The organism is Halorientalis regularis, assembly GCF_023698535.1.
GTDB lineage: Archaea > Halobacteriota > Halobacteria > Halobacteriales > Haloarculaceae > Halorientalis > Halorientalis regularis.
This window is the reverse complement of sequence record NZ_JALJCL010000005.1, coordinates 221422-273477: the sequence shown is the minus strand read 5'-3', so window position 1 is coordinate 273477 and position 52056 is coordinate 221422. Positions and strand designations below refer to the sequence as shown.

Genomic DNA, 52056 nt, shown 5'->3' with positions numbered 1-52056 from the left:
CTCAACGCCGAATTCCTCAGAAAGATAGTGACGCGCCAATGGAACAGACCACGCGGGCGCGTCGTATCCGACTTCTTCGGGTGACTCGTGAAGAGCCTCGACGAACTGCTCGTGTTCTTTCTCAGAAAGTTCGGACGGCCTGCCGTCTCGTGGTTTGTCATAGACAACCTCCTCGAACGGCTCGTCGGCGAGCCGTTCGAGTCGGGTGAACCACTTTGAGGCCCAACTACTGGAAAATCCGTAGAGGTCGGCAGCATCTGTTTGCGTCAGATCGTCAATCTCCTTGTAGGTGATCGCAACCATGATCCGCTTTGTTGCGTCGGCTTCATCGACCTCCGCCAAGATCTGGCGGAGGTCTTCGACAGAGACGTTCTCCAGCCTCGCCATACCTCTTCTCGTGGCTGGAGTTCCATGAAGTTTTAGCCCTCAGTATAAGATTAGTGTCCTTAAGATAGTGTATCAAACAGCGAGAGTCAGTGTGTTCACTTCGGGCCGTACTTGTGGCCGTGTTCAGTCCCTGCTCGTTCGTCATGGGCAACGTACCGATTTTGAGTAGTCTCAATCGATTTATGACCCATCAACTTGCTGATTTCCCAGAGGCCAGCATCAGTCTCATTAGCCATGTAGGTTCCATAGCCGTGGCGCAGATTATGAGCAGTTATTAACCATCTCTCCTTACCGTTTGCGTCAGTATATCCCAACTTGCGATTGATTCCAGCATCAATGGCAGCGTCCCTAACTATCTCATTAATTCGTTGGCCACTCAATCTCCCACCTCTCTCTCCGACGAACAGATAGTCGTGATCGGCGGTCATGGCCATGTCGTCTCTATGAAAGTCCAACCAGTCGTTCAGTAGCCCGTCAAGGGTCTCCTGATACGGGACTACACGTCCCATTCCGTTTTTTGTTATTTCTCCGGGTATTTCAATCTCTCTCTGGTCATAGTTGAACATTTTTGTAGTTAGATAACTCGCTTCTGTTCTTCGCACCCCGGTCTGCCACATTAACCGGATGATTAACTTGTCCCGGGGGCCATGTTGCTTAACATTTTTTTCCATCTTCCGTACCTCTTCCGCTGTGAGTGCATACCGCTCATCCGGTTCTATCTGGATTTCTTGTTCAGTGGTCTTGGTTAATCCCCGTTTCCGTGGATTTTCAGCAGCCAGTGGATTTTGGTCTACAATGTTTTTTCTTTCGAAATAGTCATACATCGAACTAATCTGGTCCCACCGCTGGCGCTTCGTTGACCCATTAAATTGGTGATCAAGCGCAAAGATTAGCAAATCAACATTCTCGTCATTCAAATCAGACACTTCTGTCAGATTATCTTGGGCATCTAGCCAGTGGTCAAACCATCGAAGGTCCTGTCGATACCGTTTCGTACTCTGACTTTGGCGACTTTTTGGATCTTTGTCGTTTGTATTGACCCGTAGAACCTTATCATACCGAACAATCTCAGGACGGCACTCATCAATTGACTTGTACGATCCGTTGTCGTTTCGGTAATCTAAAGAAGTCTCTTTCTCATTAGATGTCATCATACCCCCTCCACCTTGTAGTAACGTCGTTCAGGAACACTTGATGTCTCTTCATCAACTGCCTCGTAAGTGAACTCTACTTCCGGATAGTACTCCAACATCCGGCCACATGCTCGTCGGGCAGTTGGGACTTCAACCCCAAACCAGTCTGCCCAAGCTGTTGGTGTTGACAGCGTTTTTCCTTCCTCCACAACACGTTCATGTGAAGGACGGTCTCGGTCGAATCCTTCCTCAGAGCGGAATTCAGGTAGCTCCCTGTAGATCTCTCTCGCAAGTGTGTCTATTTCGTCGTCAGCGTCATGGACAGCCGATTCAACGTCGGCAATGCGGTCATTGAGACGCTCCAACTCTCCTTTGATTCCCGCAAGAGAGTCATCAATTGCATCGACAATCTCTTTTTTGTCAGCTATGTCACCATCATTAGTTTCCTGTATCTGCTTTTTCGCAGAAATTCGAAGAAAGTTGCTCAGAGTATTGAAATCTAGAGACTTCTCCACAAATTCCTCGAATTCTTCTTTTTTATCTGGCGTTACTCTAACTTGGATTAGTTCTGATCGATCCGACATAGATCATAGTTTGTGGGATTTGTTTGTATATCTTGTGTCCTTACGCGAAATATGCAGAACCGCGTCATCTGACGCGGCCCCTTTTCCGTTTCGAGCCGTTCGCAAACGCTTTGCCCTAGCCGTCGCTGGGCCTCGGTGTGGTATCGACTGGTTTCCTGACGGCGTCACTCCCGGATCTGCTCCGGCTGGTAGCCGTCCCGGCGCTGGGCTGGGCCGCCTGGCGGGACGTGAAGACCCGGCGGGTCCCGAACCGGACGTGGCTCCCCCTGCTCGGGGTGGCGCTGCTCGCGCTCGCCGTCGAGGTCTGGCAGGTCTGGACGGGGGCGACGGTGGGCTACGTCAACCAGCGGGCGTACTTCCTGCGGGTGCTGATCAGCATCGGGTTCGTGGTACCGCTGTCCTACGGCTTCTGGTGGATCGGGGGGTTCGGTGGGGCCGACGCCAAGGCGCTGATCACCCTCGCCGTGCTCTTTCCGACCTTCCCGACGTACCTGTTTCCCGACTTCGCGCTCCCGGTCGTCGTCCCGACGCTGGGCGTGTTTGCGATGTCGGTCCTCTCGAACACCGTCGTCGTCGGGCTGTTCTATCCGGTCGCGCTCACGCTGCGCAACGCGGCCGGAGGCCACGTCGCCAAGGCGATGGTGATCGGCCGCCCGGTCGCCACGGACCGGATCACCGAGGAGTACGGCCGCCTGCTCCAGACGCCCGAGGGGTTCACCCGGCGCGGGCTCGATCTGGACGCGCTCCGGATGTATCTGGCCTGGCGGGGCGCGAACTTCGCCGAGTTGCGGGCCGATCCAGACGCGTTCCGCGACCCCGAGAGTATCCCGGCGGAGACGAACCCGCCCGGTGACGGCGCGATTACTGTGACCGACGGTGGCCGACCGGCTCCCGACGACGAGACCGCCGACGCCGATAGTGAGGAGGCACCCGAGGAGACAGCGATCGCCGATCCGTGGGGCGCAGAGCGGTTCTTCGAGGAGATCGAGGGGAGCGCGTACGGGACGACGCCAGAGCAGTTGCGGGCGGGACTCACCGTCCTGACCAGCGAGGACGAGGTGTGGATCACGCCCGGCATCCCGTTTCTCGTGCCGATGTTCATCGGGCTCCTGGTGGGGCTGACCTACGGGGACGTGCTGTACGCGCTGATCGAGGGACTCGGCGTCTTCTAGAACCCGAATCGCTGTCGCGTGACGGTCAGGTCGAGGTAGATCGACCGGCGTTTCGATATCTCACTCGGCCAGGCACCGCCGGCGGCCGGGTAGTCGGAGTGATCGAGGACGAAGTAGTACGGCCCGGTCTCGTCGATAGACTGGCGGCCGCCGTTGTTTTGCGTACTGGCCTTGTAGTCCCCGTTCGCAGTTTCGGTGGCCGTCCGCCCGATGTCGCGGTCGCCGGTCGGATGTTTCTCCGGCTTTTCGCCGCTGGTGTAGGCGTCGTACCGGCGCATCTGTGTCTCGCTGGTGAAGAAGTACACGTCGAAGGGGACCTGCGCCCGAGAGATGTACGAGATCGAACCGCCGGGGTCGGACACGTCCGGAATCTCCCTGATCCAGCCGGTCCCGGGCTGGACTGACACCTCACGGCTGACTGTCACAACGACCTCACCACCGGTGCCGAGACAGCCGACGGTCCCGAGGGCGACTCCGACTGCCCCGCGCTGTAAAAACCTCCGGCGTTCCATCGACACAGCCTCTATCTCCCAACGGCTTCAATCCTCACACGCCATTACAGTTTCTGAGAACTTAGAGAGCAAGTAATACCGCGGTTTTTCGTTCAATAATCAGTTCTGAAATCGGCGCGGCGGCGAATTCACAGCTGATATTGGCGGACGGCGACGCTGACACAAAGCATATCGGTACCACGGTCACAGAGGGGAGTATGGACAACGCCGACGTCGAGTTAGCCTTCGGCGAGCAGGAGCGGCTCCCGGCGGTCGCCCAGGACGCGACATCGGGAGCGGTACTCATGCTCGCGTTCGTCACGCGCGAGGCCGTCGAGCGGACCCGCGAGACCGGGCGGGCCCACTACTACTCGCGCAGCCGCGACGAGCTCTGGGAGAAAGGGGCCTCCAGCGGCCACACCCAGACTGTAGAGGAGATCCGGGTCGACTGTGACGGCGACTCGCTGCTGTACCTGGTCGAACAGGAGGGTGGAGCCTGTCACACCGGGTATCGCTCGTGTTTCTACCGCACCATCGACGGCGAAGTCGTCGGGGAGCAGGTGTTCGATCCCGACGACGTGTACGATGAGTGACAGCGCGGGCCCCGACGACGTGGCGGACCTGATCGCGGACCTCGAATCGGCCCATCGCGCGGCCGAGAACGCTCAGGCTCGCGTCGACGAGCGCGTCGAGGGGGACCTCGAAGCCGTCGCACGGCAGTACGACCGGCTCCAGGCGCTGTTCGACGACTACGAGGCGGAGGCGACCGGGGACGGCGATTTCAGGGTCTTCATCGAGTTCCAAGAGGAGATGGAGAAGTTCGTCGACAGCCTCCCAGAGGACCTGCCCCACCGCGAGTGTTTCGAGGAGGTCGACGACATCATGCAACAGCGCCGGCTCACGGAATCGGACTTCGAGCGGGCCCGTGAGGCCCTCTCGCCGGCCGCCGACGACGCCGCCCTGCTCGAAGAGCGCGAGGCGACCCAGAACCGGTACGAGGAACTCCGCACCCGGGCCGAGCGCCGCGTGCGAGAACTGGACGAGCGAATCACCGACCTCGAAGACCTCGTCGCGATGGGCGAAGCCGATCTGGATGCCCCGGTCGAGCGACTGCGCGAACCCATCGACGCGTACAACGACGCCGTCGAGACGGCGTTCCGCGAGTTCAAGCGCGAGGAGAGCGCCCGTGACGTACTGGGATTCGTCGAGACGACGGCGTCGTTCCCGCTCGTGGAGTTTCGCCAGCCGCCATCGAAGCTGACGGAGTACGTCGAGCACAACCCGCCGGGGACGGAGCCGATCCCGACGCTGCTCGAGTACGCCGACTACTCGAACTCGAAGCTCGACCACTACGTCGACGACGGGGCGGCGCTGAAGACGACCATCGGTGCGAGCCAGACGTACCTCCGGCGACTCGACGGCGACCCGCTGACCGTCTCGTGGCCGCCGCCGGCCGCCGAGGAGCTGCGCTTTCTCGCCCGGGAGCTGATCCAGGTCACGGGTCGGTTCGCGCCGGAAGACGTAGTCGCGAAGGCTCGCACCGTGCGGGCGCTGACCGACCGCGACGACTACGACCGACTCCGCACGAGCGCGCAGGCTCGCGAGCAACTCGACGACGACGAACGCGAGCGCCTCCAGTCGGGCGCGGTCCAGGCGGACCTGGAAGCCACGCGGGAGGCACGCGGGAAGCTGGCGACGACACTCGAGGAACTGCCGGGTTAGTCCTCGTCGCGGGCGGCGACCATGGTCTCGTGCATCCGTTCGACCAGGTCGGCCGACCGCGCGGGGTCCCGTGACTCGGCGTAGACGCGGATCACCGGCTCGGTCCCGCTGGGCCGGGCCAACACCCAGCTGTCCCCGTAGTCGAGCCGGTAGCCGTCGGTCGTATCGAGGGTGGCGTCGGCGTCCCGGGCGACGGCTTCGACGGCGTCGAGCAGGCGGCGACGCTCGTCGTCGGTCTCGTATTTCACGTCGGTCCGGAGCAATTGGTAGTCGTCGTAGGGCGCGACCACCTCGCTCGCGGGCTGTTCGGCGAGCAGTTCGAGGAAGCGCGCTGCGGTGTAGGCCCCGTCCCGGGTGATCCGGTAGTCGGGGAAGAGGATGCCGCCGTTGCCCTCGCCGGCGACGGGGACCGACTCGCCGTCGGCCTGGAGGTTCCGGATGCGGGTGATGATGTTCGTGCTGCCGATGGCCGTCAGCGACAGGGCCGCGCCGGCCCGGTCGGCCACGTCCACCAGCCGCTGGGAGACGTTGACCGCCGAGACGGCCGTGTCGCCGGGGCCGAGTTCCGCGGCCGCCAGCGCCGCCAGCGCCCCGTCACCCTCGATGAACTCGCCGTGTTCGTCGAAGAAGATCGCCCGGTCCGCGTCCCCGTCGTGGGCGACCCCCACGTCGGCGTCGGCCGCCCGGACCAGCCGGCCGAGATTGGCGAGATTCTCCGCGACCGGTTCGGGGTCCCGACCGGGGAAGTGACCGTCGGGCTGGGCGTTGACGGTGACCACGTCACAGCCCAGTTCCCGGAAGATACGGGGGCTCGTGAGCGACCCCGCGCCGTGGCCGGGATCGAGCGCCACCGTCAGGTCGGCGTCGGCGATGCGCTCGCGGTCGACGGCGGCCAGCAGTTGCTCGACGTAGCGGTCCCGGGCGTCGTCGATCCGTTCCTCCCGACCCGTCCCGTTCCAGGCGACCGAATCGAAGTCCTCGGCGAGCAGGCGCTCCTCGACGCGTTCGAGCGTGCCCCGCGAGAGTTCGATCCCGTCGGCTCCGACGAGTTTGACGCCGTTGTACTGGGGCGGGTTGTGCGAGGCGGTGATCATCACGCCGGGGACGCCGACCCGCTCGCAGTAGGCCTGGAGTCCGGGCGTCGGGATCACGCCGAGTCGGTGCACGTCCGACCCGACGCTGGCGAGGCCGCTGGCGGCGGCGTTGCCGAGCATCTCGCCGGTGGTTCGCGTGTCCCGGGCCAGCGCGACGGTGTCGGCGTCCCAGACCGAGCCGGCGGCCTGCGCGATGTTGCAGACGAATTCGGGGTTGAGGTACTCGTTTGCTACCCCGCGGACGCCGCTGGACCCGAAGATTTCCATCACCGGACGCTCCGGACGGCGACCCACTAAACCTTTGCAACTTATCGGCGGTCGCGCGCCCGCTCCCAGGCCCGGAGCAGTCCCGCCAGCGTCCGGTTGACCGGCGCGTCGATCCGCTCGGCGACGGCCCCGTTGATCGCGTCGACCTCGGTCCGACGCTCGGCCAGCACGTCCTGGTACATCGAGGACGTGTTGTCCGCCGTCGCCGCGGCGACTTCGTGGACGGCATCGACGGCCGCCTCGTCGGAGAGATCCACCCCCGCATCGCGTGCCGCCCGAGCGGTCTCGCGGGCGGCCGCCGCCGCCACCTCGCTGGCCGGTTCGTCCAGTACCGCACCGTTCTCGATCCGGGCCAGCGCCGTAGTGGCGTTGATCCCGGCGTTGACTGCCAGTTTCTCCCAGGATCGATGGGGCATGTCCGCCGCGACGGTCGTCTCGATTCCCACCTCGTCGAAGGCCGCGCCGACCCGGTCGGCGGCGGGGGACTGGCCGCCCTCGCGCGGCCCCAGCACGACCTCGCCGACGCCGGTGCAGGTGACCCGACCCGGTTCTTCGAGCATCGCGCCGTAGGTGCAGGTACCCGCCAGCACCGGGCAGTCGAGGCGGTCGGCCAGTCGGGCCTCGTTGTCGAGGCCGTTCTGGAGGGAGAGGACAGTACTGGGATGGCAGTCGGCCAGCGCGGCGGCGGCCGCGTCGGTGTCGTAAGCCTTGACCGTCACGAGCGCCAGGTCCGGCGATGCGTCGGGCGGCACTTCGGTCACCCCGTCGGGGTCGACGTGGCACTCGACCGCGCCGTCGACGGTCAGGCCCTCGGCGGCGACGGTTCCGACGTGGGGGTCACGCCCGACGAGCGTCACGCGGTGCTGGCGGGCGAGCAGGCCGCCGACGAGCGAACCGAGGCTCCCGGCCCCGAACACGAGGACGTCCACGGTCGCCGGTCAGTCCTCGGTCCAGTAATAGATGTCCTCTTTGGGCGCGCCACAGGTGGGACAGGCCTCGGGGATGTCCTCGTCGATGTCACCCATCTCGCCACACTCCCAGCAGCGCCACATCAACTCGGCCTCGCCCCACTCGTGGCCGGAGGTGACGTGTTCCTCCGAGAAGCCCTCGATCCCTTCGTCCAGCGTCACGTAGAAGCCGTGTTCGTCGAACCCGCGGATACGCCCCAGTTCGTTGCCCTCGTCGTCGTAGACGGTCTGTCCGAACGACGGCGTGGTGCCCTCTTGACTGTCGCTCATACGCCGGTGATTCGTCGGGCCAGGGGTTAAAACTACGGCCGAATCTCAACCGACAGTGACACTCCCGGTTTTCGTCACGTCGCCGTTGACGTTCACCGTCGTCGTGTAGGTGCCGGCCGCCACCGGATTCTCGATCCCGGCGAACCGGACGACGATCTCGTCGCCCGCCTTTACGTTGTAATTACCGACGAAACCGAATTTGATCGTTCGTCCGCCGTTGCTGACCGTCACGCTCTGGAGATCGCTCAGCGCGGACACGTCGATGGCGGAATCACCGTCGCGGTCGAACCCGGCGGCAGTCACGTCGTCGGCCGAGACATCTGACGCGTCCACACCGGCCCCCGACTCGTAGGTGACCGTCACTTCGTTGAGCGAGTTCCCGGCTGTCCCGGTGCCGCCGCGGTCGATCACGTCGAAGCGGACACCGTGGGTCGTCTCGATCCCGGGCTCGGCACTGCCCGCGACCGACAGGCAGTCGATCCGGGTGCCGCGGAACTCGGCCAGCGTATAGATTTGGCCGGAGCGGTTCGCCACCAACGTCACCTCCTCACGGGGTGGGAGTCGGACGCCTTCACCGGCCTCCGTGCGGCCGTCGCCGTCGTCGTCGAGGACGACGCGCTCGCCGTGCTGGCGATAGAACGCGAGGCCGCCGGACCCGCCCTCGACCGCCGCGCGGGCCACGGTACACCCGTCGACGGTCGCCTGTGCCCGTTCGACGGCGATCTGTGGCGGTTCGCCCGGGTCCGAAGCCAGTTGCTGGAAGAAGACCACGCCCGTCGCCGCCAGCAGGACGACGATGGCGACCAGCAGGACGGTCCCGATCACCGGGCTGACCGCTCTGTCCGTCACTGTGGGCTTGTTCGACTGGAGCCTGTTGAATGCCGGCTCAGGTTCGAGAGTGTGAGGCGCGAGAGCGACGGATTCGGTGGTTGCGGTCGCGGTGGCGGTGTGGTGCGGTCGCGGAAACCGCCAGCACAGCACCGGAACTCGCGCACGGCGCGAGTTCCGCTTTTTCGCCCACGTTCGCAAGAGCGAAGCTCTTGCGCAGCCCACCAGAAATCTCCGATTTCTGGGGACGTTTTTGACGAGGGGGTCGCCCTGCGACCCCCTCGCGAAAAAGGTGGTCTTACATGAAATCGCCAATCCCGCTCTGTTTGTTGTTGTCGTTCTCGAAGATGCGCTTGATAGACTTTTGCAGAATCTCCAGGCGCTGGGTGGTATACTCGCGGGTGTCGTACTCCTCGGCGACCTCCAGCGCGGTGTCGATGTACTTGTTGACCGAGCCGTGGTGCACGGTGAGGGTCATGTCCCCGCCACACTTCCGGCAGTCGCCCGTGAGGGGGACGCGCCGGTACTTCTCGCCGCAGTCCAGACAGCGGGTCTCCTGCTGGGAGAACGCGCGCAAATTGCCGATGATGTCGGGCAGGAAGTGGTACTCGATGACCCGTTCGGCCACGTCGGTCTCGTCGACGGCCCGGAGTTTCCGGGAGAGTTCCAGCTGGGCGTTCATCTTTTTCATCATGTCGTCCAGCGTCTTGTACGCCGACAGATCCGGCCCCAGCGCGATGTTGCTGGTGTCGTGGCTGTGTCGGAAGTCCGTGTACTCCCGGTCGGTTCCCAGGTTCTCCTCGGCGATGGTCATGATGTCCTCGACCTCGCCGGGATCGGCCATCTCCCGTGTCGCCTCGTAGAACTCGCGGGGATACTGGTCCATCACGTCCATGTTGTGAGCCTCGTCGTCGATCTCGGTGGGGTCGATCCGGGAGGACATGACTAGGGGCGCGTCCATCCTCCCACCTCGTTGATCTGGCAGAAATTTTTTACTAAAGTTCAATAGCCCGTCGAGAAGGAGCATGACGCAGTCCTCGTCACCGTCACAATTACGGCGTTTTGAGGCGTGAAAGTACGGATGCGCATATCCGACAGCTGCGGACGTGAATCCTATAACTCTTCCGATAACTGCGGCACTCGTGTGTGGAGCCATCCCGAAGACCAGCTCCCCGACGAGTTCCTGGCGGTCGTCTACGTCGTAGAAGGGGTCGAGGCCGTAGTAGGATTCCAGCAGGTCGTCGACGAAGTCGGCGGTCTTGAGCATGTGTTCGGCCGCGCCGTCCGAGAGGACGATGTCCTGGACTTTGAGTTCCACGAGTTGATCGTCGTGGCGCAGGGGTTCGCCCTGCATGTCCTCCTCGTAGCCCAGTTCCCGGAACTGGTCGGCGGTCACGTCGAGTTCGGCGGGGCGGACGGCGGTCACCGGGAGGTCGGTCATGTCGTAGCGGACGGTGCCGTCCTTGAACGCCGAGACGCCGTGTTTCGCTCTGAGAATGCCTTTCTCGATGGGCTCGGGCGTCTTGGTCTTCGAGGAGAGCCCCTTGACGCCTTTGACGATGTCGAAGGCGTTCTCGCGCAGGCCCACCTCGTCGAGGGCGTCGCGGAACTCCTCGCGGACGCTGATCGTCTTGGTCTGGACGGGCGAGGCCAGCGACTCACAGCGGTGACACTGCGCGCGGCCCGACTCGTCGGGTTCGACCTCGATGTCGCAGTCCCGGCAGACGTAGACGGCGTCGGTGACGCCGTTGCAGTCGGGACAGCGGGCGTGGTAGGTCCGACTGGCACACTCGGTACACTCCCGGCGGCCGACCTGTACCTCGACCTCGCCCTGCGTGCCCTCGACGGCGTCGCCGGCGTCGGCGGCCTTGGACACGTCGCGCTGGCTCCCTCCGGCCTCGCCGATGGGGAAGAGCGTGTGGACCGCCGGCGAGAGTTCGCGGGACTCGGACTTCTCGGGGCGACCCATCCGGTTGCCGATGCGGGTCGGCGCGCGCTCGCGGATCTCGACGGGCGCGACGGCGTCGACCGCGCGGATGGCGTTCTCGCCGTCGGCGTACTCGCGGGCCGCGGCGGGGAGGTCGGCGGGCTCCCACTCCCGCTCCAGACGCTCGGTGAGGCCCAGTGACAGGACGAGCGGCTTCCAGTCGGGCACGACCAGTCGGTCCTCGTGCTGGTGGTGTTCGACGAGGAGGCTCTCGAGGACGCCCGAAACCTCTTTGTCGGGGTCGTCGGGCCGGGGGACGATCAGGTCACCGTCGGCGGGGTCGCCGGTGTCGTCGTCCGAGAGGACCGCGCCGTCGGTGTTGGCTATCTCGCCGTCGGCGACGGCCGCCGCCAATCGCTCGAACTCGGCGACCGAGATATCGTGCCAGCAGTAGGTGTATTTCGGATGGAGCGGCGCGTCGTACTCGCTGGCCCACTCGATGGCCTCGTCGGCGCTGGGGTCGGCCAGATCGACCCGCACCGAGTCGCGCATGGCCTGTACGTCGGCGGCCGACGCTTCGAGGTCCTGCTCCCACCACTCGACGGTGTAGCTGGCTGGAGCCAGTGGGTGGTTGTTCTCGACGAACTCGCCGTAGTTGACCAGGTACTCACCCAGATCGAGGATCTTCTCGACGCCGTTACGGACTTCCAGCGCCTCCGCGGGGTCGTCGATGCGGCGCACGTCGCCGTTGGCCAGCCGAACCGTCGGCCCCTCGATGGTGTCGACGGGGACGACGCCCGCCGCCTTGCCGGGGCGCTCGGTCTTGATCTGGGTCCCGGTCGCGAGGAAGTCGTCGACGAGATGCATCGTGGCGGGGTGGACGCCAGCGGTCGCGAACCCGTGGTTGCGCGCCCGGCCGTAGCGCAGACGGAAGCCACCGGGTTCGCTCGGGTGGGTGAACACCGGCCGGCCGGCGATCAGGTCGCGCAGAAACTTCTCGGAGGGGTCGACGCGGGGCGGTCCCGCCGGTTCGTCGGTCGCGTCCTCGGCCGCGTCGTCGGCCTCGCCGTCGCTCGCCTCGGCTTCCTCGCCGTCTTCGCCCTCGTCGCCACCGTCCTCACCGATAGTGCCGTCGATGAGGTCCTGGAGCCAGGGCCACTCGACCTCGTCGAGGTTGCGGGTGTAGCGCTGGATCTTCGGGGCCTTCAGGGCGATGCCTTCGGCGAAGACCAGACACATCCCGCCCCGGGCGGAGTTGGTGTCGATCCGTTCGAGGTCGCGGTAGCCCGAGACCTCGTCGTCGCCGGTGGCCTCCCCGTCCAGCATGATCGGCATGTGTTCGGCGATGAACTCGCTCTCTTTCTCCTTGGGGGAGTACTGCAGACCCGTCTCCTGATCGTAGAGGTCGACCTCCTCGGCGTACCGGCCGATCTCGTCGTTGCGGGCCTTGAATTCGTCCATGCCCAGCAGCGAGCGGGCGTAGTCGGCGACCAGCACGGAGAGTGCTTGCGCGGTCCCGCCTGCAGAGCGGATCGGCCCGGCGTAGTAGACGTTGACGAACTCCGTCCCATCGTCGTTTTCGAGGACTTCGACGCGGTCGATCCCCTCGATGGGCGCGGCGACGACCCCCTCGGTCAGCAGGGCGACCGCCGTCCTGACCGCACCCTCGATCTTGCCCGCGTCGGTGTCGTAGTCGCCCACCGACCCGTCCACGAAGTCCTCGACGAGTTCGAGCGCGGCTTCCTCGCGGCTCATCTCGCCTTCGAGGTCCCGCACGCGTTCGGCCACGCCGTCGATCCCGAGGATGTTCTCGACGCGGTCGGCCATGTCCCGCGCCGTGGGGATCTCCACGTCTTTCGTGGGGTCGCCGCCGCGCTCGCGGGCCGCGGTGGCGACCTCGAAAGCGTCGTCGAGGTCGGCTTCCAGTCGCTCGAAGTAGCGCCGATCAGCCTCTCGCATTAGAGCGGCCAGAGATCCAGGTCAGTGGTCTCGTCGTGTTCCCGGGCCAGTTCCGTGTCGAACTCACGGACGTAGAGTTCGCCCGCGAACGTCGTCGCCTCGTCGAGGTGCCCGGCCACGACCGACCCGTCCTCACGGGAGAGCGTCATGTGGGTGTGTGCGAAGCGCTCGCCCTCCAGCCAGGAGACGTTCCCGACGGCGGGGACGACCTCGAAGGGTTCGTCGAACTCGACGTCGTCGTACTCCTGGTCGTCCTGATCGTAGAACAAAAGCGTCGCGTCCTGCACCGCGCCGAGGCCGACGAAGAAGGCCGCATCGATCTTCTCCTCGTCGGCGAACGCCTCGATCTGACTGCGCCACCCGACGCCGTGGTCGAGCCGGGCAACGTACTCCCGGGCACCCTCGACTTCACGATAATCCATACCGACTCGGAGGACGCGAGGGGGCAAAAATCTTCACCGTTCGCGGCGGCGGCCCCGCCGCTGTCCGGAGCGAGAACGCGGTCGAAAACGAGTTCGAGTGGCCTCAACACCACTCGTCGAGCGAGGCAGCGTCTGTAAGCGGGATGGACGCCCAGGCGTCGTCCTGACACGGGTACGCAATAATGAATTGGTCGATCTCGCCGCTGTCGACCGAGCCCATCGCTTCACAGTCTGCGACCGATTTCTTGGCAGCGCCATCCTGTGCCATGCATGAGAGTCTTACACACGACAATAAAAATGTGCCGGATTATTACGGCTCTCTTTTTCAGTGATCGTCGGTTCGATCCTGTCAGGTGGGGTTGCGCGAGCCGGCGCCCGGGTGTGATTCGGTCGGGGATCGCGGGCACGGGCGGGGCCAATGTGAAGGCCTTAGTAGGAGCGGACAGGAGATGCACCCAATATGAAGGTCGCAGACGCCATGACGCCCCGTTCGGCGGTCGTCACGGTCGAGTTGCCAGGGACGCGTGACGACGTCCTCGAGTATCTCCAGGAGCGGGCGTTCTCGTCGGTCCCCGTGATCAAGGAGGGAGACGACGGCGAGGAATTCCGGGGGCTGGTCTCCCGGGACGCACTGATCGAACGGCCCGACGAAGACCAGCTCGCCCTGCTGGTCGAGGAAGTCCCGACGACCACCCAGGACGCCGATCTCACCGAGGTCGCGGAGCTGATGGTCACCGAAGGCGCGCGCCGGGTGCCCGTCGTCGACGGACAACTCGAAGGCATCGTCACCATCACCGACGTGATCCACGCCATCGCAGAGGGCGAGGTCGACGGCGACTCCGAGGTCGGCGACCTCGCAACCCGGGAGATCAACTGCGTCTACGTCGAGACCCCCCTGCCCGTCGCCGAGCAGGAACTCTCTCACGCGGGCGTCCCCTACGCGGTCGTCCTCGACGAGGAGGGCGACATGGACGGCATCATCACCGAGGTCGACATCCTCGACGTGGCCCGCGTCGTCGAGGGCGAGGCCGACACCGGCGAGTCCATCGCCGACGACGACGACGACTGGAAGTGGGAGTCGGTCAAGGCCGTCGGCAACAGCTACATGCCGACCCGCAACGTCGAGATTCCCGGCAACCCCGTCCGGGAGTTCATGAGCGACGGCGTCGTCACCGTCTCGAAGCGCAAGACGGCACGGGACGCCGCCCAGTTGATGATCGACAACGACATCGAGCAGATCCCGCTCGTCTCGGGCGACGCCCTCGCCGGCGTCGTCCAGGACGTTGACTTGCTTCGCGCACTCTACCGATGACCGACGACACCGCAACCGACCGACTCACGGAGCTGGCCAAGCGACGGGGCTTTTTCTTCCAGTCCAGCGAGGCCTACGGCGGCGTCTCGGGCTTCTACGTCTACGGTCCCGAGGGCGCGACCCTGAAGGAGAACCTCGAAGACGCCTGGCGCGACCGCTTCGTCCGCCGCGAGGGCCACATGGAGATCGAAGCCCCCAACGTGATGCCCGAACCCGTCTTCGAGGCCTCCGGCCATCTGGACGGCTTCGACGACATGATCGTCGAGTGCCCCGAGTGTGGGGCCTCCCACCGCGCGGACCACATCGTCGAGGACAACACCGACATCGAGGAAGCCGAGTCCATCGCCATCGACGACATCGAGGACATCATCGCCGAGAACGACCTCGTCTGTCCCTCGTGTGGCACGGACCTCGCGGGCGAACCCGTCGACGATTTCAACCTCATGTTCGAGACGAACATCGGACCGGGTTCGTCCTCGCCCGGGTACCTGCGCCCCGAGACCGCCCAGGGCATCTTCGTGGAGTTCCCGCGACTCAAGGAGTACGCCCGCGGGCAGTTGCCCTTCGGCGTCGCCCAGGTCGGCGCGGCCTACCGCAACGAGATCAGCCCCCGGAAAGGCCTCGTTCGCCTCCGGGAGTTCGCACAGGCCGAACTCGAACACTTCGTCGACCCTGAGGCCGACGAACCCGACCTGGAGTCGGTCGAAGACGTGGCGGTCACGCTGTACTCCGAGGCCCGCCAGGACGACGACGGCGGCGAACCGGTCGAGATGACCGTCGGCGAGGCCGTCGAAGAGGGCATCGTCGGGAGCGCCTGGGTGGGCTACTACCTCGGCGTCGCCCAGGGCTGGTACGAGCGCATCGGCATCGACATGGACCGGTTCCGCTTCCGCCAGCACCGCTCGGGCGAACTGGCCCACTACGCTGCGGACTGCTGGGACGCGGAAGCTGATACCAGTCCCCCCGGGGCCGACCCGGACTGGATCGAGATCACCGGCTTCGCATACCGCGGTGACTACGACCTCACCAAGCACGGCGAGTACGCCGACGACGACTTCACGATCTTCAAGCAGTACGACGACCCGATCACCGTCGAGCGCGCCACGGTCGATCCGGACATGAGCTATCTCGGCCCCGAGTTCGGCGGCGACGCCGGGGCGGTGGCCGACGCGCTCGAAGCCCTGGCCGAGCGGGACCGGAGTGCCTTCGAAGGCGACGACGTGACCGTCGACGTGGACGGCGAGGAGTACACCGTCCCGGTCGAGAAGACCGGCTTCGCCGTCGAGGAGGTCACCGAAGCGGGCGAACACGTCACGCCCCACGTCGTGGAGCCGTCCTTCGGTGTCGACCGGCTGGTCTACACGGTGCTGGCCCATAGCCTGACACAGGACGACGCCGGGGAGAGCGAGGCCGATGGGGACGACGAGGAACGCACCGTCCTGACCCTGCCGCCGGAACTCGCGCCGACCACGGTGGCGGTGTTCCCGCTGATGGACAAGGACGGCCTGGGCGAGCGGGCCGGCGAGATCGCCGAACGGCTCCGCCGGGCCGGCTTCGAGGTCGCCGAGGACGCCTCCGGCTCCATCGGCCGGCGCTACCGCCGGCAGGACGAGGTGGGGACGCCCTACTGCGTGACCGTCGACTACGACACGCTGGACGACGACACGGTGACGATCCGCGACCGGGACACGACGGCACAGGCCCGGGTTCCCGTGGACGACCTGCCGGGCGTCGTCGCGGACCTGCGGGCCGGTGAGACGACCGTCGGCGACCGCTGATGGCGAACGAGGTGGCACGCCGACTCGTTCACGCGAGCGGCGCGGGGGTGCCGGGACTCTACCTGTTGGACCTGCTCACCTGGCCACAACTGCGGTACCTGCTGGTAGGCGGGCTGATCTTCGCCCTTCTGCTGGAGACCGCCCGGCTGGGCCTCGGCTTCGAGTGGGTCGTCTTCGACGTGCTGACCAGGGAGTACGAACAAGACAACCCCGCCGGATACGCGCTGTACGTGTTCAGCGGCTCGACCACCGGTCTCGCCTTCGGCCCGACCATCGCCGTCCCCGCGATCCTGATGCTCACGCTCGGCGACCCGATCTCCGGCCTGCTCGGGTCCGACGAGCTCCGGACGGTCAAGCGACCGCGTGTCCTCGTCACGATGTTTCTGGTCTGTACCGGCCTCGCGCTCCCCTTTGTCCCACCGGTGGCGGCGGTACTCGGGGGCCTGGCGGCGATGCTGGCCGACGGCGTCAAGCCCGTGATCGGCGAGTACGTGATCGACGACAACCTGACCATCCCGCTGGTCGCCGCGGGGGCGATGACCGTCGGGCTGAGCCTCCCACCGATACTCTGAGTTACTCGATCTGGACGCCGCTGATCAGGATTCGCGTGCCGCTGGCGCGGGACTCACCGTTCTCACGGGTCCCGCCGGGGTCGGTGATCTCGACCTCCCAGCCGTGGGCCTTGGCGATCTGCTCGACGATAGCCAGCCCGAAGCCACTGCCTTCTTCGGCGGTGGAGTAACCCGACTCGAACACCTTCTCCCGTTCGTCGTCGGGAATCCCCGGACCGTCGTCCTCGACGTACAGGCTGGCGATGCTGGCGTCGTCGGTGTCGGCGGCCGCCGTGGTCCCAACCGTGACCGTCACGTCGGTGTCGGTGTGTTCCACGGCGTTGTGAAAGAGATTTTCGAGGAGTTGCTGGAGACGGCTCTCGTCGGCCTGGATGGTGGGCGTGTCGGCGATCTCGAACGTGGCGTCGTCGCCGCCGGCCATCTCCCAGGCGGCCCGGGCGGTGGCTTCGAAGTCGACGGGGTCGGTCTCGACCACGCGCTGGCCCTGCTGGGCCATCGTGAGCATGTCGCTGATGATGACGTCCATCCGGTCCAGGGCGCGCCCGAGGCGGTCGAGGTGTTCGGGTACGTCCTCGCGACGGTCGGGGTCCTCGAAGTCCTCCGTCGCCAGGTCGAGGGTCGTCTTGGCGACGTTCAGCGGGTTCTTCAGGTCGTGGGAGACGACGCTGCGGATCACCTCCAGTTGCTCGTTCTGCCGTTTCAACTCCTGCTCGTGTTCGCGGAGTTCCGTGATCTCACGGCTGTTGACGACGAAGCCCTGCACGTCGGGATCGTCCAGCAGATTGCGGCCCCGGGATTCCAGCACGGGCCAGGAGCCGTCGGGGTGTTTGAACCGGAACTCGACGGTCGGTTGCTTGTCGGGGTCTTCGACCGTCTCGAAGAACTTCTCCATGGCTTCGTCGCGGTCCTCGGGGTGGGCGTAGTCGAAGATGTACTCGCCGACCATCTCGGCCGGTTCGTAGCCGAGGATGTGTTCCGCGGAGGGCGAGAGGTACTCGAAGCGGGCGTCGAGGCTGATGATCGAGATGACGTCCGTCGAGTGTTCGATGAGCTTGCTGAACCGCTTCTGAGTCTGCTCGACGGCCTGCTTCGCGCGGTACTGATCGACGAGGTTGACGATCCGGTTGGCCAGCACCGTGTACTGCCCTTCGCCGGGTTCTTTCTGGAGGTAGTCGGTGACGCCCGCGGAGATCGCCTTGCTCGCGATCTCCTCGCCGCCCTTGCCGGTAAACAGGATGAAGGGGAGATCGGGGTACTCCTTGCGAACGGCCTCCAGAAACTCCAGGCCGTCGGTCCGTGGCATCTCGTAGTCGCTGACGATACAACCCACGTCGGCCTCCTGGAGGTACTCCAGGCCCGCCTCGGCGCTGGTCCGGGTGGTCACGTCGATGTCCCGGCGTTCGAGCATCGTCTTCGACAGCGACAGCATGTCGGGGTCGTCGTCGACGTGCAGAATCGACACCTGTCCGTCGCTCCCCTCGCCGGTTCCGTCGCTGGTGATCGCGGCGTCGGCCAGTGGCCCGGGCGAGAGCCCGGTCGAGGTATCGTCAGTCATGCGCCTCCAGTATCGCCTCGAAGTACGGCACCATCACGTCCATCGCCTCCTGCCAGTGCCGATCCGTGTGCATATCGTGTAGTTCGACGGCCAGTGCGTACCGGGCGGCTTCCGGCCCGAACCCGGACTGCCCGTAGCGCGGTTTGTGCGGGTACTCCTCGTCGCTCATCGCCGCGCGGAGTTCGATCACCTGGGCCCGCTGAATCGGCGTCCAGTAGTCCCGGCCAGTCTTGTGATTGCGCCAGGCCGTCGTCGACAGTTGGGCGTAGCGGGGGTTCATGCCGACGATAGAGGCGCGTTCGCGGAACTTCTCGCGGACGGGCTCCCAGTCGGCGTCCGCGAGGTCGTCGTCGTGGATCTCGCCGTCGGCCATGTGGTCGACCTCCACGGCGTCTTTGGCCCACAGCGCCTCGACGTAGGCCGTCGCCGCGTGCGTGGCGGTCTCGGCGTCGACGTGTTGAAACTGGAGGGCGTCGACGGTCCCGAACGCCTCGATGGCCTCGTCGCGCTGTTTCCGGTCGTGAGCCCGGAACCCCAGACAGACCTGTTCGGCCATGTGTCGGGCCGTCTCCCGCTCGGTCCAGTCCCGGGTCTCGGGCTCACGCATCGGTTCTCACTCCGGATTCCCCCACCGTCCGTGACGGGTGGCGGCGGCGTGGCGCTGTCGGGTCGAGACCACGTCCGATAGCACGGACGGCTTGGATCCCGACAGATACGCCCGTCGCTCCCGATTTCCGGACATTCGTGTATACGTATCTCGTAGTTCCAGCCGTTAATATCTCGGCGCGTTTCGAGATTCGATTCGCCGGACAGTCTGCCAGTCCGACGGGTTGCCGACCGCCCGGCCGTCGTGGGCTGACGACGAAACACCGGACCGCTTCACTTCCGCCCCGGTACGCGAACGCTTAACCGGCGGTAGCGGGTATCCGGAGTAATGGCAGCGACCGACGAGGTCGGACACGTCGAGCATCCCCTGTTGACCGAGGGACTGCTGGAGGACAGGCAGTACCAGGTCACGCTCGCCGAGGCCGCCGCCGCGGACCACACGCTGGTCTGTCTCCCGACGGGCCTGGGCAAGACGACGGTGAGCCTGCTGGTCACCGCCGACCGCCTGCACGAGGTCGGGGGGAAGGCGCTCTTTCTCGCGCCCACCAAACCCCTCGTGACCCAGCACGCCGACTTCTACCGCGAGGCCCTGGAGATCCCCGACGGGGAGATCGTCGTCTTCACCGGCGAAGTCAGGCCCGACGACCGGTCGGAGCTCTGGGACGACGCCCGCGTCGTCATCGCCACCCCGCAGGTCGTCGAGAACGATCTGGTGGGCAATCGGATCTCCCTGTCCGACGTGACCCACCTGACCTTCGACGAGTGTCACCGCGCCAGCGGCGACTACGCCTACAACTACATCGCCGAACGCTACCACGACGACGCCGCCGACCCGCTGGTGACGGCGATGAGCGCCTCCCCCGGCGGGGACGAGGAAGCCATCCTCCAGGTCTGTGAGAACCTCGGCCTCCGGGAGGTCGAGGTGATGACCGAGGACGACGCGGACGTGGCCGAGTACACCCACGACACGGACCTCACCTGGGAACGCGTCGAGTTGCCCGAGGACGTGATCGAGATTCGTGATGCCCTGAACGACGTGATCTCGGACCGGCTGGGCAAGCTCAACGAACTGGGCGTCACGAACAAGACCAGCCCGGACCTCTCGGAGAAGGACCTCGTCGGCATCCAGTCGAAGCTCCGAGAGCTGATGAACAACGACCAGTCTGAGGGGTACGAGGGGATGAGCCTCCACGCCGAGATCCGGAAGCTCAACACCGCGGTCAACTACGTCGAGACCCAGAGCGTGGAGTCCCTCCGACGGTATTTCGAGCGGCTGAAACAGGCCGCGCGCGCCTCCGGGGCCTCGAAGGCCGACCAGCGACTGGTCTCGGACCCGAAAGTGAGAGAAGCGATGCGGCGGGCCGAGGACTACGACGACCTCCATCCCAAGTTTCGGCAGGCCCGCATCCTGCTGGCCCAGACGCTCGGACTCGACGGCGGCGAGCGCGTCATCGTCTTCACCGAATCGCGGGACACCGCCGAGACGCTCGTCGAGTTCCTGGGCGATCACTTCGAGACCCGGAAGTTCGTCGGACAGAGCGACACCGAGGGCAGCGAGGGGATGACTCAGACCGAACAGCAGGAGACGCTGGACGCCTTCCGGGCCGGCGAGTTCGAGGTGCTGGTCTCGACCTCGGTCGCCGAGGAGGGCCTGGACGTGCCCGAGGTCGACCTCGTGCTCTTCTACGAACCCGTCCCGACTGCGATCCGGTCGATCCAGCGGAAGGGGCGAACCGGCCGCCAGACCGAGGGTCAAGTGGTCGTCCTGCTGGCCGAGGACACCCGCGACGAGGCCTACTTCTGGAAGTCACGCAACGACGAGAAGCGTATGGAACGGGAGTTGCGCGACCTCAAGTCAGTCGCCGGAGAGATCGAGTCCGAACTCCACGGAACGAAACTCGACGACTACGCCGACGGCGACGCCGGTGGCGAGCCCGACACGTCCGCCGGTGGAGACGAAACGGAGGGGTCGAGCGACGAGGCCGACGGCGCAGGTGAAACGGCGGGCGACGACGGGAGTGATCGGGCGACGGCGGGCCAGACGAGCGGCCAGTCGGGACTCTCGGCCTTCGCGGCCGACGGGACGGATCGCTCGGTCGATGGAGACGAAACAGAGCGAGAATCGGTTGACGAGTCGGCCAGTGGAGACGAAACGGAGGGGTCCGGGAGCGGTGGCGGTGACGGTGACGACAGGGTGGGCGACGGGGAGGACGTAGCGGGCGTCGTCGCGGAGGCCGCCCCGGACGGCGAGACGGTCGAGATCGTGGCCGACCAGCGGGAGCTCGACTCGACCATCGCGCGGGACCTCTCGACGCGGGACGGCATCGAGACGCGCCTGGAGACGCTGGCGGTCGGCGACTACGTTCTCTCGGATCGGGTCGTGGTCGAGCGCAAGACCGTCGGGGACTTCCTGGACACGCTCACCGGCGGGGACCGCTCGATGTTCGAGCAGGTCGGCGACGCCACTCGCCACTACGCCCGCCCGGTCGTGATCGTCGAGGGCGAGGACCTCTACGGCGAGCGCAACGTCCACCCCAACGCGATCCGGGGCGCGCTGTCCTCGCTGGTCGTGGACTTCGGCGCGAGCGTCCTCCGGACCGACGACGAGGACGACACCGCCGACCTCATGGAAGTGATCGGCACCCGCGAACAGGAACAGGAGGATCGGGAGATCAGCGTCCACGGCGAGAAACAGTCCAAGACCCTGGCCGAACAACAGGAGTACGTCGTCGCCTCGATCGCGGAGGTCGGGCCGGTCACCGCCCGCGCGCTCCTCGATCACTTCGGGAGCGTCGAAGGTGTGATGCTCGCCGACGAAGACGACCTCCGGGAGGTCGAGGGGGTCGGTACGGTGACCGCCGAACGCATCCGGGAGATCGTCGGGAGCGACTACGAGGGATGAGCAGTCGGCTGGACGGCCGACGGACGATTAGCGGTCCGCGCGTTTGACCGCCGCGAGCGCGTCGGCAGCCTCCTCGACGGCCGCGAGATAGGCCCGCGTCCGTTCGAGGTCGTCGCTGGCCTCGGCCTGCCGGGTCAGGCGGACGATGGTCCCTTCGAGTGAGTCGCGTGCGCCCGCGAGCCCGCCCGACCCGCCCCCGCCGGTCGGCGCTGGGTTCGGCGCGGTGGCCTGCGCCGTGGTTTCGGACTGGCCCGCCGTTTCGCCTGCGTCGGTGACTGACGGGTCCATGCTCGACGTCCAGTCGGCGGGCTGGTTCGACGCGTCGGTGGTCTCCGTGTGGCCGGCCAGGTCGGGCGTGGCACTGGCCCCGGCGTCGGCCCGGCCGTTCGTCCCGGGCTGTGGCGTCTCGGTGTCGCTGGCGGTGGCTGGTTCGTCGGGGGCGCTGGGCGGGTCGGAGACGGCTTGGTCGCTGGCCGTGTCCGGGGTCGCTCCGTCGGCGGATTGGGTGTCGGTGGGCTGATCCGTCTCGGATCGCTCGTCGCCGGCGGCCGTTCCATCGCCGTCGCCCTGCTGGTCGTCGGCCTCGCTGACGACCTCCTGGCAGGTCGAACAGAACTCCTGACCCTCGTAGCGAAAGATGGGGTCGCCGCAGGTGCCACAGTGAGTGTTCGTCATCGTCGCGCCCTTCAGGAGGAGGTCGCTCATGCGCTCGGTCGCTTCGCGGTCGTCCTCGTCGCGCCCGTACTTGTCGCGCAACTTCTCGCGTTCGGCTTCCTTGTCGAAGTCGCTCATACACGGGTAGAGACGGCCGGGCGGAAAATGGCTTGCGGGGCGTAGCTGAGAAGTGGGGCCGGACGCCGCGACGACACGTCGGCAGTGACGCGCGGATCAAAAAGAAGAGTTTAATTCGCCGGGGCCGGGACTTCCAGCCGATATGACGAAAGTTAGCATAGTGGGCGCGGCGGGCACCGTCGGTGCCGCAGCGGGGTACAACATCGCCCTGCGCGACATCGCGGACGAACTCGTCTACGTCGACATCCCGGACCAGGAGGACGTGACCATCGGGCAAGCAGCCGACACCAACCACGGGGTCGCCTACGACGCCAACACGACGATCCGGCAGGGCACCTACGAGGAGACCGCCGGCTCGGACGTGGTCGTCATCACCGCGGGGCTGCCCCGGTCGCCGGGCCAGACACGGATCGACCTGGCCGACGACAACGCCCCGATCATGGACGACATCATCAGCCAGCTCGAGGAGCACACCGACGACTTCGTCTCGATCACCACCTCGAATCCGGTCGACCTGCTCAACCGCCACCAGTACGAGGTCGGCGACCGCGACCGCCACAAGGTGATCGGCTTCGGCGGCCGCCTCGACTCCGCGCGGTTCCGCTACGTCCTCTCGGAGCGTTTCGACGAACCCGTCGGGAACGTCGAGGCGACGATTCTGGGCGAACACGGCGACGCGCAGGTCCCCGTGTTCTCGAAGGTCCGGGTCAACGGCACCGACCCCGAGTTCAGCGAGGACGAGCAGGAGCAGATTCTCGAAGAACTCCAGGAGAGTGCCATGGACGTCATCGAGCGCAAAGGCGCGACCGAGTGGGGCCCCGCCACGGGCGTCGCCCACATGGTCGAGGCCGTCGTCAACGACACGGGCGAGGTCCTGCCCGCCTCGATCACGCTCGACGGCGAGTACGGCTACGAGGACACCGCCTTCGGCGTGCCCTGCAAGCTCGGCGCGAACGGCGTCGAGGAGGTCGTCGACTGGGACCTCACGGCCGACGAGGCGGAACTGCTCGACGAGGCCGCCGACAAGCTCTCCGAGCAGTACGAGAAGATCGCCTGAGCGAACGGCGTCGGGCGACTGTCGCTCCGAACTCCGAGTTTCTTTTCGACGGTGCCGACCGGCGGGCAGCGCGACGACCCCTCAGCGGTCGCCGCGCGGACCCGGTTCGTCGTGGTACCGCGGCGGCGGAGCGCGGGACTCGCGCCACGTCAGCGACGGTTCGGCAACCCGTTCCCCGACGTCCTCTCCCACGAGAGCGGCCCACTCGTCGACGTGGGAGTCGTCTCGGTGTCGCATAGTCTTCAGAGGAGTCAATATTCGGCCATTTATATAACGATTATGTAAGCAAGGGTATATTTACGGCGGTGAACGTGTCGTTGAGCCACGGCGGGGGAGGACGGGAGCCGCTCAGTCGTGCCAGTTTTCGGGCACCTGGATCGTGTACCGGCCGTCCTCCTGCAGTGCGATGATGTACTCCTCGCGGTCGTACAGTTCCATGAGGTTGAGTTCGTACTGGCCGGGGCTCAGGACCTTGATGCTCTCGAACTGGTCGTTGAGTTCCTCGCGGAGTTCGCTGAGATCCGGGCGGTCCTCGCTCGGTTCCTCGGCGACGCGAGCGCCGGCGTCGCCGGCCGGCTCGGGTGTGGCGCTCCCGCCAGCCGTGTCGGGTTCGGCGTTCCCGGTCGCCGACGTGTCGTCGGGCGCGGGCGTCTCGGTGCCCGTGGGCGGGTCACTGCCCGCCGGGATCTCGTCGGGGCTGACGACCTCGCTTCGCGCGTCGGCCTGTGCCGCGTCTTCCCGGGACACCGGGGTGTCGGCCGGCGTTCGGTCCGGGGCCGTGGCCGGCTCCGAGGGAGTGGAGTCGGCCGGCGCGGGATCCCGGCTCGACGGGTCGTCGTCGGGTGCGCCTGCGGACTGTGACCCCGAACTGCCGACCAGGTCGCGGACCGTCGCGGCCGCGTTCCCGACGGTGCGGGCCACGGAGCTGTCGGGCGTCGGTGGATCCGGTGGTTCCGCCGACGGCTCCGGTTCCTCGGGCACGTCCTCTGACGAGGGGTGAAACTGGAACTTGTTCCCGCCACAGTCTGGACAGCCCGACAGCATCTCCTTGGAGCCGTCGTCGAACACCTGGCCGCAGCTCGTACACTGGTGGGGCATTATTTCCGTGAGACCAGGGCGCTGATCAGTGTCTCGTCCTTGTGAAGCGTCTCGATCTGGTTGGCCGGCCCGATAACGGTCAGTTTCTTCGTCTCGTTGTTGCCCATCAGGCGGTTGAGCAGCCCCGAGTCAGTGTTGCCGGACTGGGGGTAGGTCTCGATCTCGATCCCGTTGAACTCGTCGGGACTGATCTCGGTCATCGTGACCTCGATGAGCCGGGACTCCTCGTCGGGCGAGAGTCCCTCCTCGAGGATGACGATGTTCCCCTCGTGGACCCCGTCGAGGATCATCCGGATCTTCTCCATGGAGGTCATGTTCTCCATGCGCTCGCCGCTGATGAGGTCGATCTGTACGCCGTCGTCGCCGTCGTCTGCTTTTTTGACTTCAGGCATCCTGGTCACCCGAAGTACTCCGCGATCTTGTCGTAGACCTCGTCCATGTTGTCACCTTCCAGCGCCGACAGCGGCAGCGTCTCGTGCTGTGGGAAGGCGTTCTCGATGCGGCGGACGTTCGAGTCCTCGAGGTCGGTCTTGTTCGCGAGGATCAGGACCGGCAGGTCCTGGCTCTCGATGATGCCGACCAGCATCGTGTTCACCTGCGTGAACGGGTCCTCCGTGGAGTCCAGCACGTAGAGGACGCCGTCGACGTCCTCGCGCAACCAGTGCATGGCCTCGGCGACGCCCTCGGTGGCCTCGCGGGAGCGACGCACGGCGTCGTCTTTCTCCATGTCGTGTTCGAGGAACTCGGTGTAGTCGACTTTCGTCGTGACACCGGGCGTGTCGACCACGTCGATGGTGACCGACTTGCCGTTGCGCTCGATCTCGACGTTCTCCTTCCTGCGTGCGCGGCGTGTTTCGTGTGGTATGTGACTCTCCGGGCCGATAGCGTCACCTGTCCAGTCGCGAGCGATGCGGTTCGCCAGCGTCGTCTTCCCGGCGTTCGGTGGACCGTAGATACCGATTCGCTTCGGGTCCTGGGCCGAGAACAACGACGAAATACTATCTCGGATGTCCGTGATCAGTCCCATCCTGGGCCTCCCGCTCTCTCCGTGAGAGAGCTTCTGCGGGTACTTCCCGACCGAATTTACTTAAGTGTATGTCAGACATACATAAATATTCCGATACTATTCGAGGGAGTGTTTCCAGTCCGTTCGGGAGTAGTCGGACAAAACGGGGAGTCAGGGAGGAGGTCGAGGGGAACGAAGACGGGAAAGGGACGAGTGAGTGAAGACGGGAGGTGGTACCGACTGAGACAGGTGGGTGAGACCGGTTGAGACAGCCGACTCCAGTGAGAGTCCGGATTGACGGAAGGGGTGGCGGACCCGAAACGAGACGGGGTGCTGGCGACGGGACTGGAGGTGAGAGAGGGGACCGCGCTACACCACCCCACGATCCGGGCGTGAAGCTGGGCAGAACCGACCGGAATGGGAGTCCCCCACCCCCTCGTTTCAGGTGGAACGGCAGGAACGGGAGGGAGGGGGTGAGAGCGGGATCACGGTCGGGAACGTGGGGCACCACACAGGAGCGCGCCTCTAGTCCTAGTTTCCGCTAGTCTAGCCGTTTTCCATAGCACTAGCCACACGACATACTAGCTCCACTAGAAGAAGGGGTATTTCGAAGTTCTACGGGTATGGTTTATAGAGTAGTAACTTAACGGTTTTCTTCTATAGAAAGGGGGGACCCCCCCACCCCTTCCCACCTCGTTCCACCCGAAACGAAGGGGTGGGGGGGTTACCCCCCATTCTTTCCCGTCGAACCATCTCTCTTTCTCGATCACCCTCTCGTCGCGGTGCGTCCCTAACCGTCATCTCGACGACTGATCGTCCGCCGAACTCTCCCTCTCCGGACATTTCCCCTCGAACCGTCCCGTCCTCCCGCCTGTGAATCCCTCTCTTCGTGTCCGGACCACGTCGAACCCCGACCCCGTCGTTCAGACCACAGTTTTCGTGTTCTTCGTGAAGACATCTCACGAAACGTTCTCGACCGACTCACGCGTGGTCGCGATCAACAAGTCGTGACGACTGAACCGGGATCGTTCGGCCCACGCTGGCCGTCGTCACGTTCCGGGTGGCCAGCCCGACCGCGGCCGGGCTGGCTCACTCGCTTGACCCGAAACGCAGGTGTTGTCCCGGCTCGTTGGATCCGTACCGTTCCCGCCAGGCGCCGAGACCGGCGACTATCCGGTCTGATACTGCCCGCAATAGACCCATACGGTGACCTCCGGACCCCTCAACAATCGAAATATTTAATAAGTCGTCAACCACGGGTTCTTGTGGTTCAACTGGACGTCCCCGAAGAGCTCGATTTCCGCGTAGAGCGGATATACGACGACTCGAGGGCTGTTTCTGGGACGCAAGGTGTCTCTCTCCACCTGAAATAGAGGGGTACGTTTATGACAGGAAGCGGGAACGAATCCGACGAACCGGACACGGGAACGGGGAAGCCAGACGGACGGGACGGGCCCAGTGAGCAGGCACCGCTCGACGACACGGGCGGCGAGGACCGGCCCAGCGTCGACGTCGAGGCGGGCGACGCGGACTCGTCGCTGGACGACGTGGTCCTCGACGACGTCGACGAGGACGACGACCTCGACGAGGCCTCGCGTGGGCTGTTCGACGACCTGCTCAGCGGTGCGCCCATCTTCGAGAACAAGGAGGTGCTGCGCCCGTCGTACACGCCACGGGAGCTTCCCCACCGACAGGAACAGATCAACAACATGGCGACGATCCTCGTCTCCGCGCTCCGGGGCGACACGCCGTCGAACATCCTCATCTACGGGAAGACCGGGACCGGCAAGACCGCGAGCGCGAAGTTCGTCAGCGAGGAACTCGAAACCACCTCACAGAAGTACGAGGTTCCCTGTGAGGTCCAGTACATCAACTGCGAGGTCACGGACACCCAGTACCGCGTCCTCGCCCAGCTCGCCAACAAGTTCATCGAGAAGAACCGCGAGGTGATCGACGACCGCATCGCCGAACTGGAAGAGCTCCGCGACCGCGCCGACGACGACCCCGCCGTCCTGGAATCGACCGACGGGAGCGCACTCGAAACCGGGGTGTCGGTGGGGTCGGGCCCAGGTATCGACGAGGTCGACACCCTCGAGGAACTGGACGCCCTGATCGAGGACCTGGACGACGACCGCGCGGAGTTCGAAGAGGTCCCGATGACGGGGTGGCCGACCGACCGCGTGTACAACAGTTTCTTCGAGGCGGTCGACTACCACGAGCGCGTGGTCGTCATCATGCTCGACGAAATCGACAAACTCGTCGAGAAGAGCGGTGACGACACACTCTATAACCTCTCGCGGATGAACTCCGAACTCGAAAACTCTCGGGTGTCGATCATGGGCATCTCCAACGACCTGAAGTTCACCGACTTCCTCGACCCCCGCGTCAAGTCGAGTCTCGGCGAGGAGGAGATCGTCTTCCCGCCCTACGACGCCAACCAGCTCCGGGACATCCTCCAGCACCGCGCCGACGACGCCTTCGAGAACGAGGCGCTCTCCGACGACGTGATCCCGCTGTGTGCAGCCTTCGCCGCACAGGAACACGGGGACGCACGCCGCGCGCTCGACCTCTTGCGGACCGCGGGCGAACTCGCCGAGCGCGGCCAGACCGAACGCGTCGAGGAGGACCACGTCCGGCGCGCCCAGGAGAAGATCGAACTCGACCGCGTGGTCGAGGTCGTCCGGACCCTGCCCACGCAGTCGAAACTGGTCCTGTTCGCGATCATCCTCCTCGAGAAGAACGGCGTCCACAACATCAACACCGGCGAGGTGTACAACATCTACAAGCGCCTCTGTGACGAGATCGACGCCGACACGCTCACGCAGCGCCGCGTGACGGACCTCATCTCGGAACTGGACATGCTCGGCATCGTCAACGCCGTCGTCGTCTCGAAGGGGCGGTACGGCCGCACCAAGGAGATCAGCCTCTCGGTACCCATCGACGAGACCGAGGCGGTCCTGCTCTCCGATTCACGACTGGGCGACATCGAGGACGTGCAGCCGTTCGTCCAGGCGCGGTTCGACAACTGACCAGCCGAAATCTGGTTGACGACCGAACGCCGAAAATCGGAATTCTCAGGTCGCCGCCGCGACGGCGTCGGCGGTCCCGACCGGACTCGTCTGGAAGTTGAGTCGGAGCCAGCCCAGCCCGGGCATCCGGAACTCCGCGGTGCCGATCACCCATTCTGGCCTGACGGGCTTGGAGACGCCCTGTACCTGATCGTACTGCATGTTCGAGGCGGGATTGTCCCCGCGGGTGATGAACGCGTCGTGTTTCGCGGGGCAGTATTTGAGGTCGTCACAGGAGTCGGCGTCTTTCGGGAGGTGCTTGGCCTTGGCCTCGTCGTACCAGTTCTCGCCCGCCTCGACGTAGAACTGGGCCCGGTGTATCACCGGTGTCGCCTGGCTATCACCGTTGGGTTCGTAGACGATCACGTCACCGGGTCTGTTGAATTTCCGGAACTCACTCCGGTTGGTGCTGTAGACGGTGGCGACGCCGGTGCCGGCGACGGCGTTGTCGCTGGGGAACCGCTCCTCTTCCATCACGAACACGAGGTCCCCGACGCCGATGTTCGGTTGCATGCTCCCACTCTCGATGGCCACCATCGGCGGCCAGACGCCGCTGATGGCGAACAGCAAGACGCCGATCCCGACGACGGCCAGCACGCTCGTGGCGAAATCGTCGAGGAACGATCCGGCACGCTCGTCGGTGTCCGGGGGATTCGGCCCCCGCCGGCCCCCCTCGTCGCTACGCTCGGTCATTGCTACCCGGTTGTGCCGAACCACGCTTCAACTTTCTGCCTCTCGATGATTGCCGGCGGGTTTCGGGTCCGATACGCTTTAGCTTCGCCACCCGTTCTGTGGATCCGTGCCGCTGGAGACGCCCGCCCGCATCGTCAGCGTCCTCGCGACGCGCGGGTACAACGCCGACCGCGAGGCCGTCACCCTCCTCGCCGATGCCGACGATCCAGCCCGCGCTATCGACCGCGCACTCGAGGCCGCGCCCGACGACGCGATCAAGCTCTCGGCCGATCACGTCGCGTCGGTGCTGGCCGAATCCGACGGCCGCCGCGACCGCTCGACCGCCGCGCCGACCGCCGACGACGCCACAACGGAAACGACCGACTCGGAGCCGGGGGGTCCCGCGAACCCCGCCGAACCGGAGGCAACGACGGCCGACACCACCGACGCAGACCCCTCCATTTCGAGTGGAACGGACTCCACCATGTCTTCCGAATCCGGGTCCGCCGTTCCACCTGAAACAGGGGGGTCTTCGGACGCGGCGGGGGCGGCTGAATCGGACGCTGCCACGGCGACCGACCGTCGGCCGACGGCCGAGCCAGTCGCGACCGGCGAGCGGTCTATCGATACGTCCAACCACGACGTGGAGATCGAGGGGGACATGACCGGCCAGTCGACCGGCACCGGCGAGTACAGCGACTTCGTGGCCGTGTTCCGGGACCGCTACGAACGGCTCAGCCGGCAGTTGCGCGGTCGCATCAACCACCGTCCGACGAACACGCTCTCCTCGATGGCCGGCGGGAGCGAGGCGGCCATCGTGGGGATGGTCTCGGACATCCGCTCGACGGCCAGCGGGCACTGGCTGATCGAACTCGAGGACACGAACGGGGTTTACCCCTGTCTCGTGATGAAAGACCGGGACACCGCCGAGCAGGTCGACGAGTTGCTCCACGATGAAGTCATCGCCGTCGAGGGGACTCTCTCCGACGACAACAGCGACGGCGACGGCATCCTGTTCGTCGACGACCTCTACTTCCCGGAGATTCCCCGGACGTACCAGCCTTCGACGGCCGACCGCGAGGTCAGCGCCGCCCTCGTGAGTGACGTGCACGTCGGCAGTCAGGAGTTCATGGCCGACGCCTGGACGCGTTTCGCCGACTGGCTCCACACCGAGGAGGCCAACGCCGTTGAGTACCTGCTGATCGCGGGCGACATGGTCGAGGGCGTCGGCGTCTACCCCGATCAGGACGAGGAACTCGACATCGTGGACATCTACGACCAGTACCGGGAGTTCTCGGAGTTTTTGAAGGAGGTGCCGGGAGACATGGAGATCGTCATGATCCCGGGCAACCACGACGCCGTCCGCCTCGCCGAACCCCAGCCCGGATTCGACGAGGAACTCCGGGATATCATGTCGGCCCACGACTGCCGGATCACCGCCAATCCCTCGATGGTGACCGTCGAGGGCGTCTCCGTCCTGATGTACCACGGTGTCTCGCTGGACGAGGTGATCGCCGAGTTGCCCGACGAGAAGGCCAACTACGACGAACCCCACAAGGCGATGTACCAGTTGCTGAAGAAGCGCCACGTCGCGCCCCAGTTCGGCGGGCACACCCGGCTGGCCCCCGAGGAGCGGGATTATCTGGTGATCGAGGAGACGCCCGACGTGTTCCACGCCGGCCACGTCCACAAGTTCGGCTACGGGAAGTACCACAACGTCCTCACGATCAACTCGGGGTGCTGGCAGGCCCAGACCGCATTTCAGGAGAGCGTCAACATCGACCCCGACTGCGCGATGGCTCCCATCGTCGATCTCGACACGCTCGACCTGACGATTCGGAAATTCGCCTGAGAACGGCCCGTTCAGTTCCGATCACCCGTCCAGGCGGTACTTGACGGTCGGTGTGCCCTCGAAAAGGGGGCCAGCGCCCACGCGAGTGAAGCCGGCGTCGTCGGCGGCCGACTGGACCACCTCGTCGGGTTCGGGGACGAGCAACTCGACGGCCATGCCCTCGCCGCGGGCGAACCGGACGGGTTCTTCGAGCAGGCGGTCACAGACCGCTGGCTCACCCTCCAGTTGCGTGACGTGGACGGTCTGGGCGCGGGCGTCGTAGCTGACGAAGCCGACGATGTCGCTGTCCCGTTCGGCCACCCGGACCGTCCGGTCGTGGACGAGGTTGCGCATCACGTCGGTCGGGGCGTCGGTCAACTCCGACAGCCGGCCGGCGTCGGCCTCCACGGCGTCACGGACGTCCATGTTCGTGCATGGCGCTCTCCGGGGAAAATAGTTGCTCCGCCCGCCCGTCGAAACCGGGCGTTGGCCCCGTCCGCGTCGCTAATGAACACAGTTATCCCGGGGGCTGGTCAACGCTGGCACATGAGCAGCGCACACACGCCAGTGGCGGTGATCGCATGCGCGTAGTCGCGAAGTTCGGCGGGACGAGTCTGGGGAACGGTGACCGGGTCAACCGGGCCGCGGACTCGATTACGGCGGCCGTCGAGGCCGGCCACGAGGTCGCCGTCGTCGCCAGCGCCATGGGTTCGACGACGGACTTCCTGCTCGACGAGATCCAGTACGAGGCCGACGAGGCCGACCGCGCGGAGATCGTCAGCATGGGCGAGCGCACCTCCGTCCGGATGCTGAAGGGCGCGCTCTCCTCGCGGGGCGTCAACGCCGTCTTCCTCGAACCCGGCCGTGACGACTGGCCGGTCATCACCGACGAACACGGCGAGGTCGACGTGGCCGAGACGACACGCCGCGCGAAAGCCCTCGCCGAGCAGATGCACAACGACGACGTCGTTCCCGTGATCACGGGCTTTCTCGCCGAGGACCACGCCGGCAACGTGACGACGCTGGGCCGCGGTGGCTCGGACACCACGGCCGTCATGCTCGGGCAGTACATGAACGCCGACGAAGTGGTCATCGTCACCGACGTGGAAGGCGTCATGACCGGCGACCCGCGCGTCGTCGAGGGCGCGCGCAACGTCGGCGAGATCACCGTCGACGAACTCCGGAACCTCTCCTTCCGCGGTGCCGAAGTCGTCGCGCCGAGCGCGCTGACCTACAAGGGCGAAGACATGAGCGTCCGGGTCGTCCACTACCAGCACGGCGACATCATGACCGGCGGGACCTCCATCGAGGGGCAGTTCGAGAACCTCATCGACATGCAGGAGGACAAGCTGGCCTGTCTCACCGTCGCCGGCCGTGCGGTCCGGAACGAACCGGGTATCCTCTCGAAGCTGTCGACGGCGCTGGCCGACGCCGGCATCAACGTCGACGCCGTCTCCTCGGGGATGGACTCGATCACCTTCTACATCGACGAGGACCACGCCGAGGAGGCCGAGACACTGCTCCACGACGAGGTCGTCGAGTCCAGCACGCTCTCCTCGGTCACCGTCGACGACCCCTACGCCGTCATCCGGGTCACCGGCGGCGAACTCCAGACCGAACCCGGCATCGTCAACCGGATCGTCGCCCCCCTCGCGGACGAACGCATCAACGTCCAGGACGTGATCACCAGCGCCACCTCCGTCGCCGTCTTCGTCGACTGGGAGAACGGCGAGGAGGCCCTCGGCCACATCCAGACCGTCTTCGACGACTGATTCCGTCCCGATTCCTGTCCGATACTCTGTCACTCGAATTGACACCAAAAGACATTCGTATCTGCTGAATAGTTTCTCGCGTATCCGCCCTGAACGAAACGTGCAATCGGGTGGGATGGACAGATGACTACGACACGACAGCGCGTGGCCGCCCTGGCCCTCTGCGCGCTCGCGCTCGCGAGCGTCGCGGCGGTCGCCACGGCACCGGCCGCGGCACAATCCGACGATGGCGTATCGAACACGACCGACGCGACGAACGCGACGGGGGACCTGACCCTGGACGCGGCGTTCGCGGCCGCGACGTGGCCCTCCAGCGACGTGACGGTCTCGGAGACGCACAACCCGCTGACGCTGACCGCCAACCGGGCCAACTACACAGTGACGGTCCGCAGCGAGGAACTCGATTCCTCGACGCTCGCCGACGTGTTCGCCGACGAGTTGGCGACCGACGACCCGGCCGTCGCCGACTTCGGCGAGACCGAGGGCGGCCTGTTCCGCATGCGTGTGCTGGACCGGAACGCGACGATCCTGGCGAACTTCACGACCGCCGTGACCCAGCCGTACACCTTCGAGTTCGAGGCCGGGAACGCGACCGCGACCGCGACGACCGAGATCGTCCGGTGTGAGTGTGTCGGCGCCGGGTTCCTCGCGGACGGACGCGACGGTGCGACGTTCACGGCCGAGCAGTCCAGTGTCGTCACCGTTCCGGTCGGGCTGAAAAACACCGATCAGGCCGAACTGGAGATCGACGGCGACGACCTGGAGATCACCGGGACCGTCGTCGACGGGAACGACGACGACCGCGTCACGCTCGTGTTGAACACGCACCTGATCGGGCGAAACGGGCCGTTCGACGACCACGCGCGTCCCTACTGGACCCGGCGGGGACTCTCCGTTCGTGACTCCGCCGATGGCCTCGAATCGGTCCGCGTCCCGGAGGTGCCCGGCGGTGACTATCCGATGGACACCGAGGAGTTCGACGTCACGATCCGGGACGACGACGAGACGCTCGCGACAACGACGCTGACGATCACGGAGCGGTCGGGCGCGGCCCTCGACAGTCGTGTCGGTCCGGCCGGCCTCCTCACGAACGTGACGGCCGCCGACCTCCGGAGTGCCGTCGCGGACGGGGCCCTCACCGCCGACGAAACCGTCCCGAACGGGTCGGCGCTGGTCTACGAGATCGAGAGCCCGAGCCTGTTCGGGCCGCTCCGGACCGCGGCCAGCGGGTACGCCAGCGCGGACCGATACACGCAGGCGTTCCTCGACACCGTCACCGACCGGAACGATTCGGTGATTCCCGGCGACGCGCCGGCGTTCGACATCGACGGCCCCTCGAACGCCCGTATCGACCTCCTGAACACGTCCCGCAACGACGGCTTGGTCGTCGTGCCCGACCGCGAGAACGCGACGCTGTACGTCGGCGTCCGGACGGATCGGCTCGCCGTCGCCAACGGCACGGCCCTGGGCAGTGGCGAGACGTTCACGGCCAGCTTCGGCGTCTACGATCGGACCGCCAGCGAGGCAGTGCAGTTCGCCGACGGGGCGGACGACGAGTCCGGAACCCCGGCGCCACCGTCCCCGGAACCGCCCGCCACGCCGGAGCAGGGGACCAGTCCGTCCCCGGACGCGGGTGACACCCCGTCGCCCGAGACCGCGGCACCCCCTGCTGACGATCCGACCGAGGGGTCGCCCGACGCGACGACGACCGCCACCGGTCCCGGCTTCGGCGTCGCCGCTGTCGTGGCCGCCCTGCTGGCCGTGAGTTCGCTCGCGGCCGGCCGCCGCCGGGACTGAGGCGTCGCTTGTCGCCGACCGACCGAACTCTCAACTTTTCTGTCAGTCTGGCTGATACCACAAGGCATTCCCGCCAGTGGTGATATTTTCGCGGCAACCCACTCCGAGTAGAAGTGGGGGAGACGAATGAAGACGACACGACAGCGACTTGCCGCCCTGACCCTCTGTCTGCTTACGCTGGCGAGCGTGACGGTCGCCATCGCACCGGCCGCGGGCCAGACGGCGGGCAACGACGATGGAGCATCGAACGTGACCGAACTGGACGCTTCTTTCGAGTACGATAGCGTAGACGGGTGCAACCCCCATGTCGAGGGCGAGTGGAACTCGCTCACGCTGACCGCGAACGCCGAGGCCTACGCCGTGACGTTCCATGCCGACGGACTCGACGCCGAAGAACTCGTCAACATCTTCGACGATGGGCTGGACGCGGCGGAACCAGACATTTCGGCCGTCGAGCGCGTGGACGACGAGACCGTTCGGCTGCGGGTCCGGAGTCGCAACGCTACCCTCCCGGCGAACTTCTCGAACGTCGACACCGGCGATTACGAGTTCGTCTTCGAGGCCGGCGAGAACGCGACTGCGACAGCCACTGTGACTAAGGCCGAGGTCTCGTGCGTCCGCGCGGAGTTCCTCCGGGGTGGGTCCTACGAGTCCGGCCGATCGGGCGTCGTCACGGTCCCGATCTGGCTCGACGAAACCGACGAGGCCCGAGTCTCGATCACCGGGAGCGATCTCTCCCTCTCGGCCGATATCGTAGACGGGAACGACGACGGGATCGTCACTCTGGGTCTGAACACCCACCTCGTCGGTCGCGACGCGCCCGACGACGGGCACGGACGTTCGTACTGGACTCGGCAGGGGCTGACCGTCCGTGACTCGGCGGACTCGATCGCCGATATCGCGCTCGACGACGTACCGGGCGGCGACGACCCGCTCCCGACCGGCGAGTACGAACTGGCCGTCGACCGTGAGCGGATCGATTACACGCTCGCCACGGCTCCGCTGTCGATAACCGACTCTGCCGCCGCGGACTTCGAGTCCTGGATGGGACCAGCGGACACGCTCGCGAACGCGACGGCAGGTGACCTCCGCCGGGCCATCGCGAACGGCACGCTCGTCGACAACGAGAGCGTCTCGAACGGCTCGGCGCTGGTCTACGAGATCCAGAGTGCCAGCGTCTTCGGTCCGCTCGAAGCCGCCGTGAGTCAGTACGATGGGTCTGATCGGTACGCACAGGCGTTCTTCGACATCGCCGCCGACCGGGAACTCTCGACTGTCCCCGGGAATCCGGTCACGTTCGATATCGCCGCCGATTCGGGGGCACGGATCGACCTGCGGGAGACCTATCGGAACGACGGACTGGTGTTCGCCCCGGACCGCGACAATCGAACGCTCTACGTCGGCCTCCGGACTGATCGACTTACCGTTCGGAACGGGACGGCCGTCGGGAGCGGACAGGAGTTCGAGGCGAACCTCATCATCAACGGCGAGATCAGCCGGCAACCGGTGACGTTCCGCGGCGTGAACGCGACGCTCGCTCTCCCGTCGACGCCACAGACGCCGGTTGCACCGACACCGGACGACACGGCCACCGAGCGGGACCGGTCCCCGACCCCCGACACACCGGGTTCGACCACGGTCGGTGGAGTCACGGTCGAGACACCCACCTCGGCCACTGCCGACTCGACCGGAGAATCACCCGACGCGACCACGGCGGTGACCGGTCCCGGCTTCGGCGTCGCTGGCGTCCTCTTCGCCGTGCTGGCGCTGTCCGGGCTCGCGGCGGGCCGGAACCGCGATTGATCGACTGTCCGAACTCAGCGGCCCTTCCGCAGTCGCTTGCCGACCTTCGCGGGTAGGTCGGCCTCGTCGACGGCATCCACGACGGCGTCGATGTCGTACTCGACGCGGCGTTCCTCGACGGTCATCGAATCGAGATCGAGGATGGAGTAGGCGGCCCGCGGGTCCTCGTCACGGGGCTGGCCGACGCTGCCGGGGTTCATGACGATGCCCTCCTCGAAGACCTCGTGGGCCTGGACGTGCGTGTGGCCCATGATCAGTACGTCCTCCTGGTCGAGGAGAGCGGGCTTGAAGAGTCCAGGATAGGTGTAGCGGTCGGGGTCGTCGGGGTGGCCGTGGACGACCTTCACGCGGCCGTCGTGTTCGCGACGTTCGTCGGGGAGGCTCCGGAGCCACTCGATCTGCTCCGGGGAAAGTTGCTCGCTGGCGTACCTGACGCCGGCGTCGGCCATGCTGTTGAAGCCGAAGCCGGTCTCGGTGGCCACCGCGCGGTCGTGGTTGCCCATGACCGTCGGGGACCCCAGCTCTCGAACCCGGTCGACACACTCGGCGGGCCAGGGGCCGTAGCCGACGACATCGCCGGCACAGAGGTACCCGTCGACCGACGGCATATCCGAAAGCACCGCCTCGAAGGCCACGAGATTCGCGTGAATGTCGGAGACGACGGCGAGTCGCATAGTCGAGTGGAGCGGTTCGAGGCTGGTAAGTGTTCGTCCGCCGCTACTCGCCGTTCTCGATGGCCGTGCTGATCCCCTCGTCGTCCCGGACGACACCTGCGGCACAGACGGCGTGTTCGAACTCGTGGCCGTACACTTCGGTGGCGATCTCCGCGGGCGTCTCGCTGTCGAGGTCGAAGGGTGTCGGGCTGTCCTCCTCGTAGGTTGCGACCAGCGTGGGTTCGTCGACCTGTTCGACCAGCAGGGCGTCCTTGCGGACGGTGCCGATGTAGCTCTCGTCGCCAACTACACCGGCGATCCGCGGTGTGTCGTAGTCGTCTTTCTCGTAGTCCAGCGTGAGCAGGGACTCGGCCAGCGCGTCCCGCGCGGGATAGCCCAGGCCGATCTTCTCGGTGATGGGGTCGACGTGGCTGCCGTTGCCCACGACGACCGCGCCGTCGACCTCGCGGACGCAGTTGTACGAGATGTAGGGGTTGTCCGTCTCGGGGGCATCTTCGGTCGGACCGACGGTCAGGGTGGCCCCGCCCTCGCGGGCGACGATCCGGCGGTTCGGGAACGATCGGGAGGAGACCCGATACGCCGCCCGGTCCGGTGCGACGACGACGAATCTACCGACGTACATACTCCGTTCTCCCGCGCTCGTCGGAAAGTAGGTGTCGATCCCCGACGGCCCCGAAAAAGTACATGACGCTCGACGCCCTACTCCCGGATGTGTCAGCAGGATACGCGCCGGACGAGGTTCCGCTCTATCGGGATCTGGACACCCGAGACGAGCAGTACGAGCGGGCACAGGACAGTGCCGAACCGTTCTTCGCGGTCGAGCAGTACGAGGAGGGCTACGCCGTCACCTACGACCTCCTCCCGGCTGGTTTCCAGCTCGCCGAGCCGGCCCGGCAGGAACTGGACGAACGTCTCACCCGCGCCGTCGAGGAGATCGTCGGCGACGCCGACCGGCCCACGACGGAAGTGAGCCGCACGGTCGGCGATTCGCTGGGTAACGTCTCGTTTTTCGGCCGCGAGGAGAGCGCCCGCGAGGTCGCGGCGGTGATCTCGACCATCGTCCTCGACGAGGACAACTGGGTGACCGGCCAGCCACCGGACGCCTCCGGCCCCGACCCCCGCCGGAACGACTGACCCGAAAACTCCGGTAACACCGGTGTCACCCGCTAACACCGGCGTCCGCGATTCTTTATGGAGCTGGCGCGGATAGGATGGGGTGAGACCAGATGTCCCAGAAAGCAGACTACGCCGACGAGACCGAGATCGACGACTCACTCGACCAGTTGCCCGACGACGAGACCGTCGAGGAAGCCGTCCAGAACCTCGAAGCCAACGGGTTCGAGGTCGTCGTGGTCGACTCGGCCGAGGAAGCGCTCGACACGCTCAAATCGCACATCCCCGACGGCGCGTCGGTGATGAACGGCCACTCCACGACACTCGAGGAGATCGGCTTCGACGAGTACCTGACGGAGGGCGATCACGAGTGGGAGGCCCTGCCCAACGAGATCTGGAGCATCGACGACGACGCCGAACGGCAGGCCGCCCGCCGCGAGGCCCAGACCGCCGATCACTTCCTCGGGAGCGTCAACGCCATCGCGAAGACGGGCGAACTGGTCGCCGCCGACCGCTCTGGGAGTCGCATCGGTGCCTACCCCTTCGCCGCCGCCAACGTCACCATCGTCAGCGGCGTCAACAAGATCGTCGAGAACCTCGACGCCGCCCTCGACCGACTCGAGTCGGTGGCCTACCCCCTCGAAAACGAACGCGCCAAGGAGGCCTACGGCGTCGAGAGCGCCATCGCCAAACAGCTCATCTTCCGGCAGGAACTCGAAGAAGGTCGCACGACGGTCGTCCTGATCCGCGATCAGTTCGGGTACTGACCGGCTCCGTTCCGCTCCATCCGTCCCCCCGGCGTCCGTCCCACCCCTGTTTCAGGGCCGTACCCCATCCGCCAGCACTGCCCACGCCAGTCCGGTGAGCGCGATGTCTCGGATCAGTACGTCCGCGAACAGCCCGCCACGTGTCAGTGCGACGACCGCCAGATAGGCCGTCGTCACCGTCAGCGAGACGGCGGCGATGGCGGCCCCGACGGCCACGAACCGGTCGGCCAGCAGGCCAAGCCCGACGGCGATCTCGGGCGGGCCGTTGAGCAGCATGAACAGTCGCGGCGAGACGACGAGCCACGGCGCGAGCCAGTCGACGACGTAGACCGCCCACGCCTCGGGGGCGAGGAGTTTGTGGACGCCGGCGACGACGAGCATCGCGCCCAGTCCCGCGCGGGCCAGCGTCGAACCCGCGGGAAGCACGGTCGCGAGGCGCGTTCGGAGCCGGTCGGTGACGGAGAGCGACATATCCCACCGTTGGGACCGGTCACGGAAAACCCCGGGACTCCGGACGAAGCGGTTTTCCCCTCGCGGACGCTCTCGAATGGTATGGACGAAGCCGCCGTCGCCGACCTCATCGAATCGGAACTGCCCGACGCCACCGCCGAGGTCACGACACCCCGTGACCCCGACGACGACAAACACTACGCCGTCACCGTCGTCTCGCCTGTCTTCGAGGGCGAGAACCTGGTCGACCAGCACCAGCTCGTCCACGACGCGCTCGGCGAACACCTCACGCGGGACATCCACGCCATCGAACTGGAGACCTACACGCCCGAGGAGTACGAGGGCTAGGGACGATCGGTTACTCCGGTGACTCCCACTAGCACAACCCATTTACTCCTCGCCGACCTGAGTTCGCCCATGAGCTTCGATCCCGAACCCGATCTGTCGCCCGAGGAAGTACAGGAGCGCGTCGACGAAACCATCGAGGACAACGAGGTCGCGCTGTTCATGAAGGGCACGGAACTCATGCCCCAGTGTGGCTACTCCCGGAAGGCGTTGAACCTGCTCCAGCAACACCGCGAGGACGTGGCGACGGTGAACGTGCTGGACGCGCTGGACGAACACCGCGAGGCGCTGGAGCGCCACAGCGGCCGCGAGACGATCCCGCAGACGTTCGTCGACGGCGAGTTCGTCGGCGGCAGCGACATCCTCGAACAACTCCACGAGCGCGGCGAACTCGAGGCGAAACTGTCGGCGTGAGCCCGGCTGTGCGGTGAGACGCTGCCGGCCGTCCGGTCGGTTCTACGCGCCGTCGATACTCGGGGCAGGTATTTACGAGGTGAGTACGTGGTCCTCTCTGCATCGCTATGAAACCGTGCCAACGCTGCCAGACGGTCATCGACGAGTACACTCTCGACAACAAACTCGACGGCCTCCGAGACCTCACGGTCGACGACTTCAACGTCTGTGCGGACTGCGTCACCATCGTTTCGGATGCGTGCGTGAAGTGCGGCGGCGCGGTGTACGTTCCCCGGGGTGAGTCGAACACACCCGACTACTGCCCGGCCTGTCGGTCCGCCCTCATCGAGCGCACCGGGCACGATCCCGGCTGGAACCGCGACTCGACGGCTCGCTGAGCGCCACGGGCGAACCGGCCGACGACGGCCAGACCGGGTCGATCTCCGGCGACCGGTCGGCCCCGTTCTCAGGACTCGACGACCGGCGGTTCGTCCAGCGGGTCGCGCTCCTCGCGGCGCTCGAAGGCGTCCTCGACGTACGGCTGTAGCGCCGCCTCCTTCTCGGTGCGGTCGATGCCGAACCCGTCGAGTTCCACGTCCGAGGCCGACTCGCCGGTGCCGAACTCGACGCGGCCGTCCGAGACCAGGTCTAGCGTCGCGACCTGTTCGGCGACGCGAGCGGGGTGATTGTACTGGGGCGGCAGGAGCTTGATCCCGTGGCCCAGCCGGATATCGTCGGTGCGCTGGGCGGCGGCCGCGAGGGACACCTCCGGGGCCGCCGAGTGGGCGTACTCCTCCAGAAAGTGGTGTTCGACGTCCCAGACGTAGTCGTACCCGAGTTCGTCCGCGAGTTCGATCTGGTCGAGTGCGTCCTCGTAGAGGGCCTGTTCGTCGCCGTCGTGCCAGGGTCGTGGCAGCTGGTGTTCGTGGAAGATCCCGAATTTCATGGTTGCGCGCCGGGAGCCGGCCGGACGCCTCGCCCACCCTGCGCCGCGTGGCTTGGTAGCGATTCACTTTCACCGGACGTCGGACAACGTGTTGCGCGTCAGCAGCGAGGCCGCTTTTAACCCCCCTCAGATACCGTGCGGTGGAGTCATGTTGCGAGTCGGTGCAGTATGCAAGCAGTTACCACGGGGTGGCGGTCGCCCCTGAGGGAGCCTTCAGGTATGTCAGATTCCACGACACCCGATCTCGACGCGGTCGTCGACCAGCCGGACGAACAGTTCAGGGCGAACCTCGGGCCGGCCCTCGACGGACTCGACGACGAGGACGCGCTCGCGGAGTTGCTCGTCACCCGGCCGACGGTGTACGAGCGGCTCACCGACCGGATGGCCACCTTCGAGGGGATCACCGAATTCGCCACGAACGACCCCGAAACCGTCGAGCAGTACCTCCGGGTCCTGTGGGGCGGGATGGGGTTGATCGCCGCGAACATCTCCGCCGTCGGCGACGCCGTGACCGTCGAGACCACCGTGAACTGGGAGGCCACCGACTCGCCCGTCGCCTTTCACGCGGCCACCGATCCCGAGACCGGATCGATCTCGGGCGGGCCGACACTGGCCGACGACCCGAAAATTACCTTCGAGGGACAGACGGAGGTCCTCTTCCGGATGCTCGGCGACGACGAGTTCAACGGCCAGCTGGCGTTCGTCCAGAACCGCTTCGACATCATCGGACCGCTGGAACGCTCCCGGCAGTTCAACGAGACGATGGAGGCCGTCGGCGAGGCGATGGAGGCGCTGGTCTGATGGCCCGGAACCGGCACTCCGGCGCGACCCCGCCCGGCCCCGGCGTGATCGAGCGGCTGGGGCAGGCCCGGCGGCTGCTGTCCGAGGACGTGACCAGCGTGCTGACGCGCACTCGCGAGCGGTACGGCCCCGTCGTCGACCTGACGATGCCCAGCGGCGATCCCGGGGTTCTACTGGCCGAGCCGTCGGCGGTCCAGCACGTCCTCGAAGGGAACCCCGACAACTACCGGCGCGCGTCGGTCTATCGGGAGGAACTCTCGGAACTGTTCGGGGACGGCCTCCTGACGAGTGAGGGCGACCTCTGGCACCGCCAGCACCGTCTCATCCGGCCGATGTTCGGGTCGGGGAGCGTCCAGTCGTTCACCGACCTCATCGTCGACGAGACCGACGCCATGCTCGACCGGTGGGCCAGTCGGGACGAGATCGACCTGTTACAGGAGATGGAACGGGTCACGCTGTCGATCATCGGGACGGCGATGTTCAGCGCCGACGTGGAGCGCCACGCCGAGGACATCCGGGCCGCCCTGCAGGTCCTGCGCCGGGGCTTCCAGCGCGAGGTGGGCGTGGTCCCGACCTTCCCGGAGTGGGTCCCCTCGCCGCACAACCGCCGGATGCAGCGCGCCATCGACGACATCGACGCTGTCGTCCACGAGTTGATCGACGCCCGCCGCGGCCGGGCCGAGGAGTACGACGACCTGCTGTCGAAACTGCTGACCGCCCGCACCGACGAGGGCGCGCGGATGGACGACGAGCAGATCCGGGACGAACTGGTCACGTTCCTGCTGGCCGGCCACGAGACGACGGCGGCGGCGCTGACCTGGACCTGGTACCTGCTGGCGAACAATCCCGGCGTCCACGAACGCCTCCACGACCACGTCGCCGACGCAGACCCGACCGACGTGGTGGGTTTCTCCGCGGGCACGGCGGGCGACGAATCCCTGCTCAAACAGTGCGTGCAGGAGGCCATGCGGATCTACCCGCCGGTGCCCGTCGTCACCCGCGAGGCCATCGACCGCGACGAGGTCGCCGGCTACGAGATCCCGGCCGGCGCGGAGGTCGTCCTCAGCCAGTTCGTCGTCCATCGGGACCCCGACCTCTGGGAAGACCCGCTGGCGTACCGCCCCGAACGGTTCGCGCCCGGCGCACGCGAGGAGCAGCCGGCCTACAGCTTCTTCCCCTTCGGTGGCGGCCAGCGCATCTGTATCGGGCGGCTGTTCGCGCTCGCGGAGGCCCAGTTGATCCTCGCCCGCGTCGTCTCCGACGTACGGCTGACCCTTCGGTCGCCGACCCACGACACGCCCGCCGTCGATTCGGCCGTCACGATGGTTCCCGACGAACCCGTCGAGATGGCCGTCACCGAGTGGTCGTAGCTTCCGGTTCCCACCCGCTCAGTGCAACGTCCCCTCGCGCACGTCGTCGTCGTGGGCGAACAGCGCGTACCCGACCTCGGCCGCACTGTGACCGGTCTCGGTGGCGATCTCCCGGATCGGGTCGAGCATCGTCACGTAGTCGGCGGCGTCGAAGGTCTCCTTGCGACCGTCGAGGTAGTCCAGCCGATCCAGCGTCGCCCAGACGCGGGTGTCGACGACCGCGTGGCGCTCCGGGTCGAGCGCGGCCAGCACGCAGGAAGCCGTCGGTGCCTTGAACCCCGACAGCCCGCAGAGGAGCTGGATCTTCGAGAAGTCACCGTCGACCGCGAGGACGTTGGCAGTCACCTCTCGACACCGTGATTCGGGGTTGTTCTCGACGTGGTAGGCGCTGCGGGTCGAGGACTCGTAGGCGATGTCGTACAGCTGGTCGCGGGTGAGGTGCCCCTGTTCGCGGTAGCTGTCGCCGAACGATTCGAGACGTTCGGGGAGGACGCCCTGTGTCTGTTCGTAGTAATCGAGGTACTCGTCGACGAGCGCCGGCAGGTCCATGCGAGACAGTGTGGTCGGGAGCCAGTGGCGATTTTCGGTTCCGGCCTCGATTGCCTCGCGGTTCCCTCCGGTCACCGCTCGACCGTCCGAGACCTCCCTGCGGTCGGCCTCGTTACATTTCCACGACGTTCCCACACTCCGGACAGGTCAACTCCACGCCGTCGGCCGTGACCGCCGCGACGTGGTACTCGGCGCCACACTCCTGGCAGGGGAGTGCCGAGCGTGTCTCGCCGTCCTCTTGCGGTGCGCCCATCGCGACCGCGCGGACTCGCTCGTCGCCGTCGTTGCGCCCCTCCTGGTACTCGCCGGGGGCGAAGCGGACGATCTCGTTCTCCCCGACCTCGATCTCGTCGTCTTTCGTGTGGAAGGTCGCCGTCCCCTCCATCACCAGAAAGACCTCCTCCTGGTTCATGTGGGTGTGCAGACCGCCCGAGAAGGAGTCGCCGGGTTCGAGTTCGTAGTAGTTCAGCGCCATGTCGCCGAGGTTCAGCGGCGCGGTGGCGTGTTTCTGCACGGTCGCGACCCGAGGGTGGTTCTCCATGTCGGCCAGTGAAACGTGGTCCATCGCGGAGGAACACACGGACGGACCCGACATATTCCTTGTCCCGACAGGTCGCTTACTCGACGGCCCGGATCAGTCCCAGGAGGTCGTCCCGGTAGCGGCCGGGGTCGATCTCGGGGCGCTCGTCCTCGGGGAGCCCGTCGAGCAGGGTCGCCAGGCCGCGGGTGGGATAGGCACCACCGGCGATCCGGAACGACCCGCCGCGGGACCAGACGGCGATCCACCCTTCCACGTCCAGTTGCCCGCGGTCCAGCGGATAGGTCGCCGTCACCTTCGTCAGCGTCGCCCGGTCGCCGGTGTCGGTGCGGACGCGCTGCCGGCGGCCGGCCTCGACGCGCTCGAACCCACGGCTGCGGAGGTCGTCCAGGAGCGACTCGCGGGACTCCCGGACGACCGGCCCCCGCATCGACGCCGGGCCGATGCCAGGGGCCAGCGGCGGGCGAAAGGAGAGAGCCGTGGCGAAGAAGAACCGCCAGAACCCGCCCGTGTCGTCGTCGGCCACGTCGACGAGCGTCCCTTCGCCGCCGGGGTCGAGGGAGTCGGCGACGCCCGCCTGGTCCAGCGCCGCCCGGAGGTCGGCGTCGTCGTACACCAGCGTGTGGCCCCTGACGGTCGCCGTCGGCGTCTGGAAGACGGTGTCCTCGCTGCGACCGCGTAACTCCCAGGGACCACGCTCCAGCGCGTCCGACCCGACCGTCGGGTACTGGTCGGTCATGAGAGAGTCGTGGGGCTACTGCTGGTTGCCGGTTTCGGTCGGCTCCTGGCCGCGGTCGGATTGATATGCGAGCAAGCCATATGGTCCTGCATGGACGGCGCAGACCGGTTCATGTTCTATGGCCTGTTGCTCGTGTTCCTGTTACTGTTCGCGGGGGCCGCACTCGCCCTGGTCCTCGGGTGATTGTCACGTCTCCACGCGAATGCGTACGCTTTTCGGGGTCACGGGGCTACGACGCTTGTGTCTACCCTTCGTTCCGTCGCGCCCTTCCTCCTGCTGGCGACGCTGTGGGGCTTCTCGTTCCCGGCCATCTCGGTCGGCCTCGAAGCGTTGCCGGCGGTGCTGTTCGCGGCCTTCCGCTACGACGTGGCGGCCGTCATCCTGCTCGGCGTGACGGGGGTCCGCGCCACGGGCCGGTCCTGGCTCCCGTCGACCCGCGCCGACTACACGGCGGTCGCCGGCGGGGGGCTGTTCCTGATCGCGGGCAACGCCTTCCTCTTTCTCGGCCAGCAGACCGTCCCCAGCGGCGTCGCGGCGATCATCCAGGGCCTGGTCCCCATCGCCACGGTGCTGTGGGCGCTGGTCTTGCTGCCCGAGGAGCGCGTGTCCGCCCTCGGGGCCGCCGGTATCGTCGTCGGGTTCCTCGGCGTGGCGCTGGTGATCCGTCCGGACCCGGCGAACCTGTTCGCGGCCGACCTGGTCGGCAAACTCCTGATCTGCGTGCAGGTCGCGAGCGTCGCGCTGGGCGGCGTCGTCGTCCAGCGCGCACAACCGGACATCGGCGGGACCACCCTCGCGGGCTGGTCGATGGCCGCCGGTGGTGTCGTCCTCCACGCGATCAGCGTGGGACTCGGCGAACCGCTCACGGTCCCCGCCGGACTCTCACTGGCCGCCATCGCGTACCTGGGCGTGTTCGCGACCGCCATCGCCTTCTTTCTCTATTTCAGAATACTGGACCGGTACGGTGCCACGGAGACGAGTCTGGTGGCATACGTGGTGCCGGTGGTCGCGACGCTCGCGGGCGTCGTCCTGCTCGACGAGCGGATCACCGTCGCCTCCCTCGCGGGCTTTGCCGTGATCTTCGTCGGCTTCCTCCTGTTGAAGCGGTCGGCGATTCGGCAGCTGTTAGCCTGACTCCTCGCTCTCGTCGTCGGCCGCCGCGGCCTCGAGTACGGTCTGGCGCTCGGGGAAGTACGCCGGGGCGTCGTGTTCTTGCTCGAATTCGAGGACGCGCTTCAGCGCGGCGCGGCCCTCCGCGGCGTCGTCCAGGTCGGTCGCCAGTTCCGCGTAGCCGACCGCCAGCTCCCGGAAGGCAGTCATGCGGGCCTGCTTGGCCGCGGCGACGGTCTGTCGCTCCTCCAGGTCGGCCTCGATCTCCTCGATGTCGTCGAGGTCTGCGCCGTCGTCCGTACCGGGCGTGACGGTGCCCTCGACGGTGTCCGTGTGTTCGCCGAGGCGCTCCCGGAGGTCGGCCATCTCCGCGTCGAGTTCCGAGAGCAGATCGTCGAGTTCGTCCTCCATGGTATCGACCTGCCCCCACAGCAGGCGTGCCTGGGTCTCGCAGTACTCGACGAACTCGTCGGTCGTCAACTCCGCGTCACCCTCGGCCATACCCACACATTCGACTGCCGGCCGAAGTCAGTTTCCCACGCCGGAGGGGAAGGTCCATTTCCGTCGAGTCCCTCCGGCCGGTATGGGCGAACGGCTCCGGGGGGAGGTCCTCCACGTCGTCGGTCCGACGGAACTGGACGACTACGACCTCGACGACGAGGTTCGGGCCCTGGCCGAGTCGCGCTACCTGCTGGTCTGCTGGAAGGGTGGCTCGCCCTCCATCGTCCAGCGCCTGAAGCTGATCCTCGCGCGCTCGACGCTCGAACCCGTGACGCTGATCGCCGACGACGCCGTCGCGGAAGGTGAGATCATCACCGCGACCGTCCAGGAGACCGACACCGCGGGCGTCTACGACGTGACCGAAGTCGAGTCCGACGACTAGAGCCGGTCGATCACGTCCTCGGCGAATCGCCGGAGGTCGGCCTCGGGATTCTCGCCGGCCGGCGACACGAGGACGTGATCCACGCCCAGTTCCGCCAGCCGCCGGAAGTACTCCCGGAACCACGCCGTCCCTGCGCGATACCCCTGGTGGACGTGTTCGGGGCCGGCCTCGGGGTCGTCGGCCAACTCCGTCCGGACCGCCATCGCGTACGGTTTCTCGCCCGCCGCCGCGCGCCAGTCGTCGAGGTACGACTCCAGCGTCGACTCGGGCAGGTGGTAGAACAGCCAGCCGTCGCCGTGGTCTGCGATCCACTCGACTTCCTGCCGGGCGTGGCCCGTGGGCAGGAGCGGCAGGGTCTCGGTGGTCGGCTCCGGGACGAGATCGAGGTCGCCGTCGAGTTCGCCCCAGCGCCCCTCTGTCTTCGGAAAATCTTCCCGCCAGACGGTCCGCACGAGGTCGACGGCTTCGCGAAAGTGCGCGCCCCGTTCCTCGCGGTCCACGCCGAAGGCGTCGAACTCGGGGTCGCGGTCGCCGGTCGCGATTCCGAGGACGAGCCGTCCGTCCGAGAGTCGGTCGAGCGTGGCGGCGCTTTTCGCGACGTGGAGCGGGTGCCGAAGCGGGAGGACGACGCTCGCGGTGCCCAGCGCCACCTCGTCGGTCCGGGCGGCGACCTGGCTCAGCCACGGCCACACGTCGAAGGTCTGGCCCGCGTCACCGAACCGGGGCCAGTACAGCGGCACGTCCCGCGCCCACAGCGCGTCGAAGCCGACCGATTCGGCGTGGGCCGCGAGTTCGAGTTCCCGCTCGACCGGCGGGCGCGACGTGCGGTTGTCGGTGAGCGGGAAGCCGGTCCCGAAGGTCAGCCCGTCGCCGTCGAACAGCCGCCGATACCCGGCGTTTTCGTGGTCCGCCGTCACTGTCCGCGCTCGGGGCCCGAGGGACATGGGGGCTGTGGTTCAGAGGTAGCGTGTGACGATAGCCGCGGTTCCGCGGTCCAGCGCCGTCACGGCGGCGCTCAGGACCGCCTCCTCGTCGATGACGTACCACTGCTCACGGTAGGCGGCCAGCAGCGGCCGTTCGCCGTACTCGCTGGCGTACTCGCCGGGAACGACCGGCTGGACACCCTCGACGTAGACGAACGCGGTCCCGTCGAGCGTCACCGAAAGCGGCGCGGGCGCGACCAGTCCGGCTGGCAGGTCGTCCCGAGCCACGAGCGTCGCGCAGTGGTTGCGTGGCATCACCAGTCCCGTCCGACAGTCGAACGCCGGGCGCGAGAGCAGCGCCGACAGGAGGACCGCCTTGTCGTCGCAGTCACCCTCGCCGTCGACGAGCGTCTCGGCGGGGTGGCGAACGTACTCCCGCTGGCCGGTCGAGGCCGCGTCGGTGGCGTAAGGGAGCGACGCGGTCAGCGACTGGGCCGCCCGGACGCCGGCGACCGGCGAGCCGGCCCGGTCCAGCAATCGGGCCGCGAGGGCGTCGAGGAAGTCGGCCGTCTGCGCCGCGGCGGCGGCGTCCGGAACCGTCGGGTCTCGGTCACGTGCGGCCCGGTAAGCCGTCGCCGGCAGGGCGTACGGAACGGTCGTCACTACGTGGTCGAACGTGACCTCGACCGAGCCCCGGATCGTACGACAGGACTCGGTCGAAGACTGGCCAGGCACGCCGACGGCGCAAGCTTCGTCGAACCCCCGGTCGCTCACGCTCCCGAGGACGCCGCCGACACAGCCACCCAGTCCGCCGAGGACGGCGGCTCCGAGCCCACCGAGGAGCCGCCGGCGTGTGGGGTCGGCCGCGTTCGATCCGTCTCGGTGCCCGTCGTCTCGCCGCGACGTTTCTGGAGCCATGGTGTGGACCGTCGGATGGTCGACGCGGCGGGCGGACCGCAAAAAACGACTGCTATGACCCGTACATCGAGAGACGTTGACGAACGTCGCCTCCCGTGGACTCGGACTCACCGGTTTCGTTAACCGAAGTGTTCAACTGGGTACACGGGAGAGAGGAAGGACATGACACGGAGCCAGTCACGCACGGGGGGACGGCTGTGAGTACCGACACCGACAACGTGGACCTCGTCGACGCGGCGGTCGTCGAGAACCTCGGACGAGTTGCCCTGTTCGCGGCACTGATGGGCGCGTTCGCCTACGTCAGCTTCCCGAACCCGTTCTCGCCCGCCCCGGTCACCCTGCAGGTGCTGGGCGTCTTCCTCGCGGGCATCTTCCTCGGCCCGGTCTGGGGTGGTGTCTCCATCGCCCTCTACCTCGCCGCGGGCGCGGTCGGCGCGCCGGTGTTCAGCGGCGGGAGCGCGGGCCTGGCCCCGCTGGTCGGCCAGACTGCCGGCTACCTCTGGTCGTACCCGGTCGCCGCGTTCGTCGTCGGCGCGCTCGTCCACGGCGGACTCTCGGTCGGTGACCCCCGCGAGGCCGGGCTCGTCCGCCTCGTCGGGTCGATGGTCGCCGGCACGGCCATCGTCTACGCCATGGGCGTCGTGGGCCTGATGCTCGTCCTCGGTCTCGGGCCGGTCGCGGCGTTCATGGCGGGCGCGGCCGCCTTCATCCCCGCCGAGGCGTTCAAGATCGCCGCCGCCGTCGGCATCGTTCGCAGCGACGCGTTCGTCGCCGAATGATCGAGACCCGCGGGCTGGTCGCCAGCCGCGGCGACACCAGGGTCCTCGACGGCCTCGACCTCACCATCGAGGACGGCGAGTTCGTCCTGCTGGTCGGGCCCAACGGAGCCGGCAAGACCACGCTCGTCCGGCAGTTCAACGGCCTCGAAGACCCCGACAGCGGTACGGTGCTGGTCGACGGCCGACCAGTCCACGAGGATCTGGTCGCCGCCCGCACCGCCGTCGGGATGGTGTTCCAGGACCCCCGCGACCAGTTCGTCGCCGCGACGGTCCGCGCGGACGTGGCCTTCGGCCCCGAGAACCTCGGCCTCGCTCACGACGAGATCGACCGCCGGGTCGAGGGTGCCCTCGAAACGGTCGGGATGGCCGGCCGCGGCGACGAGCGGATCGACCGGCTCTCGGGCGGCGAACAGGCCCGGGTCGCCATCGCCGGCGCGCTCGCGATGGCCCCCGACCACCTCGTGCTGGACGAACCGCTCGCCAGTCTCGACCTGCCGGCTCGTCGGGCCGTCTGTGACCACCTCGAACGGCTCCACGACGACGGCACCGGCGTCGTCCTCGTCACCCACGACCTCCGGGACGTGAGCGACCTCGCCGACCGGATCGTCGTGCTGTCCGACGGCAGGGTGGCGCTGGACGGCGAGCCCGACGCCGTTCGGGACCGGCTCGAAGCGTTCGACGTGCGCCCATGCTGAGCTACGAGCCGGGGACGACGTTCGCCCACGCGCTGGACCCGCGGACGAAACTCGCCTTCCAGGCGGGGTTCGCCGTCGCCGCGTTCGCGTACACGACGCCACGCGGCCTCGCAGTCCTGTCGGTCCTGGCGCTGGCCGCCCTCGCGGCGGCTCGACGCTCCCCGCTCGCGGCGGCCTGGGACCTCAGGTTTGCCTTCCCCATCTTGCTGGCCGCACCGCTGTTCGAGGGGCTGGTGGTTGGGCCGCCCTGGTTCTCGCTCGCCCGGGCGCGGTTCCCGGCGCTGGCGAGCTATCGCGTCCTCCTCCTCCTCTTCGTCAGCGCCGCGTACGTCTACACCACGTCCGCCCGGGACTCGCGGGCAGCGATCCAGTGGCTCGTCCCCGGCCGGCCGGGCCGCTTTCTCGGCCTCGGCATCGCCGTCGTTTTCCGGTTCCTGCCGGTGCTGGTCGCGGACCTGCAGCGGGCCCGGGCGGCGATGCGGGCCCGACTCGGGACCGAACGCTCGCTCGCCGAGCGGATCCGCATCGTCACCACTGCCGGCCTCCGCCGGGTCGACGCCCGCGCCGACGCCCTCTCGCTCGCGCTCCAGGCCCGCTGTGTCGCCTGGAACCCGACCCTCCCGCGGCTCGGCCTCGGTCGTCGGGACGCGCCCGTCCTCGCGCTGGCGCTGGTGCTGGCGCTGTCTCCGTTGCTGTGACTGCGGGCAGATCGCAATGTTCAGGAGCGTTCACCGGTGAGCGATGGTGTGTCCCGGACGGCGCAGTACGCTGGCTACGTCGCGCTCGTCGTGACGCCGCTGGCCTTGCTCGCCGGCGCAGTCGCCGCGCCGCCCGCGCTCACGACCGGGCGCGTCACGCTGGGTGGCGGGGTCGTCCTCGTCGGCGGGTTAGCCGCCGTCACCGAACGCGAGCGCGCCCTCGACGCCGCCACGGCGTCCGGCTTCGACCGCCGTGACGCCCGCGACGCGGTCGCCGTCGTCGGCGGCGCTATCGCCGCTTACCTCCTGAGCGTCCACGCCGGCCTCGGGCCGGTCGTCGGTTCGGCCGCCGTCGGGCTGGCAGCGGGCCTCGCCCCCACGGAGCACGACGTGGCGGCCTACTGCGGTTCCTTCGTGGGAATGGCCTCGCCGGCGGTGTTCCCGGGCGTCGCACCCCTCGCGCTCGCGGCGGGCGTCTCCGGCCTCGCGTTCGTCGCGGCCCGTGACGCATTCGACGGTG

Annotated in this window: 55 protein-coding genes and 1 pseudogene (1 of these 56 only partly in view); 26 read left to right on the top strand and 30 right to left on the bottom strand. The window is 66.8% G+C overall.

Translation table 11 applies throughout. From position 1 onward, the window contains the following. From MU521_RS08815 to MU521_RS08805, 3 genes and pseudogenes are all read right to left on the bottom strand, one after another. Positions 1-387: pseudogene (locus MU521_RS08815) on the bottom strand (IS630 family transposase); the annotation flags it as partial. Between the two features lie 95 nt (positions 388-482). Then, positions 483-1538: a tyrosine-type recombinase/integrase gene (locus MU521_RS08810; protein WP_092690761.1), complete on the bottom strand. Its 1056-nt coding sequence runs from the start codon at positions 1536-1538 to the stop codon at positions 483-485. Next, entirely contained in the window at positions 1538-2104 is a 567-nt protein-coding gene (locus MU521_RS08805; protein ID WP_139171076.1) for a hypothetical protein, read from the bottom strand. The genes MU521_RS08810 and MU521_RS08805 overlap by 1 nt, the downstream gene beginning before the upstream one ends. A 155-nt stretch (positions 2105-2259) precedes the next feature. Here MU521_RS08805 and MU521_RS08800 point away from each other — a divergent pair, with 155 nt between their 5' ends. After that, a complete protein-coding gene (locus tag MU521_RS08800; protein WP_092690763.1) occupies positions 2260-3276 on the top strand; it encodes a prepilin peptidase in 1017 nt (338 codons plus the stop codon). Here MU521_RS08800 and MU521_RS08795 read toward each other — a convergent pair. Next, entirely contained in the window at positions 3273-3788 is a 516-nt protein-coding gene (locus MU521_RS08795; RefSeq protein ID WP_092690105.1) for a hypothetical protein, read from the bottom strand. The genes MU521_RS08800 and MU521_RS08795 overlap by 4 nt on opposite strands. A gap of 197 nt (positions 3789-3985) precedes the next feature. Between MU521_RS08795 and hisI the strand changes: the two genes are divergently transcribed. Further along, entirely contained in the window at positions 3986-4360 is a 375-nt protein-coding gene (gene hisI, locus MU521_RS08790) for a phosphoribosyl-AMP cyclohydrolase (protein WP_092690108.1), read from the top strand. Next, positions 4353-5489: a DUF7118 family protein gene (locus MU521_RS08785; protein WP_092690111.1), complete on the top strand. Its 1137-nt coding sequence runs from the start codon at positions 4353-4355 to the stop codon at positions 5487-5489. The genes hisI and MU521_RS08785 overlap by 8 nt, the downstream gene beginning before the upstream one ends. On the opposite strand, the gene glmM is transcribed toward MU521_RS08785, so the two are convergent. From glmM to MU521_RS08750, 7 genes are all read right to left on the bottom strand, one after another. Continuing rightward, complete coding sequence (gene glmM / locus MU521_RS08780) at positions 5486-6850, bottom strand: phosphoglucosamine mutase (protein ID WP_092690113.1); 1365 nt, start codon at positions 6848-6850, stop codon at positions 5486-5488. The two genes, MU521_RS08785 and glmM, sit on opposite strands and share 4 nt — an antisense overlap. Before the next feature lie 41 nt (positions 6851-6891). Continuing rightward, positions 6892-7779, bottom strand: a complete 888-nt coding sequence (locus tag MU521_RS08775; RefSeq protein WP_092690116.1) for a ketopantoate reductase family protein — start codon at positions 7777-7779, stop codon at positions 6892-6894. 9 nt (positions 7780-7788) lie between these two features. After that, positions 7789-8088 carry a DUF7130 family rubredoxin-like protein gene (locus MU521_RS08770; protein WP_092690119.1) on the bottom strand — a complete coding sequence of 100 codons (300 nt, stop codon included), beginning with the start codon at positions 8086-8088 and terminating at the stop codon, positions 7789-7791. A 45-nt stretch (positions 8089-8133) separates the two neighbouring features. Continuing rightward, positions 8134-8937: an archaellin/type IV pilin N-terminal domain-containing protein gene (locus tag MU521_RS08765; RefSeq protein ID WP_175452812.1), complete on the bottom strand. Its 804-nt coding sequence runs from the start codon at positions 8935-8937 to the stop codon at positions 8134-8136. 277 nt (positions 8938-9214) lie between these two features. Beyond that, positions 9215-12802, bottom strand: a complete 3588-nt coding sequence (locus MU521_RS08760; RefSeq protein ID WP_092690123.1) for a DNA polymerase II large subunit — start codon at positions 12800-12802, stop codon at positions 9215-9217. Continuing rightward, positions 12802-13224, bottom strand: a complete 423-nt coding sequence (locus MU521_RS08755) for a PPC domain-containing DNA-binding protein (RefSeq protein ID WP_092690126.1) — start codon at positions 13222-13224, stop codon at positions 12802-12804. Before MU521_RS08755 ends, MU521_RS08760 begins: the two co-directional genes overlap by 1 nt. 103 nt (positions 13225-13327) lie before the next feature. Continuing rightward, the gene (locus MU521_RS08750) at positions 13328-13492 is read right to left on the bottom strand and encodes a DUF7556 family protein (protein WP_175452813.1); all 165 of its coding nucleotides are present in this window, start codon (positions 13490-13492) and stop codon (positions 13328-13330) included. A 192-nt stretch (positions 13493-13684) separates the two neighbouring features. On the opposite strand from MU521_RS08750, the gene MU521_RS08745 reads away from it, so the two are divergent. The 3 genes from MU521_RS08745 to MU521_RS08735 are packed head-to-tail and all read left to right on the top strand — an operon-like array spanning position 13685 to position 16886. After that, positions 13685-14536 carry a CBS domain-containing protein gene (locus MU521_RS08745; RefSeq protein ID WP_092690129.1) on the top strand — a complete coding sequence of 284 codons (852 nt, stop codon included), beginning with the start codon at positions 13685-13687 and terminating at the stop codon, positions 14534-14536. Continuing rightward, positions 14533-16314 (top strand): glycine--tRNA ligase, encoded by a 1782-nt coding sequence (gene glyS, locus MU521_RS08740; RefSeq protein ID WP_092690132.1) that lies wholly within the window; start codon positions 14533-14535, stop codon positions 16312-16314. The genes MU521_RS08745 and glyS overlap by 4 nt, the downstream gene beginning before the upstream one ends. Further along, positions 16314-16886 (top strand): diacylglycerol/polyprenol kinase family protein, encoded by a 573-nt coding sequence (locus tag MU521_RS08735; RefSeq protein WP_092690135.1) that lies wholly within the window; start codon positions 16314-16316, stop codon positions 16884-16886. Before glyS ends, MU521_RS08735 begins: the two co-directional genes overlap by 1 nt. A 1-nt stretch (position 16887) precedes the next feature. Here the strand turns inward: MU521_RS08735 and MU521_RS08730 are convergent, their stop codons facing one another. Together MU521_RS08730 and MU521_RS08725 are read right to left on the bottom strand one after the other, a co-directional pair. Further along, positions 16888-18441 (bottom strand): hybrid sensor histidine kinase/response regulator, encoded by a 1554-nt coding sequence (locus MU521_RS08730; protein WP_092690137.1) that lies wholly within the window; start codon positions 18439-18441, stop codon positions 16888-16890. Next, on the bottom strand, positions 18434-19048 hold the full coding sequence (locus MU521_RS08725; protein WP_092690140.1) for a hypothetical protein: 615 nt from the start codon (positions 19046-19048) through the stop codon (positions 18434-18436). The genes MU521_RS08730 and MU521_RS08725 overlap by 8 nt, the downstream gene beginning before the upstream one ends. Before the next feature lie 327 nt (positions 19049-19375). Here MU521_RS08725 and MU521_RS08720 point away from each other — a divergent pair, with 327 nt between their 5' ends. Beyond that, entirely contained in the window at positions 19376-21949 is a 2574-nt protein-coding gene (locus MU521_RS08720; protein ID WP_092690143.1) for a DEAD/DEAH box helicase, read from the top strand. 27 nt (positions 21950-21976) lie between these two features. On the opposite strand, the gene MU521_RS08715 is transcribed toward MU521_RS08720, so the two are convergent. Continuing rightward, complete coding sequence (locus MU521_RS08715; RefSeq protein ID WP_092690146.1) at positions 21977-22741, bottom strand: Sjogren's syndrome/scleroderma autoantigen 1 family protein; 765 nt, start codon at positions 22739-22741, stop codon at positions 21977-21979. Between the two features lie 142 nt (positions 22742-22883). Here MU521_RS08715 and mdh point away from each other — a divergent pair, with 142 nt between their 5' ends. Then, positions 22884-23798 carry a malate dehydrogenase gene (mdh, locus tag MU521_RS08710; RefSeq protein WP_092690148.1) on the top strand — a complete coding sequence of 305 codons (915 nt, stop codon included), beginning with the start codon at positions 22884-22886 and terminating at the stop codon, positions 23796-23798. Positions 23799-23879: 81 nt separating this feature from the next. Here the strand turns inward: mdh and MU521_RS08705 are convergent, their stop codons facing one another. The 4 genes from MU521_RS08705 to MU521_RS08690 all read right to left on the bottom strand — a co-directional run bounded on the left by MU521_RS08705 (position 23880) and on the right by MU521_RS08690 (position 25923). Beyond that, positions 23880-24035 carry a hypothetical protein gene (locus MU521_RS08705; RefSeq protein WP_175452814.1) on the bottom strand — a complete coding sequence of 52 codons (156 nt, stop codon included), beginning with the start codon at positions 24033-24035 and terminating at the stop codon, positions 23880-23882. Between the two features lie 111 nt (positions 24036-24146). After that, positions 24147-24896, bottom strand: a complete 750-nt coding sequence (locus tag MU521_RS08700; protein ID WP_092690150.1) for a Zn-ribbon domain-containing protein — start codon at positions 24894-24896, stop codon at positions 24147-24149. Continuing rightward, positions 24896-25288, bottom strand: a complete 393-nt coding sequence (locus MU521_RS08695; protein ID WP_092690153.1) for a DUF2073 domain-containing protein — start codon at positions 25286-25288, stop codon at positions 24896-24898. The genes MU521_RS08700 and MU521_RS08695 overlap by 1 nt, the downstream gene beginning before the upstream one ends. A gap of 5 nt (positions 25289-25293) precedes the next feature. Further along, a complete protein-coding gene (locus tag MU521_RS08690) occupies positions 25294-25923 on the bottom strand; it encodes an Era-like GTP-binding protein (RefSeq protein ID WP_092663780.1) in 630 nt (209 codons plus the stop codon). A gap of 1364 nt (positions 25924-27287) precedes the next feature. On the opposite strand from MU521_RS08690, the gene MU521_RS08685 reads away from it, so the two are divergent. Continuing rightward, on the top strand, positions 27288-28931 hold the full coding sequence (locus MU521_RS08685) for a Cdc6/Cdc18 family protein (protein ID WP_092690156.1): 1644 nt from the start codon (positions 27288-27290) through the stop codon (positions 28929-28931). 45 nt (positions 28932-28976) lie between these two features. Here MU521_RS08685 and MU521_RS08680 read toward each other — a convergent pair whose 3' ends face one another. Then, on the bottom strand, positions 28977-29663 hold the full coding sequence (locus MU521_RS08680; protein ID WP_092690158.1) for a S26 family signal peptidase: 687 nt from the start codon (positions 29661-29663) through the stop codon (positions 28977-28979). A 106-nt stretch (positions 29664-29769) separates the two neighbouring features. Between MU521_RS08680 and MU521_RS08675 the strand changes: the two genes are divergently transcribed. Beyond that, positions 29770-31494, top strand: coding sequence for a DNA-directed DNA polymerase II small subunit (locus tag MU521_RS08675; RefSeq protein ID WP_092690161.1), 1725 nt, complete (start codon positions 29770-29772; stop codon positions 31492-31494). A gap of 21 nt (positions 31495-31515) precedes the next feature. Here the strand turns inward: MU521_RS08675 and MU521_RS08670 are convergent, their stop codons facing one another. Further along, positions 31516-31899 carry a hypothetical protein gene (locus MU521_RS08670; RefSeq protein ID WP_092690163.1) on the bottom strand — a complete coding sequence of 128 codons (384 nt, stop codon included), beginning with the start codon at positions 31897-31899 and terminating at the stop codon, positions 31516-31518. A gap of 155 nt (positions 31900-32054) precedes the next feature. Between MU521_RS08670 and MU521_RS08665 the strand changes: the two genes are divergently transcribed. From MU521_RS08665 to MU521_RS08655, 3 genes are all read left to right on the top strand, one after another. Further along, on the top strand, positions 32055-33245 hold the full coding sequence (locus tag MU521_RS08665) for an aspartate kinase (RefSeq protein WP_092690165.1): 1191 nt from the start codon (positions 32055-32057) through the stop codon (positions 33243-33245). Positions 33246-33368: 123 nt separating this feature from the next. Beyond that, complete coding sequence (locus MU521_RS08660; RefSeq protein WP_092690167.1) at positions 33369-35042, top strand: DUF7827 domain-containing protein; 1674 nt, start codon at positions 33369-33371, stop codon at positions 35040-35042. Positions 35043-35168: 126 nt separating this feature from the next. Beyond that, positions 35169-36845: a DUF7827 domain-containing protein gene (locus MU521_RS08655; RefSeq protein ID WP_092690170.1), complete on the top strand. Its 1677-nt coding sequence runs from the start codon at positions 35169-35171 to the stop codon at positions 36843-36845. Positions 36846-36859: 14 nt separating this feature from the next. Here the strand turns inward: MU521_RS08655 and MU521_RS08650 are convergent, their stop codons facing one another. Together MU521_RS08650 and MU521_RS08645 are read right to left on the bottom strand one after the other, a co-directional pair. Continuing rightward, on the bottom strand, positions 36860-37519 hold the full coding sequence (locus MU521_RS08650; protein WP_092690173.1) for a metallophosphoesterase family protein: 660 nt from the start codon (positions 37517-37519) through the stop codon (positions 36860-36862). Between the two features lie 43 nt (positions 37520-37562). After that, a complete protein-coding gene (locus MU521_RS08645) occupies positions 37563-38141 on the bottom strand; it encodes an IMP cyclohydrolase (RefSeq protein ID WP_092690176.1) in 579 nt (192 codons plus the stop codon). A gap of 89 nt (positions 38142-38230) precedes the next feature. Between MU521_RS08645 and MU521_RS08640 the strand changes: the two genes are divergently transcribed. Both MU521_RS08640 and MU521_RS08635 read left to right on the top strand, forming a co-directional pair. Then, complete coding sequence (locus MU521_RS08640; RefSeq protein ID WP_245681155.1) at positions 38231-38653, top strand: hypothetical protein; 423 nt, start codon at positions 38231-38233, stop codon at positions 38651-38653. 92 nt (positions 38654-38745) lie between these two features. Further along, positions 38746-39399 carry a lactate utilization protein gene (locus MU521_RS08635; RefSeq protein WP_092690182.1) on the top strand — a complete coding sequence of 218 codons (654 nt, stop codon included), beginning with the start codon at positions 38746-38748 and terminating at the stop codon, positions 39397-39399. 51 nt (positions 39400-39450) lie between these two features. Here the strand turns inward: MU521_RS08635 and MU521_RS08630 are convergent, their stop codons facing one another. Then, positions 39451-39870, bottom strand: a complete 420-nt coding sequence (locus tag MU521_RS08630) for a DoxX family membrane protein (RefSeq protein WP_092690185.1) — start codon at positions 39868-39870, stop codon at positions 39451-39453. 81 nt (positions 39871-39951) lie between these two features. On the opposite strand from MU521_RS08630, the gene MU521_RS08625 reads away from it, so the two are divergent. From MU521_RS08625 to MU521_RS08615, 3 genes are all read left to right on the top strand, one after another. Further along, complete coding sequence (locus tag MU521_RS08625; protein WP_092690187.1) at positions 39952-40197, top strand: BolA/IbaG family iron-sulfur metabolism protein; 246 nt, start codon at positions 39952-39954, stop codon at positions 40195-40197. Between the two features lie 69 nt (positions 40198-40266). Continuing rightward, positions 40267-40608 (top strand): glutaredoxin family protein, encoded by a 342-nt coding sequence (locus MU521_RS08620; RefSeq protein WP_092690189.1) that lies wholly within the window; start codon positions 40267-40269, stop codon positions 40606-40608. Between the two features lie 107 nt (positions 40609-40715). Continuing rightward, positions 40716-40985 (top strand): DUF7571 family protein, encoded by a 270-nt coding sequence (locus tag MU521_RS08615; RefSeq protein WP_092690192.1) that lies wholly within the window; start codon positions 40716-40718, stop codon positions 40983-40985. A 68-nt stretch (positions 40986-41053) separates the two neighbouring features. Here MU521_RS08615 and MU521_RS08610 read toward each other — a convergent pair whose 3' ends face one another. Further along, on the bottom strand, positions 41054-41533 hold the full coding sequence (locus MU521_RS08610) for an LLM class flavin-dependent oxidoreductase (protein WP_092690194.1): 480 nt from the start codon (positions 41531-41533) through the stop codon (positions 41054-41056). Positions 41534-41752: 219 nt separating this feature from the next. On the opposite strand from MU521_RS08610, the gene MU521_RS08605 reads away from it, so the two are divergent. Then, the gene (locus MU521_RS08605) at positions 41753-42334 is read left to right on the top strand and encodes a hypothetical protein (RefSeq protein ID WP_092690196.1); all 582 of its coding nucleotides are present in this window, start codon (positions 41753-41755) and stop codon (positions 42332-42334) included. Beyond that, positions 42334-43704 (top strand): cytochrome P450, encoded by a 1371-nt coding sequence (locus tag MU521_RS08600; RefSeq protein WP_092690199.1) that lies wholly within the window; start codon positions 42334-42336, stop codon positions 43702-43704. The genes MU521_RS08605 and MU521_RS08600 overlap by 1 nt, the downstream gene beginning before the upstream one ends. Before the next feature lie 18 nt (positions 43705-43722). On the opposite strand, the gene MU521_RS08595 is transcribed toward MU521_RS08600, so the two are convergent. The 3 genes from MU521_RS08595 to MU521_RS08585 form a co-directional block, all read right to left on the bottom strand. After that, positions 43723-44253: a hypothetical protein gene (locus MU521_RS08595; protein WP_175452824.1), complete on the bottom strand. Its 531-nt coding sequence runs from the start codon at positions 44251-44253 to the stop codon at positions 43723-43725. Between the two features lie 112 nt (positions 44254-44365). Continuing rightward, a complete protein-coding gene (locus tag MU521_RS08590) occupies positions 44366-44818 on the bottom strand; it encodes a cupin domain-containing protein (protein ID WP_175452815.1) in 453 nt (150 codons plus the stop codon). Positions 44819-44870: 52 nt separating this feature from the next. After that, positions 44871-45530, bottom strand: coding sequence for a DUF6517 family protein (locus MU521_RS08585; RefSeq protein ID WP_092690205.1), 660 nt, complete (start codon positions 45528-45530; stop codon positions 44871-44873). A gap of 240 nt (positions 45531-45770) precedes the next feature. Here MU521_RS08585 and MU521_RS08580 point away from each other — a divergent pair, with 240 nt between their 5' ends. Beyond that, complete coding sequence (locus MU521_RS08580; RefSeq protein WP_092690207.1) at positions 45771-46664, top strand: DMT family transporter; 894 nt, start codon at positions 45771-45773, stop codon at positions 46662-46664. Here the strand turns inward: MU521_RS08580 and MU521_RS08575 are convergent. After that, positions 46656-47141 (bottom strand): hypothetical protein, encoded by a 486-nt coding sequence (locus tag MU521_RS08575; protein ID WP_092690210.1) that lies wholly within the window; start codon positions 47139-47141, stop codon positions 46656-46658. The genes MU521_RS08580 and MU521_RS08575 overlap by 9 nt on opposite strands. 82 nt (positions 47142-47223) lie before the next feature. Between MU521_RS08575 and MU521_RS08570 the strand changes: the two genes are divergently transcribed. After that, positions 47224-47523 carry a DUF7526 family protein gene (locus tag MU521_RS08570; protein WP_092690212.1) on the top strand — a complete coding sequence of 100 codons (300 nt, stop codon included), beginning with the start codon at positions 47224-47226 and terminating at the stop codon, positions 47521-47523. Here MU521_RS08570 and MU521_RS08565 read toward each other — a convergent pair. Next, positions 47520-48467 carry a TIGR03571 family LLM class oxidoreductase gene (locus MU521_RS08565; RefSeq protein ID WP_217630119.1) on the bottom strand — a complete coding sequence of 316 codons (948 nt, stop codon included), beginning with the start codon at positions 48465-48467 and terminating at the stop codon, positions 47520-47522. The two genes, MU521_RS08570 and MU521_RS08565, sit on opposite strands and share 4 nt — an antisense overlap. A 12-nt stretch (positions 48468-48479) precedes the next feature. Then, on the bottom strand, positions 48480-49364 hold the full coding sequence (locus MU521_RS08560; RefSeq protein ID WP_139171077.1) for a hypothetical protein: 885 nt from the start codon (positions 49362-49364) through the stop codon (positions 48480-48482). Positions 49365-49561: 197 nt separating this feature from the next. Here MU521_RS08560 and MU521_RS08555 point away from each other — a divergent pair, with 197 nt between their 5' ends. The 4 genes in view from MU521_RS08555 to MU521_RS08540 are tightly spaced (at most 48 nt apart) and all read left to right on the top strand, a layout consistent with a single transcriptional unit that may run on beyond the window. After that, entirely contained in the window at positions 49562-50143 is a 582-nt protein-coding gene (locus MU521_RS08555) for a biotin transporter BioY (protein WP_092690219.1), read from the top strand. Continuing rightward, on the top strand, positions 50140-50838 hold the full coding sequence (locus tag MU521_RS08550; protein WP_092690222.1) for an energy-coupling factor ABC transporter ATP-binding protein: 699 nt from the start codon (positions 50140-50142) through the stop codon (positions 50836-50838). The genes MU521_RS08555 and MU521_RS08550 overlap by 4 nt, the downstream gene beginning before the upstream one ends. After that, a complete protein-coding gene (locus MU521_RS08545; RefSeq protein WP_092690225.1) occupies positions 50832-51536 on the top strand; it encodes an energy-coupling factor transporter transmembrane component T family protein in 705 nt (234 codons plus the stop codon). Before MU521_RS08550 ends, MU521_RS08545 begins: the two co-directional genes overlap by 7 nt. A 48-nt stretch (positions 51537-51584) precedes the next feature. After that, positions 51585-52056, top strand: the beginning of a protein-coding gene (locus tag MU521_RS08540; RefSeq protein ID WP_092690228.1) for a hypothetical protein. 485 nt of this gene lie beyond the right edge of the window; 472 of the gene's 957 nt are visible here — the first part of the coding sequence; the start codon lies at positions 51585-51587; its stop codon lies off the right edge, out of view.

Excerpts from the sequence above, each read along its gene's own strand:
- MU521_RS08810 (WP_092690761.1), bottom strand. The coding sequence starts at position 1,538 with ATGACATCTAATGAGAAAGAGACTTCTTTAGATTACCGAAACGACAAC.
- MU521_RS08805 (WP_139171076.1), bottom strand. The coding sequence starts at position 2,104 with ATGTCGGATCGATCAGAACTAATCCAAGTTAGAGTAACGCCAGATAAA.
- MU521_RS08795 (WP_092690105.1), bottom strand. The coding sequence starts at position 3,788 with ATGGAACGCCGGAGGTTTTTACAGCGCGGGGCAGTCGGAGTCGCCCTC.
- hisI (WP_092690108.1), top strand. The coding sequence starts at position 3,986 with ATGGACAACGCCGACGTCGAGTTAGCCTTCGGCGAGCAGGAGCGGCTC.
- MU521_RS08785 (WP_092690111.1), top strand. The coding sequence starts at position 4,353 with ATGAGTGACAGCGCGGGCCCCGACGACGTGGCGGACCTGATCGCGGAC.
- glmM (WP_092690113.1), bottom strand. The coding sequence starts at position 6,850 with ATGGAAATCTTCGGGTCCAGCGGCGTCCGCGGGGTAGCAAACGAGTAC.
- MU521_RS08770 (WP_092690119.1), bottom strand. The coding sequence starts at position 8,088 with ATGAGCGACAGTCAAGAGGGCACCACGCCGTCGTTCGGACAGACCGTC.
- MU521_RS08760 (WP_092690123.1), bottom strand. The coding sequence starts at position 12,802 with ATGCGAGAGGCTGATCGGCGCTACTTCGAGCGACTGGAAGCCGACCTC.
- MU521_RS08755 (WP_092690126.1), bottom strand. The coding sequence starts at position 13,224 with ATGGATTATCGTGAAGTCGAGGGTGCCCGGGAGTACGTTGCCCGGCTC.
- MU521_RS08750 (WP_175452813.1), bottom strand. The coding sequence starts at position 13,492 with ATGGCACAGGATGGCGCTGCCAAGAAATCGGTCGCAGACTGTGAAGCG.
- MU521_RS08745 (WP_092690129.1), top strand. The coding sequence starts at position 13,685 with ATGAAGGTCGCAGACGCCATGACGCCCCGTTCGGCGGTCGTCACGGTC.
- glyS (WP_092690132.1), top strand. The coding sequence starts at position 14,533 with ATGACCGACGACACCGCAACCGACCGACTCACGGAGCTGGCCAAGCGA.
- MU521_RS08735 (WP_092690135.1), top strand. The coding sequence starts at position 16,314 with ATGGCGAACGAGGTGGCACGCCGACTCGTTCACGCGAGCGGCGCGGGG.
- MU521_RS08730 (WP_092690137.1), bottom strand. The coding sequence starts at position 18,441 with ATGACTGACGATACCTCGACCGGGCTCTCGCCCGGGCCACTGGCCGAC.
- MU521_RS08725 (WP_092690140.1), bottom strand. The coding sequence starts at position 19,048 with ATGCGTGAGCCCGAGACCCGGGACTGGACCGAGCGGGAGACGGCCCGA.
- MU521_RS08720 (WP_092690143.1), top strand. The coding sequence starts at position 19,376 with ATGGCAGCGACCGACGAGGTCGGACACGTCGAGCATCCCCTGTTGACC.
- MU521_RS08715 (WP_092690146.1), bottom strand. The coding sequence starts at position 22,741 with ATGAGCGACTTCGACAAGGAAGCCGAACGCGAGAAGTTGCGCGACAAG.
- mdh (WP_092690148.1), top strand. The coding sequence starts at position 22,884 with ATGACGAAAGTTAGCATAGTGGGCGCGGCGGGCACCGTCGGTGCCGCA.
- MU521_RS08705 (WP_175452814.1), bottom strand. The coding sequence starts at position 24,035 with ATGCGACACCGAGACGACTCCCACGTCGACGAGTGGGCCGCTCTCGTG.
- MU521_RS08700 (WP_092690150.1), bottom strand. The coding sequence starts at position 24,896 with ATGCCCCACCAGTGTACGAGCTGCGGCCAGGTGTTCGACGACGGCTCC.
- MU521_RS08695 (WP_092690153.1), bottom strand. The coding sequence starts at position 25,288 with ATGCCTGAAGTCAAAAAAGCAGACGACGGCGACGACGGCGTACAGATC.
- MU521_RS08690 (WP_092663780.1), bottom strand. The coding sequence starts at position 25,923 with ATGGGACTGATCACGGACATCCGAGATAGTATTTCGTCGTTGTTCTCG.
- MU521_RS08685 (WP_092690156.1), top strand. The coding sequence starts at position 27,288 with ATGACAGGAAGCGGGAACGAATCCGACGAACCGGACACGGGAACGGGG.
- MU521_RS08680 (WP_092690158.1), bottom strand. The coding sequence starts at position 29,663 with ATGACCGAGCGTAGCGACGAGGGGGGCCGGCGGGGGCCGAATCCCCCG.
- MU521_RS08670 (WP_092690163.1), bottom strand. The coding sequence starts at position 31,899 with ATGGACGTCCGTGACGCCGTGGAGGCCGACGCCGGCCGGCTGTCGGAG.
- MU521_RS08665 (WP_092690165.1), top strand. The coding sequence starts at position 32,055 with ATGCGCGTAGTCGCGAAGTTCGGCGGGACGAGTCTGGGGAACGGTGAC.
- MU521_RS08660 (WP_092690167.1), top strand. The coding sequence starts at position 33,369 with ATGACTACGACACGACAGCGCGTGGCCGCCCTGGCCCTCTGCGCGCTC.
- MU521_RS08655 (WP_092690170.1), top strand. The coding sequence starts at position 35,169 with ATGAAGACGACACGACAGCGACTTGCCGCCCTGACCCTCTGTCTGCTT.
- MU521_RS08650 (WP_092690173.1), bottom strand. The coding sequence starts at position 37,519 with ATGCGACTCGCCGTCGTCTCCGACATTCACGCGAATCTCGTGGCCTTC.
- MU521_RS08645 (WP_092690176.1), bottom strand. The coding sequence starts at position 38,141 with ATGTACGTCGGTAGATTCGTCGTCGTCGCACCGGACCGGGCGGCGTAT.
- MU521_RS08635 (WP_092690182.1), top strand. The coding sequence starts at position 38,746 with ATGTCCCAGAAAGCAGACTACGCCGACGAGACCGAGATCGACGACTCA.
- MU521_RS08630 (WP_092690185.1), bottom strand. The coding sequence starts at position 39,870 with ATGTCGCTCTCCGTCACCGACCGGCTCCGAACGCGCCTCGCGACCGTG.
- MU521_RS08625 (WP_092690187.1), top strand. The coding sequence starts at position 39,952 with ATGGACGAAGCCGCCGTCGCCGACCTCATCGAATCGGAACTGCCCGAC.
- MU521_RS08620 (WP_092690189.1), top strand. The coding sequence starts at position 40,267 with ATGAGCTTCGATCCCGAACCCGATCTGTCGCCCGAGGAAGTACAGGAG.
- MU521_RS08615 (WP_092690192.1), top strand. The coding sequence starts at position 40,716 with ATGAAACCGTGCCAACGCTGCCAGACGGTCATCGACGAGTACACTCTC.
- MU521_RS08610 (WP_092690194.1), bottom strand. The coding sequence starts at position 41,533 with ATGAAATTCGGGATCTTCCACGAACACCAGCTGCCACGACCCTGGCAC.
- MU521_RS08605 (WP_092690196.1), top strand. The coding sequence starts at position 41,753 with ATGTCAGATTCCACGACACCCGATCTCGACGCGGTCGTCGACCAGCCG.
- MU521_RS08600 (WP_092690199.1), top strand. The coding sequence starts at position 42,334 with ATGGCCCGGAACCGGCACTCCGGCGCGACCCCGCCCGGCCCCGGCGTG.
- MU521_RS08595 (WP_175452824.1), bottom strand. The coding sequence starts at position 44,253 with ATGGACCTGCCGGCGCTCGTCGACGAGTACCTCGATTACTACGAACAG.
- MU521_RS08590 (WP_175452815.1), bottom strand. The coding sequence starts at position 44,818 with ATGGACCACGTTTCACTGGCCGACATGGAGAACCACCCTCGGGTCGCG.
- MU521_RS08585 (WP_092690205.1), bottom strand. The coding sequence starts at position 45,530 with ATGACCGACCAGTACCCGACGGTCGGGTCGGACGCGCTGGAGCGTGGT.
- MU521_RS08575 (WP_092690210.1), bottom strand. The coding sequence starts at position 47,141 with ATGGCCGAGGGTGACGCGGAGTTGACGACCGACGAGTTCGTCGAGTAC.
- MU521_RS08570 (WP_092690212.1), top strand. The coding sequence starts at position 47,224 with ATGGGCGAACGGCTCCGGGGGGAGGTCCTCCACGTCGTCGGTCCGACG.
- MU521_RS08565 (WP_217630119.1), bottom strand. The coding sequence starts at position 48,467 with ATGTCCCTCGGGCCCCGAGCGCGGACAGTGACGGCGGACCACGAAAAC.
- MU521_RS08560 (WP_139171077.1), bottom strand. The coding sequence starts at position 49,364 with ATGGCTCCAGAAACGTCGCGGCGAGACGACGGGCACCGAGACGGATCG.
- MU521_RS08550 (WP_092690222.1), top strand. The coding sequence starts at position 50,140 with ATGATCGAGACCCGCGGGCTGGTCGCCAGCCGCGGCGACACCAGGGTC.
- MU521_RS08545 (WP_092690225.1), top strand. The coding sequence starts at position 50,832 with ATGCTGAGCTACGAGCCGGGGACGACGTTCGCCCACGCGCTGGACCCG.